The organism is Candidatus Mycobacterium wuenschmannii (genome assembly GCF_030252325.1).
Lineage (GTDB): Bacteria > Actinomycetota > Actinomycetes > Mycobacteriales > Mycobacteriaceae > Mycobacterium > Mycobacterium wuenschmannii.
Genome location: NZ_CP126981.1, coordinates 398,114 through 455,170, shown reverse-complemented (window position 1 = coordinate 455,170; position 57,057 = coordinate 398,114). Strand labels below are relative to the sequence as shown.

Annotated in this window: 56 protein-coding genes and 2 pseudogenes (2 of these 58 only partly in view); 14 read left to right on the top strand and 44 right to left on the bottom strand. The window is 67.4% G+C overall.

Going from position 1 to position 57,057, the window contains the following annotated elements; genetic code table 11:
• The 5 genes and pseudogenes from PT015_RS02305 to dapB all read right to left on the bottom strand — a co-directional run.
• Window positions 1-37: the 5' end (the start) of a flavodoxin family protein gene (locus PT015_RS02305; RefSeq protein WP_285188523.1), read on the bottom strand. The gene continues 422 nt to the left of window position 1, outside the view; only the first 37 of its 459 coding nucleotides appear in the window; it begins with the start codon at window positions 35-37; its stop codon lies beyond the left edge, outside the window.
• A gap of 25 nt (window positions 38-62) precedes the next feature.
• Window positions 63-1,088 (bottom strand): DUF4238 domain-containing protein, encoded by a 1,026-nt coding sequence (locus PT015_RS02300; protein WP_285188522.1) that lies wholly within the window; start codon window positions 1,086-1,088, stop codon window positions 63-65.
• Window positions 1,089-1,159: 71 nt separating this feature from the next.
• Window positions 1,160-1,381, bottom strand: a pseudogene (locus tag PT015_RS02295) (flavodoxin family protein); the annotation flags it as partial.
• Window positions 1,378-1,833, bottom strand: coding sequence for a hypothetical protein (locus PT015_RS02290; protein ID WP_285188521.1), 456 nt, complete (start codon window positions 1,831-1,833; stop codon window positions 1,378-1,380). The gene PT015_RS02290 and the pseudogene PT015_RS02295, both read right to left, overlap by 4 nt.
• An 8-nt stretch (window positions 1,834-1,841) precedes the next feature.
• A complete protein-coding gene (gene dapB / locus PT015_RS02285) occupies window positions 1,842-2,576 on the bottom strand; it encodes a 4-hydroxy-tetrahydrodipicolinate reductase (RefSeq protein ID WP_285188520.1) in 735 nt (244 codons plus the stop codon).
• 115 nt (window positions 2,577-2,691) lie between these two features.
• Here dapB and PT015_RS02280 point away from each other — a divergent pair, with 115 nt between their 5' ends.
• Together PT015_RS02280 and PT015_RS02275 are read left to right on the top strand one after the other, a co-directional pair.
• Window positions 2,692-3,987, top strand: a complete 1,296-nt coding sequence (locus PT015_RS02280) for an HNH endonuclease signature motif containing protein (protein WP_285188519.1) — start codon at window positions 2,692-2,694, stop codon at window positions 3,985-3,987.
• A 127-nt stretch (window positions 3,988-4,114) separates the two neighbouring features.
• The gene (locus tag PT015_RS02275) at window positions 4,115-4,531 is read left to right on the top strand and encodes a hypothetical protein (protein ID WP_285188518.1); all 417 of its coding nucleotides are present in this window, start codon (window positions 4,115-4,117) and stop codon (window positions 4,529-4,531) included.
• Here the strand turns inward: PT015_RS02275 and PT015_RS02270 are convergent.
• Genes PT015_RS02270 through PT015_RS02255 form a run of 4 tightly spaced genes read right to left on the bottom strand, consistent with a single transcriptional unit; the run spans window position 4,528 to window position 8,898 of the window.
• A complete protein-coding gene (locus PT015_RS02270; protein ID WP_390887917.1) occupies window positions 4,528-5,604 on the bottom strand; it encodes a PDR/VanB family oxidoreductase in 1,077 nt (358 codons plus the stop codon). The genes PT015_RS02275 and PT015_RS02270 overlap by 4 nt on opposite strands.
• A gap of 15 nt (window positions 5,605-5,619) precedes the next feature.
• Window positions 5,620-7,401 (bottom strand): SDR family oxidoreductase, encoded by a 1,782-nt coding sequence (locus tag PT015_RS02265; RefSeq protein ID WP_390887916.1) that lies wholly within the window; start codon window positions 7,399-7,401, stop codon window positions 5,620-5,622.
• 14 nt (window positions 7,402-7,415) lie between these two features.
• A complete protein-coding gene (locus PT015_RS02260; RefSeq protein ID WP_285188517.1) occupies window positions 7,416-8,336 on the bottom strand; it encodes a metal-dependent hydrolase in 921 nt (306 codons plus the stop codon).
• Window positions 8,337-8,382: 46 nt separating this feature from the next.
• Window positions 8,383-8,898 (bottom strand): Lrp/AsnC family transcriptional regulator, encoded by a 516-nt coding sequence (locus PT015_RS02255; protein ID WP_285188516.1) that lies wholly within the window; start codon window positions 8,896-8,898, stop codon window positions 8,383-8,385.
• A 68-nt stretch (window positions 8,899-8,966) separates the two neighbouring features.
• Here PT015_RS02255 and ald point away from each other — a divergent pair, with 68 nt between their 5' ends.
• On the top strand, window positions 8,967-10,082 hold the full coding sequence (gene ald / locus PT015_RS02250; RefSeq protein ID WP_285188515.1) for an alanine dehydrogenase: 1,116 nt from the start codon (window positions 8,967-8,969) through the stop codon (window positions 10,080-10,082).
• Window positions 10,083-10,091: 9 nt separating this feature from the next.
• On the opposite strand, the gene PT015_RS02245 is transcribed toward ald, so the two are convergent.
• The 5 genes from PT015_RS02245 to PT015_RS02225 form a co-directional block, all read right to left on the bottom strand.
• On the bottom strand, window positions 10,092-11,114 hold the full coding sequence (locus PT015_RS02245; RefSeq protein ID WP_285188514.1) for a nitronate monooxygenase: 1,023 nt from the start codon (window positions 11,112-11,114) through the stop codon (window positions 10,092-10,094).
• A 4-nt stretch (window positions 11,115-11,118) separates the two neighbouring features.
• Window positions 11,119-12,471 carry a M16 family metallopeptidase gene (locus tag PT015_RS02240; protein WP_285188513.1) on the bottom strand — a complete coding sequence of 451 codons (1,353 nt, stop codon included), beginning with the start codon at window positions 12,469-12,471 and terminating at the stop codon, window positions 11,119-11,121.
• A complete protein-coding gene (locus PT015_RS02235; protein ID WP_285188512.1) occupies window positions 12,449-14,722 on the bottom strand; it encodes a polyribonucleotide nucleotidyltransferase in 2,274 nt (757 codons plus the stop codon). The genes PT015_RS02240 and PT015_RS02235 overlap by 23 nt, the downstream gene beginning before the upstream one ends.
• 331 nt (window positions 14,723-15,053) lie before the next feature.
• On the bottom strand, window positions 15,054-15,323 hold the full coding sequence (gene rpsO / locus PT015_RS02230; protein WP_067332662.1) for a 30S ribosomal protein S15: 270 nt from the start codon (window positions 15,321-15,323) through the stop codon (window positions 15,054-15,056).
• Between the two features lie 120 nt (window positions 15,324-15,443).
• On the bottom strand, window positions 15,444-16,418 hold the full coding sequence (locus PT015_RS02225; protein ID WP_285188511.1) for a bifunctional riboflavin kinase/FAD synthetase: 975 nt from the start codon (window positions 16,416-16,418) through the stop codon (window positions 15,444-15,446).
• Between the two features lie 79 nt (window positions 16,419-16,497).
• On the opposite strand from PT015_RS02225, the gene mntR reads away from it, so the two are divergent.
• Complete coding sequence (mntR, locus tag PT015_RS02220) at window positions 16,498-17,193, top strand: manganese-binding transcriptional regulator MntR (RefSeq protein ID WP_285188510.1); 696 nt, start codon at window positions 16,498-16,500, stop codon at window positions 17,191-17,193.
• Here the strand turns inward: mntR and PT015_RS02215 are convergent.
• Entirely contained in the window at window positions 17,190-18,224 is a 1,035-nt protein-coding gene (locus PT015_RS02215) for an AraC family transcriptional regulator (protein ID WP_285188509.1), read from the bottom strand. The genes mntR and PT015_RS02215 overlap by 4 nt on opposite strands.
• 72 nt (window positions 18,225-18,296) lie before the next feature.
• Between PT015_RS02215 and PT015_RS02210 the strand changes: the two genes are divergently transcribed.
• Both PT015_RS02210 and PT015_RS02205 read left to right on the top strand, forming a co-directional pair.
• Complete coding sequence (locus tag PT015_RS02210; protein ID WP_285188508.1) at window positions 18,297-19,688, top strand: cytochrome P450; 1,392 nt, start codon at window positions 18,297-18,299, stop codon at window positions 19,686-19,688.
• Window positions 19,685-20,554, top strand: coding sequence for an SDR family NAD(P)-dependent oxidoreductase (locus tag PT015_RS02205; protein ID WP_285188507.1), 870 nt, complete (start codon window positions 19,685-19,687; stop codon window positions 20,552-20,554). The genes PT015_RS02210 and PT015_RS02205 overlap by 4 nt, the downstream gene beginning before the upstream one ends.
• Here the strand turns inward: PT015_RS02205 and PT015_RS02200 are convergent.
• From PT015_RS02200 to PT015_RS02135, 14 genes are all read right to left on the bottom strand, one after another.
• Window positions 20,478-21,350, bottom strand: coding sequence for an SDR family oxidoreductase (locus PT015_RS02200; RefSeq protein WP_285188506.1), 873 nt, complete (start codon window positions 21,348-21,350; stop codon window positions 20,478-20,480). The genes PT015_RS02205 and PT015_RS02200 overlap by 77 nt on opposite strands.
• Window positions 21,347-22,813, bottom strand: coding sequence for a flavin-containing monooxygenase (locus PT015_RS02195; protein WP_285188505.1), 1,467 nt, complete (start codon window positions 22,811-22,813; stop codon window positions 21,347-21,349). Before PT015_RS02195 ends, PT015_RS02200 begins: the two co-directional genes overlap by 4 nt.
• On the bottom strand, window positions 22,813-23,637 hold the full coding sequence (locus PT015_RS02190; protein WP_285188503.1) for an SDR family NAD(P)-dependent oxidoreductase: 825 nt from the start codon (window positions 23,635-23,637) through the stop codon (window positions 22,813-22,815). The genes PT015_RS02195 and PT015_RS02190 overlap by 1 nt, the downstream gene beginning before the upstream one ends.
• Window positions 23,638-23,721: 84 nt before the next feature.
• Complete coding sequence (locus PT015_RS02185; RefSeq protein WP_285188502.1) at window positions 23,722-25,302, bottom strand: acyl-CoA synthetase; 1,581 nt, start codon at window positions 25,300-25,302, stop codon at window positions 23,722-23,724.
• Window positions 25,299-26,264, bottom strand: a complete 966-nt coding sequence (locus PT015_RS02180; RefSeq protein ID WP_285188501.1) for an alpha/beta hydrolase — start codon at window positions 26,262-26,264, stop codon at window positions 25,299-25,301. The genes PT015_RS02185 and PT015_RS02180 overlap by 4 nt, the downstream gene beginning before the upstream one ends.
• Window positions 26,264-27,520, bottom strand: coding sequence for an acyl-CoA dehydrogenase family protein (locus PT015_RS02175; protein ID WP_285188499.1), 1,257 nt, complete (start codon window positions 27,518-27,520; stop codon window positions 26,264-26,266). Before PT015_RS02175 ends, PT015_RS02180 begins: the two co-directional genes overlap by 1 nt.
• Before the next feature lie 29 nt (window positions 27,521-27,549).
• The gene (locus PT015_RS02170) at window positions 27,550-28,419 is read right to left on the bottom strand and encodes an SDR family oxidoreductase (protein WP_285188497.1); all 870 of its coding nucleotides are present in this window, start codon (window positions 28,417-28,419) and stop codon (window positions 27,550-27,552) included.
• Window positions 28,420-28,438: 19 nt separating this feature from the next.
• Window positions 28,439-29,299: a MaoC/PaaZ C-terminal domain-containing protein gene (locus PT015_RS02165; RefSeq protein ID WP_285188495.1), complete on the bottom strand. Its 861-nt coding sequence runs from the start codon at window positions 29,297-29,299 to the stop codon at window positions 28,439-28,441.
• A gap of 10 nt (window positions 29,300-29,309) precedes the next feature.
• Window positions 29,310-29,750, bottom strand: coding sequence for a type II toxin-antitoxin system Rv0910 family toxin (locus tag PT015_RS02160; protein WP_285188494.1), 441 nt, complete (start codon window positions 29,748-29,750; stop codon window positions 29,310-29,312).
• Window positions 29,751-29,782: 32 nt separating this feature from the next.
• Window positions 29,783-30,973, bottom strand: a complete 1,191-nt coding sequence (locus tag PT015_RS02155) for a lipid-transfer protein (protein WP_285188493.1) — start codon at window positions 30,971-30,973, stop codon at window positions 29,783-29,785.
• Window positions 30,974-31,082: 109 nt separating this feature from the next.
• Window positions 31,083-31,664, bottom strand: coding sequence for a TetR/AcrR family transcriptional regulator (locus PT015_RS02150; protein WP_285190884.1), 582 nt, complete (start codon window positions 31,662-31,664; stop codon window positions 31,083-31,085).
• A 135-nt stretch (window positions 31,665-31,799) separates the two neighbouring features.
• Window positions 31,800-32,639, bottom strand: coding sequence for a tRNA pseudouridine(55) synthase TruB (truB, locus tag PT015_RS02145; protein WP_285190882.1), 840 nt, complete (start codon window positions 32,637-32,639; stop codon window positions 31,800-31,802).
• A 53-nt stretch (window positions 32,640-32,692) separates the two neighbouring features.
• Window positions 32,693-33,367, bottom strand: coding sequence for a 4'-phosphopantetheinyl transferase PptT (gene pptT / locus PT015_RS02140; protein WP_285188491.1), 675 nt, complete (start codon window positions 33,365-33,367; stop codon window positions 32,693-32,695).
• A gap of 5 nt (window positions 33,368-33,372) precedes the next feature.
• Window positions 33,373-34,341 (bottom strand): metallophosphoesterase family protein, encoded by a 969-nt coding sequence (locus PT015_RS02135; RefSeq protein ID WP_285188490.1) that lies wholly within the window; start codon window positions 34,339-34,341, stop codon window positions 33,373-33,375.
• A gap of 154 nt (window positions 34,342-34,495) precedes the next feature.
• Between PT015_RS02135 and PT015_RS02130 the strand changes: the two genes are divergently transcribed.
• The 3 genes from PT015_RS02130 to PT015_RS02120 are packed head-to-tail and all read left to right on the top strand — an operon-like array spanning window position 34,496 to window position 37,748.
• Window positions 34,496-35,077, top strand: a complete 582-nt coding sequence (locus PT015_RS02130; RefSeq protein WP_285188489.1) for a DUF3558 domain-containing protein — start codon at window positions 34,496-34,498, stop codon at window positions 35,075-35,077.
• A gap of 35 nt (window positions 35,078-35,112) precedes the next feature.
• On the top strand, window positions 35,113-36,762 hold the full coding sequence (locus PT015_RS02125) for a CocE/NonD family hydrolase (RefSeq protein ID WP_285188488.1): 1,650 nt from the start codon (window positions 35,113-35,115) through the stop codon (window positions 36,760-36,762).
• Window positions 36,762-37,748: an alpha/beta fold hydrolase gene (locus tag PT015_RS02120; RefSeq protein WP_285188487.1), complete on the top strand. Its 987-nt coding sequence runs from the start codon at window positions 36,762-36,764 to the stop codon at window positions 37,746-37,748. The genes PT015_RS02125 and PT015_RS02120 overlap by 1 nt, the downstream gene beginning before the upstream one ends.
• Before the next feature lie 9 nt (window positions 37,749-37,757).
• Here PT015_RS02120 and PT015_RS02115 read toward each other — a convergent pair whose 3' ends face one another.
• Window positions 37,758-38,309, bottom strand: a complete 552-nt coding sequence (locus PT015_RS02115) for a DUF1802 family protein (protein WP_285188485.1) — start codon at window positions 38,307-38,309, stop codon at window positions 37,758-37,760.
• Window positions 38,306-38,557: a DUF2277 family protein gene (locus PT015_RS02110; RefSeq protein ID WP_285188484.1), complete on the bottom strand. Its 252-nt coding sequence runs from the start codon at window positions 38,555-38,557 to the stop codon at window positions 38,306-38,308. Before PT015_RS02110 ends, PT015_RS02115 begins: the two co-directional genes overlap by 4 nt.
• Window positions 38,558-38,597: 40 nt before the next feature.
• On the opposite strand from PT015_RS02110, the gene PT015_RS02105 reads away from it, so the two are divergent.
• A complete protein-coding gene (locus PT015_RS02105; RefSeq protein ID WP_285188482.1) occupies window positions 38,598-39,350 on the top strand; it encodes an enoyl-CoA hydratase in 753 nt (250 codons plus the stop codon).
• 20 nt (window positions 39,351-39,370) lie between these two features.
• Here PT015_RS02105 and PT015_RS02100 read toward each other — a convergent pair whose 3' ends face one another.
• The 9 genes and pseudogenes from PT015_RS02100 to rimP all read right to left on the bottom strand — a co-directional run bounded on the left by PT015_RS02100 (window position 39,371) and on the right by rimP (window position 48,343).
• Window positions 39,371-39,913, bottom strand: coding sequence for a sugar O-acetyltransferase (locus PT015_RS02100; RefSeq protein ID WP_285188480.1), 543 nt, complete (start codon window positions 39,911-39,913; stop codon window positions 39,371-39,373).
• On the bottom strand, window positions 39,910-41,229 hold the full coding sequence (locus PT015_RS02095; RefSeq protein WP_285188479.1) for an MATE family efflux transporter: 1,320 nt from the start codon (window positions 41,227-41,229) through the stop codon (window positions 39,910-39,912). The genes PT015_RS02100 and PT015_RS02095 overlap by 4 nt, the downstream gene beginning before the upstream one ends.
• Window positions 41,226-42,221: a DHH family phosphoesterase gene (locus tag PT015_RS02090; RefSeq protein WP_285188478.1), complete on the bottom strand. Its 996-nt coding sequence runs from the start codon at window positions 42,219-42,221 to the stop codon at window positions 41,226-41,228. Before PT015_RS02090 ends, PT015_RS02095 begins: the two co-directional genes overlap by 4 nt.
• Entirely contained in the window at window positions 42,199-42,756 is a 558-nt protein-coding gene (gene rbfA / locus PT015_RS02085; RefSeq protein WP_285188477.1) for a 30S ribosome-binding factor RbfA, read from the bottom strand. The genes PT015_RS02090 and rbfA overlap by 23 nt, the downstream gene beginning before the upstream one ends.
• Before the next feature lie 30 nt (window positions 42,757-42,786).
• Window positions 42,787-45,470, bottom strand: a pseudogene (infB, locus tag PT015_RS02080) (translation initiation factor IF-2).
• 67 nt (window positions 45,471-45,537) lie between these two features.
• Window positions 45,538-45,810, bottom strand: coding sequence for a DUF448 domain-containing protein (locus tag PT015_RS02075; RefSeq protein WP_390887986.1), 273 nt, complete (start codon window positions 45,808-45,810; stop codon window positions 45,538-45,540).
• A gap of 169 nt (window positions 45,811-45,979) precedes the next feature.
• Window positions 45,980-46,672 carry a hypothetical protein gene (locus PT015_RS02070; RefSeq protein WP_285188474.1) on the bottom strand — a complete coding sequence of 231 codons (693 nt, stop codon included), beginning with the start codon at window positions 46,670-46,672 and terminating at the stop codon, window positions 45,980-45,982.
• Between the two features lie 106 nt (window positions 46,673-46,778).
• Window positions 46,779-47,813, bottom strand: coding sequence for a transcription termination factor NusA (gene nusA / locus PT015_RS02065; RefSeq protein ID WP_285188473.1), 1,035 nt, complete (start codon window positions 47,811-47,813; stop codon window positions 46,779-46,781).
• Window positions 47,810-48,343, bottom strand: coding sequence for a ribosome maturation factor RimP (gene rimP, locus PT015_RS02060; protein ID WP_285190881.1), 534 nt, complete (start codon window positions 48,341-48,343; stop codon window positions 47,810-47,812). The genes nusA and rimP overlap by 4 nt, the downstream gene beginning before the upstream one ends.
• 145 nt (window positions 48,344-48,488) lie before the next feature.
• Here rimP and PT015_RS02055 point away from each other — a divergent pair, with 145 nt between their 5' ends.
• On the top strand, window positions 48,489-49,001 hold the full coding sequence (locus PT015_RS02055) for a hypothetical protein (RefSeq protein ID WP_285188471.1): 513 nt from the start codon (window positions 48,489-48,491) through the stop codon (window positions 48,999-49,001).
• Window positions 48,998-49,429 (top strand): ferritin-like domain-containing protein, encoded by a 432-nt coding sequence (locus tag PT015_RS02050; protein WP_285188470.1) that lies wholly within the window; start codon window positions 48,998-49,000, stop codon window positions 49,427-49,429. Before PT015_RS02055 ends, PT015_RS02050 begins: the two co-directional genes overlap by 4 nt.
• Here the strand turns inward: PT015_RS02050 and PT015_RS02045 are convergent, their stop codons facing one another.
• The 4 genes from PT015_RS02045 to mqo form a co-directional block, all read right to left on the bottom strand.
• A complete protein-coding gene (locus PT015_RS02045; RefSeq protein ID WP_285188469.1) occupies window positions 49,430-51,178 on the bottom strand; it encodes a proline--tRNA ligase in 1,749 nt (582 codons plus the stop codon).
• A 108-nt stretch (window positions 51,179-51,286) separates the two neighbouring features.
• Window positions 51,287-52,741, bottom strand: coding sequence for an MFS transporter (locus PT015_RS02040; protein WP_390887985.1), 1,455 nt, complete (start codon window positions 52,739-52,741; stop codon window positions 51,287-51,289).
• 180 nt (window positions 52,742-52,921) lie between these two features.
• The gene (gene cobA, locus PT015_RS02035; RefSeq protein ID WP_285188467.1) at window positions 52,922-54,133 is read right to left on the bottom strand and encodes a uroporphyrinogen-III C-methyltransferase; all 1,212 of its coding nucleotides are present in this window, start codon (window positions 54,131-54,133) and stop codon (window positions 52,922-52,924) included.
• 58 nt (window positions 54,134-54,191) lie between these two features.
• Entirely contained in the window at window positions 54,192-55,685 is a 1,494-nt protein-coding gene (gene mqo, locus PT015_RS02030) for a malate dehydrogenase (quinone) (RefSeq protein ID WP_390887915.1), read from the bottom strand.
• A 114-nt stretch (window positions 55,686-55,799) separates the two neighbouring features.
• Between mqo and PT015_RS02025 the strand changes: the two genes are divergently transcribed.
• Both PT015_RS02025 and mtr read left to right on the top strand, forming a co-directional pair.
• Window positions 55,800-56,810: an alpha/beta hydrolase gene (locus PT015_RS02025; RefSeq protein ID WP_285188465.1), complete on the top strand. Its 1,011-nt coding sequence runs from the start codon at window positions 55,800-55,802 to the stop codon at window positions 56,808-56,810.
• 11 nt (window positions 56,811-56,821) lie between these two features.
• On the top strand, window positions 56,822-57,057 hold the start of the coding sequence (gene mtr / locus PT015_RS02020) for a mycothione reductase (RefSeq protein ID WP_285188464.1). The gene runs 1,147 nt beyond the window's last position; 236 of the gene's 1,383 nt are visible here — the first part of the coding sequence; it begins with the start codon at window positions 56,822-56,824; its stop codon lies off the right edge, out of view.

The following is a 57,057-nucleotide window of genomic DNA, read 5'->3' as shown; positions in this document are numbered from 1 at the left end:
GCGACGGCGTGTGGTGGACGATCAGCAGGCGCGACATCGGCGAGACCTTCCTAGTCGGTCAATCAGTACCACCGAGCAATAGCCCAAGGCGGTCCCTCCCCCGCTTTCCACCGGCTTGGTGCCATCACAGCCTCTATGAACGTCGCCGCTGAAGCCGGGTCTGGCTCCGGCCACGGCGGCAGGTTAAGCGAGCTGGCGATCGTTGTGGTCGGCTGCTCGAAGCAGAAGGCATCCGATGCTGCCGCGATCTCGAAGTTCACCGCTTCCGACTCCGAGGCGTTCAATTCGTAGGGGGCAGAGAGATTCTCACGGGCGAACGTCATCGCGATCAGACGATGCGGGCCGACCGGAAACAGCATGATCGGCGACGTGATCCAGCTGCCCTGCTTCCAACGAGGCCGTGCCGTCCCGCCGAGGTAAACCACAGGCTCGTCGCACGTGATCAACGGCGAAGCACTGTCGATGAGCCACCACCGTCTGTCTTTGGCGAAGTGCGGGACCGCCTGGTTCCTCCACACGCCAACGGCACTCTCGATTGCTCTCGCCTTCCTGTCCTCACTGATGAGGGGTTGAGCGAGGAACTGCTGGAGCAGAGCGCCGTGCCGCCTTGGGGTGTAAGGAATCTGGTAGAGCCGACACACGAACGGAAGAAGCGGACTGAGCACCTCCGCTCGGCCGAAGCGGTTCAGGGCATCCTCGATTCGCAGATCCTGGCTACGCTTTCGGAGCGTCCGTTGATCCTGCAAAGCCACGTACACCGCCAGGTCGTCAGTCAAGTGCCAATTGTCAATCCGACCGGCTGGGAGCCCGTCGAGCGCCTGCAGCCAGCCTGCGGCATCACTCTCGATGCGCGACATGTGCTTCTCTAGCCAACGAGTCGGGTAGTCGGTTTCGAGGTCCGGCGCCGCGATTGTGTATAGGTTGGGCTGATTCGCGACCTCGTCGGGTGACTGGTCGTGCACGGCACCTGTGGCCATCTTCGTTAGTCGAACCCGACCGTCTGGCCCCGCCCAGCGACGCAAGTACATCTGCGGAACGTAGTGATGGCGCTTGCCCACGTTGGTGTCGCGCGCTTGTTGCTGTGACACCTCTATCTCCGCATCGGAGGTCCAGCGATGTGTCAACGCGCTGACAACGTACTAAGCCGGTATCGCGCCAAATAGTGCTTGAGCGCCCCGGACATGTAGCCGAGGTTGGCCGGGGTGCCGAACAGATAGCCGTCGGCGTCGAGCAGATCAGGTACCGTCGCCGCGAGCGCGGGCCGGGTAACGACGCTCACGCCGTCGATGTCGGGATCGTTCGCGCCGGACAGCACCGCTTCGAGGAGTTCGCGGGTAGCCGGCGACGGCGTGTGGTGAATGATCAACAGCGTCTTGCTCATTCGCGCCCCTGCAACTCGACGGCCGTCTTCATGGCCTCGCGGGCGCGGCCTCGATCGCCCGCGTAGTCGTAGGCGCGCGCCAGCCGATACCACCGCCGCCAGTTGTCGGGGTCGGCTTCCAATTCCGTACGCACATCGGCGAACAACGCGTCCGCGGCGTCGCGCTCGATGCGTCCCGAGGGTCGGCGCGGCAGGGCGCTCACGTCGAGGTCCATCCCGTCGTCGGCGGCCAGCCGGGCCAGCTTCTGATGCGCGAAACCCGCACGCAGAGTGGCGATCATCGCCCACCCGCCGATCACGGGCAGGACCAGCAGCGCACCACCCAGTGCCACGGCGACGCCGCGCCCGGAACCGATCATCAACACCGCGGTCCTACCCAGCAGCACGATGTACACCAGCAGTGCCGCGCTCATCAGCGCGATCATCAGCTGGACGGGCACACCGCGTCGCATCGAGGTCATTACAGGTTCAGCAGCGCTTCGATTCCTATTGTCAGACCGGGATGTTCGGCGACCCTGCGGACGGCCAGCAGCACGCCGGGCACGAACGACGTCCGGTCGATGCTGTCGTGCCGGATCGTCAAAGTCTCCCCCAGCGTGCCGAACAACACTTCCTGATGAGCGACCAGGCCGGCCAGCCGCACCGAGTGCACCGGCACGCCGTCGACGTCGGCGCCGCGAGCGCCGGGCAGGCCGGTGCTGGTGGCATCGGGGTTGGGCGGCAACCCCTTTCGCGCTTCCGCGATCAGCGCGGCGGTCCGCCCAGCGGTACCCGACGGCGCATCGGCCTTCTGTGGGTGATGCAACTCGATCACCTCGACCGACTCGAAGAACGGCGCGGCCTGCTTGGCGAAGTGCATGGACAGCACCGCGCCGATGGCGAAGTTCGGCGCGATCAGCACCGAGACACCCGGCTTGGCGGCCAGCCAGGTCTGCACCTGCCGCAACCGCTCGTCGGTGAAGCCAGTGGTTCCCACCACCGCGTGAATGCCGTTGTCGATCAGGAACTCGAGGTTCTTCATGACGACGTCGGGATGGGTGAAGTCGATGACGACCTCGGTCTTGTTGTCGGTCAACAGGCTCAGCGCGTCGCCGGCGTCGACTTCGGCGGACAGCGTCAGATCCTCGGCGGCCTGCACCGCCTGGACCATCGTCGTGCCGACCTTGCCCTTGGACCCCAGCACCGCTACCCGCATGGCTTCACCCTAGAGCGTGCCGAGTTTGTCCACAGTTGCGCCTTTATCCACAACTCGCCCAGCGGGCGGACCGCATCGGGGTGTCCTACGGATCGTCACACGTAATCTTTCGAACATGCATTCGATATCGCTCGCGCTCGACGCCCTCGACGCGGCCGTGGCGGGCGTCGTCGATCTGGACTTCGGCGGCGACGACCCTGTCGCCCGCCTGCGCGCCCTGGAACGTCTCGAGACGGCCCGCCGCCGGCTCGCGGTCCCCGGGCACGACGTGATCGCCGGCCTGGCCCACGCGGACCCCGCCGAGGTCGGCGGCCCGGTTCACCAGGCCATCGCGGACTGGCTGCGGATCAGCTGCGCCGACGTTCGCCGCCGCCTGCGTGACGCCCAACAGCTGACGCCGCGCGTCACCATCACCGGGGAGGTCCTGCCGCCCGAACTACCCGCGACCGCGGAGGTATGGCGCGAGGGGCTGCTCGACCCGCAGCACCTGAAGGTGATCCAGACGTTCGTGCGCGACCTGCCGTCGGACATCCCGGTCGCGACAGTCGAGCAGGCCGAGCGATTCCTGGCTGAGCAGGCGACCGCGCTGCGGCCCGACCAGCTGGAGAAGGTGGCGCATCGTTGCGCGGCGCAGGTCAATCCCGACGGCAAATTCTCCGATGTCGACCGGGCGCGCCAACGCGGGTTCACCTGGTCGCCGCAGCGCTCGGATGGCATGAGCATCGGGAAGCTGGTCGCGTCGCCGGAGCTGCGTGCCAATCTCGACGCGTGGATGGCACGTTTTGCGGCGCCTGGTGCCGAAACCATTAGCGCCACAGATGAACCCGATCTTCGCACCCACGCCCAGCGACAACACGACGCGCTCAACGCGCTGGTGCGCGGTCAACTGGGCGATCCGAAGCTCGGCGCACACAACGGATTACCGGTCACCGTTGTGGTTACGACCACTCTGCGGGAACTCACCGCCGGGGCCGGCCAAGCCGTCACCGCGAGCGGAACGCTGCTGCCGATGCGTGATCTCATCCGGATGGCCAGCAGCGCATACCATTACCTCGCGGTCTTCGACGATCACCAAGAGCGGCCGCTTTACCTGGGCCGGGCCCGGCGAATAGCGTCGGCAGACCAGCGACTTGTCCTGTACGCCAAGGATCGCGGCTGCACCGCGCCCGGCTGCGATGTACCCGCCTACTGGGCTGAGGTGCACCACGGCGACGAGTGGGCGCGCGGCGGCCGGACGGACATCGATCGGCTCACGCTGGCCTGCAAGCCGCATCATCGACTGGTCGACAAGGGCTGGCGGACAGTCACACTCGGTGACGGCCGTACGCAGTGGATTCCGCCGCCGCGCCTCGATCACGGCCAGAAGCGCGTGAACGACTACCACCATCCGGAACGAGTCGTTCGGTGCTGAACACCTCGACCCGCGCAGTTGTCACCGCGCGTTCATCGAGCAGAATCCCCAAAGACCGACGAAGGCCGAAGCTCCTGTGATACCCACCAACGGACGCACTGACCAGCTTGACGAAGGGAACCGGATCATGACGATCACTCGCGGCGCTGCCGCCGGCGCGCTGTTGGCCGGTCTCGCACTGGTATTCACGGCTCCGACGTCCTCAGCGGACCCGTTCGAGGGCCACTACATCGAGACCGAGACCTACCCCGACGGCCACCAGGACCCGCCCAGCGACTGGTACGTCAGCTCGTGCGGCGACGGCTGCGCCTCGATCCAGCACCTGGGCCAGGCGAAGCTCGCGAACGGCCAGTGGACGCTGGACGGCAAGGGCGGGGTGTCCTGCGAACAGGGTGGCGACACGCCCGACGCCATCGGCTTCCACTATGCGTGGGACGCGCACACCTTGGACGGCACCGTCGAGATCACCAACAAGGTGGACGCCTGCGGCAACGCGGCCGGATATCGCGAGACCAACAAGATCCACCTCGCGCCGGCGCCTTAGGCGTCGATCACCACCCGACCACCGTTGGCTCGCGAGACACACACCAACATGTCGCCGTCGCCTTCGGCGGTGCGACCGCGGTGATCGACGTGTCCGCCGAGCACCGCCACCCTGCAGGTACCGCAGAAGCCCTGCCGGCAGGAATGCGCCGCGGTCGGATTGTGGTCGAGCATGACGTCGAGCGCCGAACGGTTCGCGGGGATGTCGAGAATTCGCCCTGAACGCGCGAGCTCGAGCTCGAACGGGACCCCGTCGACCACGGGCGGTGGACTGAACCGTTCGTAGTGCAGGGGCGCGTTGACCTGTTCGGCGCGGGCCGTGCGCACCGCCTCGAGCATGCCGGTCGGACCGCAAACGTATACCGCGGTGGTCGGCCCGGCCTCGGTCAGCAGATCGTCCGCCGTGGCGATGCGGCCGCGCTCATCGTCGGCCCATACGGCGACGCGGTCGGCATCGACGGCCAGCACCTCGTCCAGCAGCGGCATGTAATCGCGGCTTCGACCGGCATAGATTGCGCGCCAATTCATTCCGCGCGCTTGCGCGGCGCGCATCATCGACAGGATGGGCGTCACCCCGATCCCCCCGATGACGAACAGCACGTCGCGCTCGTCACCGCCGAGGTAGAAGGCATTGCGAGGACCTTCGAACACCAACGGATCGCCGACCGAATAAGCATCGTGCATTTCAATCGAGCCACCGCCACCATCGGCGATGCGGCGCACCGCAATTCGGTAGTCGATGCGCCGACCGGGCGGCCCGCACAGCGAGTACTGGCGGCGTCGGCCGGACGGCAGCTGCACGTCGATGTGACTGCCCGGCGTCCACGACGGAAGCAGCCCGCCGGCGGGGTCGGCGAAGGTCAGCGCGACCACGTCCGGGCCGAGCCGTTCGCGTTTGGTGATCACCGCGGTGTGCGTGCGTGCGACCGCCACCACGCGGGACGGCTTCCACCGGCTCGTCAGCGAGAAGCTGTTCAGCACCGCGACCAGACCCCAGACCGCGGTGTACAGCCGGTCGTGTTTACGTCGACCGTAGATGTCCGCTGGCCTAGTCGACCAAATACTCTGCGACACAATAATCTCCGTGTCTCAGGGGCGAATGTCGTAGCGGGCCAGCAGGCGGATCAACGCGGGGCTGATACGCCGCAGCGCGTAGCCGACCCGCGACTCGGCGGCGATCGGCACCACCGGGGTGCCGCTCTTGACAGCCTTGACAATCGCCTTGGCGGTGGCTTCCGGCGTGTAGTTGCGGCGGCGGTACACGACGTCGGCCTTGTGCCGGGCGGTGTCCTGCTGCTCGGCCGTCATGCCGGCGTAGACGGTGTTCTTCGCGATGTTGGTGTTGACGAATCCGGGGCACACCGCGGTGACGGTGATGCCGTCGTCGGCCAGGTCGGCCCGCAGCGATTCGCTGAACGCCAGCACCGCGGCTTTCGTTGTGCCGTAAGCGATCATCGACTTCGATGGCAGAAATGCCGCCGCGGACGAGACGTTGATGATGGTGCCGCCCTGGCCGCGGTCGACCATCTGCCTCGCGAACGCCCGGCTGCCGTTGAGCACGCCGTGCAGGTTGACGTCCAGGATGTTGTCCCAGTGCGCCGGGGTGGTCTCGAGAAATCGGCCGGCCATCCCGATCCCGGCGTTGTTCACCAGGATGTCGACCACGCCGTGGTCGTTGTTGACCTGTGCGGCAAGCGCATTGATCGCCGTAGCGTCGCTGACGTCGGCCTGGTAGGCGGCGGCGTCGGCACCGACTTCGCGGACCGCGGCGGCGGTCTCCTGCGCGGCGGCCAGGTCTCGGTCGACGATCACGACGGTGTCGGCCCCCTGACGGGCCAGCTCGAGCGCGGTCGCGCGGCCGATGCCAGCGCCCGCCCCGGTGATCAGGGCCAGCTTGCCCCGGACGTCCCGGCGACCGGTGTGCACGGCGCCGGCCGTCGTCAACGCGGCACCGTCGACGTGCCTGTCGATCCACTCGCCGGCCAAACGTGCGATCACGTCGGGCCGCGCGGTGACCACCCAGTGGCCGCCTTCGATCGCAACGACTCTGCTGCCCAAAGGGATTGAGCCGGTGTATCGCTGCAGCGCGGGCGTGACGAACATGTCCTTCCGCGGTACCAGCACCTGGACCGGAACATCGGTGTGCGGCAGCCGCGTGCCGGACGCCAGGAACGGGCCGGGCATGTTGGCGCGATACAGGTTGAGCCCGTTGACGTAGTCGCCGCGCGACCGCACCGGGTCACCGCCGCGAGACTGGGTGCTGGAATTGCCGATACGGCCAAAAGCCTCAACCATTTTCACGCCCACCCGGGCGCGGATCAACAGTTCCGGCAGACCCGGGGTGAGGAAGAACCAGATGTAGCCCGAGCCGAACAGCTGCCGGGTCACGTCGACCAGACCGCGCGGGCCGCGGGCCGAGCGCAGGAATTTGCCCGCGTAACGCAGGTGCGGCCCGGAGATCGAGGTGAACGAGGCGATCTTGCTCATCACCGTGTCATCGGTGACCGCCGCCCAGCTCTGGATCGAGCCCCAGTCGTGCGCCAGCAGATGGACCCGCCCGACGCCTAGGCTGTCGATGACAGCGCCGAGGTCCGAAACCAGTTGGGCGAAGCGGTAATCGGATTTCTTCGCCGGGCGCGACGATTCCCCGGCTCCTCGCACGTCGTAGGCGACGACGTTGTAGCGGCCACCGAGTTGCTCGGCGACGCCGTCCCACAAATGGTGGTTGTCCGGCCAACCGTGCACGGCCAGCACGGTCGGCCGCTGCGGGTCGATGTCGGTGTAGGCGTGCACAGCCAGCGTCACGCCGTCCGAGGCGGTCACGGTGCTGTGGGTCGGCACGTGGGAATGACTGGTCGAAGCGGTGGTCATGGGATCCTCTCGACTCAGTGCGAGGCGCGGGCGGCGGGCGAGATCGCCAGGTAGTCAACCGCTTTCTCGACACCGCCCAGTTGCGACGGGTGGAAGCGGGGCAGGTAGTAGGCGGCGATGACACGGACGAATCGCATCGGTCCCGGCATCAGTCCGCGCCGCGCGGCCTTGTAGTAGTCGCGCCAGCGCGCCTTGGTGCCCGGCGGTACCTGCGGGTCGATCGAGTACATGAAACGCACCCCGCGCACCCACACCTGGAAGATCATCGGCGTCACGATCAGCTGCGTGCGAACCTGGCGCAGGTAGCCCGCCCGCAAATGTTTCATCAGGTCGAACGCGACGGCCTTGTGCTCGACTTCCTCGGCGCCGTGCCAGCGCAGCATGTCCAGCATCACCGGGTCGGTGCCGATCGCATCCAGCTCGGGGGTGTCGAGAATCCACTCGCCCAGGATCGCGGTGTAGTGCTCGATCGCCGAAACGAGCGCGACCCGTTCGAGCAACCAACTGCGTTGGCGCCGCTCGCTCCAACCCGGCCGATCCCCCAGTAGCTTGGCGAACAGCCAGGAGATCTGGTTGGTGAAGGGCGTCACGTCGACCTGGTTGGCGGCGAAATACTCCTGCACTCCGGTGTGGGCCTGCGCGTGCATGGCCTCCTGCCCGATGAACCCCTGCACGTCGAGACGCAGCTCGTCGTCCTTGATCAGCGGGAGGGCCTGCTTGAACAGATCGACGAAGAACTCCTCGCCGGCCGGCAGCAGCAGGTGCAGCACGTTGAGCATGTGGGTCGTGAACGCTTCGCCGGGCACGTAGTGAAACGGCAGATTCGCCCAGTCGAAGGCGACGTCGCGCGCCTCCAGGACCAAACGCTCGTGATCGGCCAGCGTGCCGCTCCCCGGCAGGTGCGGACCGACAGCCTCGTCGTTGACCGTGAACATTTGCAGCAGCATACCCGGTACCGCTGGTATCGGGAATGCACCGCGGTCAGACGGGCGCGGCCCCGCGCAGATGCTCGAAGATCAGCGAGGTCTGGGTGCCCGCAACGTCGGCGTCGGCGTTGAGGTTCTCCACCACGAAGGAGCGCAGGTCCTCGGTGTCGCGCGCGGCGACATGCAGGATGAAGTCCTCGGTGCCGGCCAGGAAGTAGACGTCCATCACCTGGGGCCGAAGCCGAATCTGCTGAATGAAGTCGCGAATCTGGCCGCGGGCGTGCGATTGCAAACTGACCGAAATCATTGCCTGCAGCGGTAATCCGACCGCAGCGGGATCGATGTCGGCATAGAAGCCCCGGATGACGCCCATCTCGAGTAGTCGACGGACCCGGCCGTGACAGGTCGACGCGGCGATGTCGAGTTCCTCGGCCAGAGCGCTGTTGGTCATGCGCGCGTCGGCATGCAGCAGACTCAGGATTCTGCGATCAACCTGGTCCAATTGCGGCGGCCGAAGATCCTTCGGCAGCGACATTCCCCGGCCGGGTGAGACTGCACTTTCTTCGTACATTCTATGAATGTAGCGCTATGCCTTCGGCATCTTTGCGCCAAACACGAAGTTTCTTCACAATTGACGGTATGCGTGTTGGCATCCCAACCGAAGTCAAGAACAACGAATACCGCGTGGCGATCACCCCGTCCGGGGTCGCCGAGTTGACTCGTCGCGGCCATGACGTGCTGTTCCAGGCCGGCGCCGGTGACGGGTCGGCGATCACCGACTCCGACGTCAAAGCCGCAGGCGCGCAAGTGGTCTCCACCGCGGACGAGGTATGGGCCGAGTCCGACCTGATTCTCAAGGTGAAAGAGCCGATCCCGCAGGAGTATTCGCGGATGCGCTCCGGCCAGACCTTGTTCACGTATCTGCATCTGGCGGCATCCCGGTCGTGCACCGAGGCGCTGTTGGCGTCGAAAACGACGTCGATCGCATATGAGACCGTGCAGACTCCCGACGGCGCGCTGCCGCTGTTGGCCCCGATGAGTGAGGTCGCGGGCCGGTTGGCGGCGCAGGTCGGCGCCTATCACCTGATGCGCACCCACGGCGGACGCGGCGTGCTGATGGGCGGGGTGCCGGGCGTCGAACCGGCGATCGTCGTGGTGATCGGCGCGGGCACGGCCGGACACAACGCCGCCCGCGTCGCGCACGGGATGGGCGCGTCCGTCAGCGTGCTCGACATCAACATCGACAAGCTGCGCGACGTCGACCAGGGTTTCAGCGGCCAGATACAGACCCGTTACTCGACGGCGCTGGAGTTGGAGGCCGCCGTCAAGCGGGCCGATCTGGTGATCGGTGCGGTGCTGCTACCGGGCGGAAAGGCGCCCACCCTGGTATCGAATTCACTTGTGGCGCACATGAAGCCGGGCGCAGTGTTGGTGGACATCGCCATCGACCAGGGCGGCTGTTTCGAGGATTCGCGGCCGACCACACACGACGAACCGACGTTCGCCGTGCACGACACGCTCTTCTACTGCGTGGCCAACATGCCCGCCGCGGTCCCCGCGACGTCGACTGTAGCGCTGACCAACGCGACCATGCCGTACGTGCTCGACCTCGCCGACAAGGGGTGGCGTGACGCGTGCCAGTCGAATCCGGCGCTCGCCAAAGGTCTTTCCACGCACGACGGCGCGCTGCTCAGTCAGCGCGTCGCCGCCGACTTGGCGCTGCCGTTCACCGACCCGGTGGCACTGCTGATCTGAATCGAAGGCTCAGCCGTGGCCGAGGGCGTCGACGATGTCCTTGGCCGGCCCGGTCTGAGCTTTGCGGTAGCCGGTGCCCGCCCACAGGTTGGTGCCGTGCGGGTCCTCGATTTCTACGGCGGCCCGGCGGATCGGCGAGGTCATCTGGTTGACCTCCGGATAGCCCAGCGGCGCAATCTGATCCATCATCCGGGTGAAGTCGTTCGCCAGTCCGCGGGCGTAACGACCCGAAAACGCCCGCGTGACAACGGTCGTATCGAATTGCGGATGCCCGAGCGCCGAGCGGTGCGCGGCGTTGGTGCCGGCCTCATCGGATAGCAGCAGCGCGGTGCCGATCTGCGCGGCGGCCGCTCCCCGTCGTAGCACCGCGGCGACGTCCTCGGCGGTCGCCAAACCGCCGGCGGCGATCAGGGGCACATCGTGGGCGTGGCCGATGCGGTCCAGCAGTTCCGTCAGCGGTTCGGTGCCGGGGCTCATGTCCGGCGCGAACGTGCCACGGTGGCCACCCGCGTCGGGCCCCTGCACGACCAGGCCGTCCGCACCGGCCGCTACGGCGACCCCGGCCTCGTAGGCCGACGTCACGGTGATGTAGAGGAGCATGCCCAGTGCCCCGAACCAGCGCAGCACGTCCGGTGACGGCGCACCGAAGGTGAACGACACCAACTCGGGCCGAAGGTCGGCGATCACCTCGAGCTTCTGCTCCCAGCCGTCGTCGTCCCCGAACTGCGGGAAGCCGACCTCGACGTCGTAGTGCTCGGCCAACGCGTCGAGTGCCTCGGCGTAGTGGTCCAGCGCGATGACGTCGGCGACGCTGGGCTGTGGCACGAAGAGGTTGACGCCGATCGGACCGGTCGTCGCGGCGCGCGCCTTGGTTATGTCATCGGCAAGACGCTCGGCGCTGATGTAGCCGCCAGCCAGGAATCCGAGACCACCGGCGTTGGACACCGCCGCTGCCAGCGCGGGTGTGCCGGGCCCGCCTGCCATCGGTGCGCCCACGATCGGCACGTCCAGATCCCAGAAGCCCAGTACCATTGCGCTACCTTGTCATTGTCCGAAGTTGTTGCGGCAGGGACTTTTTCGATGTGTGTGGGCCCAGAACGGCTGCGCCGTAGGGCTTTGTGAGCAGTTGGCGCGCGATCGCGTTGACCTCCGCCAGGGTGACTTCGTCGAGCTCCTGCAGCGTCCGGTCGATGCTGCGGTGCTCAGCGTAATTCAGCTCGCCGCGACCGATGCGGTGCATCCGCGAACTGGAGTCCTCCAGGCCGAGCACCAGACCGCCGCGCAGCGAGCCTTTCGCGATCCGGCATTCCGTCTCGGTGATCCCGTCGCGACCCACCTCGGCGAGCACGTCTGCGGTCACCCGGATCACCTCGTCGAAGCGCTCGGGCAGGCAGGCGGCGTAAACGGACAGCGCGCCCGCGTCGGAGAACGTGTCCAGCGACGAGTACACCGAGTACGCCAGCCCGCGAGACTCCCGAACCTGTTGGAACAGGCGGGAACTCAGGCCGCCGCCGAGCGCAGTGTTCAGCACCGACAACGCCCAGCGCTGCTTCCAGTGCCGGCCCGGTGTGCGCACCCCGAGAAAGACGTGGGTCTGCTCGGCGTCGCGGTTGACCGTGGTCAGGCGTGGGCGACCGGTGACCCGGCCCGCGCCCTTGCGCGGCGCGATCGCGTGCCGGCCGCGGACCAGTCGCGGCCCGAAATGCTCACGCACCAACTTCACGACGTCGTCGTGGTCGACGTTGCCGGCCACCGCGACGACCATCCGATCGGGCGTGTAGCGCCGTTGGTGGAACGAGTGCAGCTGGGCCCGCGTCATCGACGACACCGACTGCACGCTGCCGATCACCGGACGGCCCACGGGATGATCGCCGAACAGCGCGGCCAGGAATTGGTCGGCCAGCGCGTCCTCGGGGTCGTCGTCGCGCATCGCGATCTCTTCGAGAACAACGTCGCGTTCGAGCTCGACATCGCTTGCGGCGCAACGTCCGTTGAGCACGACGTCGCTGACCAGGTCGACGGCCAGCGCGAGATCGCTGTCCAGCACGTGCGCGTAGTAGCAGGTGTGCTCCTTGGCGGTGAACGCGTTCAGCTCACCGCCGACGGCGTCCATCGCCTGGGCGATGTCGACCGCGCTGCGGGTCGGAGTCGATTTGAACAGCAGGTGTTCCAGGAAATGTGCCGCGCCGGCAACGGTCGCGCCTTCGTCGCGCGATCCGACGCCGACCCACACGCCGACCGACGCGGAGCGCACGCCGGGCAGGTATTCGGTGACGACCCGCAGGCCGCCGGGAAGGGTGGTGCGCCGGAACGCCGCGGACGGCTCAGAAGAGTGCCGGCCGCGGCGTAACGGCTGAGTCGCGGGACTAACTGCTGGCCGTCGCGGCATCGGCAGGCGCGGTCTCCGAGCTGGGGGCAGCGTCGCCGTTACCGCCGTCAGCGGCGGCGTCTTCGTCGACGAGGACCAGGGAGATCTTGCCCCGCTTGTCGATGTCGGCGATCTCGACACGCAACTTGTCGCCGACGCTCACCACGTCCTCGACCTTCGCGATCCGCTTGCCACGGCCGAGCTTGGAGATGTGCACCAGCCCGTCGCGGCCCGGGAGCAGCGAGACAAACGCACCGAAATCGGTGGTCTTGACCACGGTTCCGAGGAAACGCTCGCCGGTCTTGGGCAGCTGCGGGTTGGCGATCGCGTTGATCTTGTCGATCGCGGCCTGGGCCGCCTCGCCGTTGCTGGCGCCGACGAACACGGTGCCGTCGTCCTCGATGGAGATCTGCGCGCCGGTCTCCTCGGTGATCGAGTTGATCATCTTGCCCTTGGGCCCGATCACCTCACCGATCTTGTCGACCGGCACCTTGATCGTGGTGATCCGCGGCGCGTGCGGGCTCATCTCGTCCGGCTCGTCGATGGCTTCGGCCATCACCTCGAGGATGGTCAGGCGCGCGTCCTTGGCCTGCGCCAGCGCACCGGCCAGCACCTGCGACGGGATGCCGTCGAGCTTGGTGTCCAACTGCAGCGCGGTGACGAAGTCCTTGGTGCCGGCGCACTTGAAGTCCATGTCGCCGAAGGCATCCTCGGCGCCGAGGATGTCGGTCAGCGTGACGAAGCGACGCTCCGTCTTGCCGTCGACCTCGACATCGTCGGACACCAGGCCCATCGCGATACCGGCGACCGGGGCCTTCAGCGGCACACCGGCGTTCAGCAGTGACAGGGTCGAGGCGCAGACCGAGCCCATCGAGGTGGATCCGTTGGAGCCCAACGCTTCCGAGACCTGACGGATCGCGTACGGGAACTCCTCGACGCTGGGCAGCACGGGCATCAGTGCCCGCTCGGCCAGCGCGCCGTGGCCGATCTCGCGACGCTTGGGCGAACCGACGCGGCCTGTCTCACCGGTGGAGAACGGCGGGAAGTTGTAGTGGTGCATGTAGCGCTTGGAGGTCTCCGGTCCCAGCGAGTCGATCTGCTGGGCCATCTTGACCATGTCGAGGGTGGTGACGCCCATGATCTGGGTCTCGCCGCGCTCGAACAGCGCGCTGCCGTGGGCCCGCGGGATCACGGCGACCTCGGCCCCCAGCGCACGGATGTCGGTGATGCCACGGCCGTCGATGCGGAAGTGGTCGGACAGGATGCGCTGGCGCACAAGCTTTTTGGTCAGCGAACGGAACGCCGCGCTGATCTCTTTCTCGCGGCCCTCGTAGGTGCCGGCGAGACGCTCGAGGACCTCGCCCTTGAGTTCGTCGGTACGGCCGTCGCGCTCTTCCTTGCCGGCGATGGTGAGCGCCTTGGAGAGCTCGTCGGTGGCCACCGAGGCCACGGAGTAGTACACGTCGTCCTGATAGTCCGGGAACAGCGGGTACTCGACGGTTTCCTTGCCCGCGGCGTCGTGCAGCTCCTGCTGCGCGGTGCACAGCGCGGCGATGAACGGCTTGGCGGCTTCGAGGCCCTCGGCGACCACGCTCTCGGTCGGCGCTCCCGCGCCGCCGGAAACGAGCTCGATCACGTTGTCGGTGGCCTCGGCCTCGACCATCATGATCGCTACGTCGTCGTCGACCTTGCGACCCGCGACCACCATGTCGAACACGGCGTTCTCGAGCTGCTCGACGGTCGGGAAGGCGACCCACTGGCCGTCGATCAGCGCGACACGCACACCGCCGACGGGGCCGGAGAACGGCAGACCCGAGATCTGGGTCGACGCCGACGCGGCGTTGATCGCCAGAACGTCGTAGAGGTCCTTGGGGTCCAGGCTCAGAACCGTGATGACGACCTGGATCTCGTTGCGCAGACCCGAAACGAAAGTCGGCCGCAGCGGGCGGTCGATCAGACGACAGGTCAGGATCGCGTCGGTGGAGGGACGGCCCTCGCGGCGGAAGAACGAGCCGGGGATGCGGCCCGCGGCGTACATCCGCTCTTCGACGTCGATCGTCAACGGGAAGAAGTCGAAGTGGTCCTTGGGGCTCTTGCTGGCGGTCGTGGCCGACAACAGCATGGTCTCGTCGTCGAGGTAGGCGACGACGGAGCCGGCGGCCTGCTTGGCCAGCCGGCCGGTCTCGAAACGGATGGTGCGGGTGCCGAAGCTCCCGTTGTCAATGGTGGCGGTCGATTCGAACACGCCTTCGTCAATTTCAGCAGCAGACATATGCGTCCGTGCAGCCTCTCTGGGTTTATTCAGCTATTTCGCGCAGGCACGCATGAAACCGGGGAGGTTCTCAGAAGGTTGAGCGTCTGAGTGCGGCGACGGCCGTCGATCGAAGCGGCCGACCTACCCCGGATTCGGGGCGTTCGGCAGCCACTACCGAAGACCGCGCGATACAGACTTGTCTTCCTTCGAAGTCCTGTTGTGCCTCGCTGGAACGGTGCGCGCGGATCGCGCGCGCCGCACCTTGCTCGGGCCGAAGGGCCCAAAACGTCTATGACTCTACACGCCGACCTGCTGATTCCTCACAGCCCGGCGATACCGCGGCCGGCTGTTAGCGGCGCAGGCCGAGCCGCTCGATCAGCGAGCGGTAGCGCTCGACGTCGACCTGGGCGACGTACTTGAGCAGCCGGCGACGGCGACCGACCAGCAGCAGCAGTCCGCGCCGCGAGTGGTGGTCGTGCTTGTGCTGCTTGAGGTGCTCGGTGAGGTCGGCGATCCGCTTGGTCAGCAGGGCAACCTGCGCCTCAGGCGAACCGGTGTCCGTCGCGTGCAGGCCGTAGGAGCCCAGGATTTCTTTTTTCTGCTCGGCGGTAAGCGCCACGAAATATCTCCATCAATAGGTCCGCGAACATTCATTCAGCAGCCGCCACCGCGAACTGCAGCACGCGCCGTATCGCCGGGAAGTCTAACAGCGCCCCGACCAGGGGCAAGAATTGGCAGCTCAGCTGGCGGAAAGCAGCTTGCGGGCCTTCTTGGTGTCTTTGCCCATCGCGGCGACCAGGTCGTCCACCGAGCGGAACTTCTCCTGCCCACGGATGCGCGCGACGAAGTCCAGCGCCACGTGCTGTCCGTACAGGTCGGCGTCGGTGTCGAGGACGAAGGCCTCGACGGTGCGGGTGCGTCCGGAGAAGGTCGGGTTGGTGCCGACCGACACCGCGGCCTGGTAGCGCTCGCCCGGCACCACGCTGCCGGTCACCGGTCCGTGGCCCAGGACGGTGAACCACGCGGCGTACACGCCGTCGGCCGGAATGGCCGAGTGCATCGGCGGGGCGACGTTGGCGGTGGGGAATCCCATCTCGGTGCCCCGCCCGTCGCCGCGCACCACCACGCCCTCGACGCGATGCGGGCGGCCCAGCGCCTCGGCGGCGGCGACCACGTCACCGGCGTCGACACAGGAGCGGATGTAGGTCGAGGAGAACGTCACGGTCTCGGTGCTGTGGTGTTCGGAAACCAGCGACATGGCCTCGACCGCGAACCCTAGGCGCGCGCCGGCGCTGCGCAGGGTCTCGACGGTGCCGGCCGCCTTTTTGCCGAAAGTGAAGTTCTCTCCCACGACCACTTCGACCACATGCAGGTCTTCGACCAGCAGTTCGTGCACGTAGCGCTCCGGCGTGAGTTTCATGAAGGCCGTGGTGAATGGCATGACCAGGAAGACGTCGATGCCGAACTCCTCGGCGAGTTCGGCGCGCCGCGTGAGCGTGGTCAGCTGTGCGGGGTGGCTGCCGGGGTGCACGACCTCCATCGGGTGCGGGTCGAACGTCATCAACACCGTCGGCACTCCGCGGGCGCGACCCGACTTGACCGCGTGTTCGATCAACTCCGCGTGCCCGCGGTGCAGTCCGTCGAACACGCCGATGGTCAGCACACATCGGCCCCAATCCGTGGGGATCTCGTCCTGGCCGCGCCACCGTTGCACGCCTGCAAGCCTACGGGGCCAGGTAGCGCGAGGTCGTGCGAGAGCCGCAGACCAGGTGAGGATTGCTTAAACTTTCGTTGTGCGCCCTGCTGACGAGTCGAACGAGCTCACCGCGGTTGCCCAGGACTACCTCAAGGTCATCTGGAATGCCCAGGAGTGGTCGAGGGACAAGGTCAGCACCAAAATGCTGGCCGACAAGCTCGGGGTATCCGCGAGCACGGCCTCGGAGTCGATCCGCAAACTCGCCGAGCAGGGCCTGGTGGACCACGAGAAGTACGGCGCCGTGACGCTGACCGAGTCGGGGCGCCGCGCCGCGTTGGCGATGGTCCGCCGCCATCGGTTGATCGAGGCCTTTCTGGTCACCGAGCTCGGCTACGGCTGGGACGAGGTGCACGACGAGGCCGAGGTGCTGGAGCATGCGGTGTCCGACCGGCTGATCGCTCGCATCGACGCCAAGCTCGGCCACCCGCAGCGCGACCCGCACGGCGACCCCATACCGGGTTCCGACGGGCAGGTGCCGACTCCGCCCGCGCGTCAGCTGTGGGCCTGCGCCGACGGCGACGCCGGCACGGTCGCGCGGATCTCCGACAAGGATCCCGAGATGCTGCGCTACTTCGACAGCATCGGCATCAGCCTCGACTCGCGGCTCAAGGTGCTCACCCGCCGCGAATTCGCCGGGATGATCTCGGTGACGGTGGAGTCGGCCGACGGTGGACCCACCACGGTGGATCTGGGAAGCCCTGCCGCTCAGGCGATTTGGATGGTCGCCGGCTAGCGTCTGCGGCGCTTACTGGGCGGCTCGCCCTGCGTGCGGATGAACGCGCGGGTGAATGCCGCGGTTTCCGAATACCCGAGCTGACGGGCCGTCTCCTCGACCGTGAGGCCGGACTCCAGCAGCGCGGACGCCAGCGTCACCCGGACCTCGTCGACCAGCGCGCGATAGCTGGTGTGCTCCGCGGCAAGTCGACGGTGCATCGTGCGCTCGGTGATCGAGAACTCCCGTGCGATCTCGGCCATCGACGGCAACCGGCCCGGGTCGCGGATCAGCCGGGCGCGCACCAGCGCGGCCGTCCCGCGGCGCTGACGGCGGGCCTGCAACAGGTCTTCGCACTGCTGAACGCAGGCCTGGGCGGTCGCGGCGTCGGCGGCCGGCATCCCGAGCTGCAACACCTCGACCGGGATGACGATCGCGCTGCGTTGCGACGTGGTATCGATTTCGATTGTCAGCCTGGGGAATTCGAGCCGGTCCAGCGGCAGCTCGAAGCCGGGAACCTCGACGGTGAGCATCACGTCGGACTTCATCTGGCCGACCAGCAACGGCGCCAGGTTGGTGATCGCATACATATCGCGTTCGAGCATGAATTCGCGAACGTCGGTCGGAACGTGGCTGTTGTCGAATTCGATGACCGCGCCCTCGTCGTTGTCGTGGCGGGTCAGCCGCAGAAAAGTGGACGACAGCGCGGCGTAGCGGCACGCGGCGTTGATCGCATCGCCGATCGTGGGGCTGGCCAGCAACGCGTAACCGAGAATCCCCATGTTCGCGAAGTTGTACTGCAGCCCGACGTCGCGGGCGAAGTCGTGCGAATCATCAACGCGGGCAAGGATATTACGCAAGATGCGCAGCTCCTGGCCGGCCTGCACCTCGGTGGCGTTGTCGTCGATGTCGGCGACGGTCAGGCCTGTGTCACCGAGACAGACCGCGGCATCGATGTCATGCAGGCGGGCCGCCGCCAGCAAGTGCCGGCACGTCGCCACCGGCCGTGGAACGTCCCATTCGGCCTGTTGATGGTCTTCGTCGACCAGCATGTGTCCGAACGTATCAAATCGGCGTCCGTACCGATCATTCCAGCGCACCGTGAGGCTTCGTAATGTCGCGTTATGACGCTGGATACGACGCTCACCCGGCCCCGGCAGCTGCCGCTCACCGCCCTTCCGCGCCTGCTGCGGACCGCACGGCGTGACATGGTGCCGGCGCTCAATGTGCTGTTCGAGGAGACCGGCTCGCCGGCCCGGATGCGCGTCCCCGGGGTGGTCAATCTAGTGCTGGTCGACCGCCCCCAGGACGTCGAGCAGGTCTTTCTGCGCAAGCAGGACATCTACGTCAAGGGCGAGGAGTACGACGTGCCCGCGCTGGGCCTGCGCCGCGGGCTGGTGACCAGCCGCGGGGATCGGTGGAAACGCGACCGCGCCATGCTCAATCCGATGTTCGCCCGCCGCCATCTCGAGGTCTTCACCAGCAGCATGGTCAACCAGGCGGGTCTGATGCTGGACGGCTGGGCGGCACACCCGGACGGCGCTCGGATCGACGTGGCCCACGAGATGATGGTGGTGGCACTGCAGATCGCCGCCGAGACGATGTTCGGCACGCACCTTTCCGACGAGGAGGTGGCCACCATCGGCGATGGCCTGACGCAGGCCCTCGAAGACATGCTGCGCGTGGGCAATTCGCCGGTGACCTGGCTGCTGCAGGCATTGCCGGGGATGGACATGGCCTCGGCCGCCTCGGCGCACTGGCGGGCCCGGCGCATCGCCCACCGCCTGCGCGAACTTGACGCGATGATCACCAAGCGGATCGAGCAACGCGATCCCGAAGATCAGCCCACGGACTTTCTCGGCCTGGTGCTGGCCGCGCGGGATCAGGCTACCGGACAACACCTCTCGCGCAGCGAGGTCTTGGAGCAGTCGGCCACCTTCCTCGCGGCCGGCCACGAGACCACCGCGACGGCGATGGCATGGTTCTGGCATCTACTGTCGCAGAACCCCGAGGCGCGCGCCCGCATGCTCGACGAGGTGGACGCCGTGCTGGACGGCCGTACCCCCGGATACGAAGATGTCGACCGCCTGCCGTGGACCAGAGCCTGCTTCTCCGAGGCGATGCGAATCCACCCGCCGGTGTACCTGTCGATGCGGCGGGCGACCGCCGACGACGACCTGAACGGCTACCACATCCCCCGGGGGACGATCGTGGTCGTGCTGACGCACCGGCTGCATCGCAATCCCGAATTCTGGCCGGAGCCAGAATGTTTCGACCCCAGCCGTTTCCTATGCGCGGCCGCCGACCGACCGAAGGCGGCGTACGTCCCGTTCGGTGGTGGTCGGCGCATCTGCATCGGTACGCAGTTCGCCTTGCTGGAGGCCACGATGATTGCCGCGGCCACCAGCCAGCGATTCCTGCTGGATCCGGTGCCCGGTCATGTGGTCACCGAGGAGGGCTTCACCACGCTGCGCCCGAAAGGTGGCCTTCCCATGGTGATTCGGCGACGCTCATGAAGGAACGCGTGCCGGTCGCCGGCCGCACGGCGGTGATCAGCGGCGCCGCGTCCGGCATCGGCCGCGCGCTTGCGGTGCGCCTGGCCGAGCACGGTTGCGCACTGGCGCTCTCCGACTGGGACGAGGCCGGACTGAAAGAGACTGCGGCGGCGGTAGATACACCGGTGCTAACCCGGGTTCTCGACGTCCGCGACCGTGACGCCCAACTGTCCTGGGCCGACGATGTCGCCGGCTGGTCCCCGTCACGACTTGGCATGGTGGTGAACAACGCCGGGGTGGTACTCACCCAATGGGCCGCGCAGGCCGACTACGACGACGACAAGTGGTTGATGGACATCAACTTCTGGGGCGTCGCACACGGCACCCGGGCCTTCTTGCCGCATCTCATCGATCAGGGATCCGGGGCAGTCGTCAATCTGTCGAGCATCTTCGGGCTCTGCGCATTTCCCAGCCAGAGCGCCTACTGCGCAGCGAAATTCGCGGTCCGCGGCTACACCGAGGCGGTGCGACAGGAGTTGCACGGCACCGGCGTGCGGGCCATCACGGTACATCCGGGCGGGGTGCGGACGCCGATCACCCGCAAGGGCCGTGTCCGGGTCGACCCGTTGGGCGATCCGGACCTGGAGAAGTTCCATCAGAACTTCTCGGCCATCGCGCTGACCTCACCGGAGCAGGCCGCCGAGACAATTCATCGCGGTGTCGCTCGGGGCCACGCGCGGATCCTGGTCGGCCTCGACGCACGGCTGACTCTCGTCGCCACGACGATGCTCCCCACCCGCTACGCCGACGTCATGCGGTTGGCCGCTCCCCTGGCTCGCGCTGCCCTGCAGCGGCAACTGCCCTGGCGTGATAGGCATCCCGGGTAGCCTGGTCGACCGCGAGGTAGGCCTGCTCGGTCTTGGTGACACGGGCGAGAAAGCGACGCGGCCGCTCCGGCATCACAAATGCGGTCCGCAGCAGCATCTGCATGCGCCGCGGCACGAACGACATCGCCTTGTGATTGCACGCGGCGGCGACGACCGCGATCGCGATGTCTTCGGGTTCGACCGACACGAAATTCTCGATCGCCGGCGACAGTCGAATGCCGGCCGACAGTTCGGTGTGCACCACGCCCGGCAGAATCGCGCAGACCTGAATTCGGTGCGGGCGCAGTTCTTCACGCAACGCGTGGGTCAGACCCACCACCCCGAACTTGGTCGCGCAGTAGGTGGCCACCCCGGGGAACCCGGCGACGCCGGCCATCGACGCCACGTTGACGATCGTCCCGCCACCGCGGGGAATGAAGCGTGCGGCCGCGAGCTTACAGCCCAACATCACCCCACGAAGATTGATGTCGATCATCTTGTCCTGAGCGGCCGTCGACTCGTCGAGAAATTCGCCGGTGAGCATCACGCCCGCGTTGTTGACCATGACGTCGAGCGGGCCGAGCGCGCGTGCGGCGTCGTCGAGGAACGCGGAAAACGATTCCGGCGCAGTCACATCGAGCGGTAGCGCGATCACATCGCCGTCGATGTCCGCGGCGGCCCGCTTGGCCAGATCGGCGTCGAGATCGCCGATCGCCACCTTGGCTCCGTCCGCCGCGAAGGCCCTGGCGGTGGCGAGGCCGATTCCCCGGGCGCCGCCGGTGATCGCCACGACGCGGCCGTGCACGGTTGCTTTCATGCGGTCCTCACCATGGTCTTGATGTCGTAGTCGTTGATGTCAGGTGTGGCGGCCAGTCGCTGCCGGTACTCGTGCGGGGTCCACGGCCAGAGTTCGGGCAGCCCGTCGGCACCGAGATACCAACTGGTGCACCCCGTGGCCCACACCGTGCCCGGCATGGCCCGCTTCATGCTCGCGTTGAAGTCGTCGGTCGCGCGGTGGGTGGGCGCGACGCTGTCGAATTCACCGGTGCGCCAACGCTTGATCCACCTGACGATGTGGTTGGCCTGCGCCTCGGCGATCGCGGTCAGCGAGTAGTTGCCGACCGGGCTGTGCGGGCCCATCAGCATGAAGAAGTTCGGGAAACCCGGCAGCGCCACGCCCAGATGCGCCCTGGGACCCTCGTCCCACAGTTGCTGCAACGTCAGGCCGTCGCGGCCGGTCAACGCCATCGGCCGCATGAAGGCGTGCGCGTCGAAACCGGTGGCCAGCACGATCGCATCGAGTTCACGCAATTCGCCGCTGGCCGTGACGATTCCGCGTCGTTCGACATGGTCGATGCCGGCGTCGACGAGGTGCACGTTGTCGCGCTGCATGGCCGGGTAGAAGCCCGCGGACATGATCAGGCGCCGGCACATCGGCTGATAGTCCGGGGTGAGGCGGCGGCGTAGGTCGGGGTCGCGGACCGACCGCAGGTTGGCACGGCAGCAGAAATTCATGAACCGGCGTCGCCAGCCCGGTCGCACCAGAGCGCCGGCCAGCCACTCGAACACCAGGTGGTAGACGTAATACGCCAGCGCACTCAGCCTCGGCACCCGACGATGAATCGGCGGCGACCAGCGCCGGTAATGGGGATTCGGCAACGGCAGAATCCATTGGGCGCTGCGCTGGAAGAGGTCTAGGCGCCCCGCGGAATCGGCCAGCCCGCAGACGATCTGCGCTCCGGTCGACCCGGTGCCGATGACGGCGACCCGCTTCCCGGTCATGTCGACGGAATGGTCCCATCGTGCGGAATGCATGACGGGCCCCTCGAAGTAAGTCAGTCCATTGATCGCGGGCACACGTGGCTCGCGTAGCACACCGGTCGCCGCGACCAGAAAGTCGTGCGAGACCCGTTCGCCGGCATTGGTGGTGAGATACCAACGGCTGTCGGCGAATTGCGCGTCGACGATCTCGACGCCGAAGCGGATGATCTCGCGCAGCCGGTAGCGGTCGGTGATCGCCTCGAAGTAGTCGTGGATCTCGGGCCCAGGAGAAAAGAGGTGCGTCCAGCCCGGATTCATCGCGAAGGTGAACTGGTAGAACCGCGACGGGACGTCGCAGGACAAGCCGGGGTAGGTGTTGTCGCGCCAGGTTCCGCCGACGTCGCCGGCTTTCTCGTAGATGGTCACGTCGGTGACGCCGGCTTGCCGCAGCAGGATCGCCTGGCAGATGCCGGACATACCGGCGCCGATGATCCCCACCGACGGATGTCGTTGTGACATCAGCGAACTCCCTTCACCTGATCGGCGCGGACTGCGCGGCGAACGCTCGGCAGGACCGCGAGCAGTCGATCCACAAGGAACAACAGCGGCCGAAGGTCGAGCATCGGCGCGACCCACCAGGGCGCGTAAACCCGTCGTGCGCGCCCCGCAAGTCCCTTGGTGATGGCGCCGGCGGCCACCTCGACCGGGGCCATGGCACCGAAGGGCCCGGGCAGGATGTGCCCGAGACCCGACCGGTCGACGATCTCGTTCGCCAACCCGGTGTCGATCAGACCGAAGTACGCGATGCCGAGGCCGACCCCGTCGCCGGCCGCCTCGATGCGCGCCGCACGCACCAACGATTCGACGCCGGCCTTGGATGACACATACGCGCTCACCAACGGACCGGGGATCACCGAGGCGATCGAGGCGACCACCATCGCGTAGCCGCGGCTGGCCTTGAGGTGCGGCAGCGCGGCGTGCAGGGTGTGGAAGGCGCCGATCAGGTTGACATCGATCACCTTCCGCCACTCGTCCGGGTCGACCGCGGCCACCGACGATCCCGGCCCGGCGACTCCGGCGTTGGCAAGCACGATGTCCACCGACCCGAAGTGTTCTGCGGCGGCGGCCAATGCCGCGTGCACCGAGTCCGCCGAGGTGACGTCGGCGTCGAATGCCGCTGCGGCGGAGCCGAGTTCGGCCGCCAGCCGCTGGGCGCCCGGGACGTCGCGATCGAGCAGCGCCACCCGCGCGCCGGCGCCGACGAGATCCCGCGCAACGTGGGCACCGATCCCGTGGGCCGCGCCGGTGATCACCACGACCTTGTCGCGCAGACTCCGGCTCATCTTCATGACGCTACGGCCGCCGGGGCCGAAGAGGAATGCGCGAACCAGACGGCGATTTGACATCTTCAGACACGGCGTCGACTCCTAGCTGCCCGTGAGTTGCCTTCGCAGGACCTTGCCGGCCTCATTGCGGGGCAGACGCTCGATGAAGACCACGTCCCGCGGGATCTTGTGCCGGGCCAGGTGAGCGCGGACATGCGACTTGACGGCGTCGGCGTCCAGCCCCGAATCGGGCCGGCTGACCACATAGGCGGCCAGTCGTTTGCCGAAGTCCTCGTCGTCGACGCCGACGACCGATGCCTCGACGACGTCCGGGTGCTCGGCGAGCAGGTTCTCGACCTCCAGAGGAAAGACGTTCTCGCCGCCGGAGACGATCATGTCGTCGTCGCGGCCGTCGATGAACCACAGCCCGGTCTCGTCGAAGTGGCCGGTGTCACCGGTGGACAGCAACCCGTCGACGATCTCTTTGTTCCCGCCGTCGGTGTAGCCGGTGAAGCTCAAACCGCTTGACACGAACAGGGTTCCAACCTTGCCGGGCTCGGTGATCGGGCGGCGGTTCTCGTCGTAGAGCACGACGGTGCAGCCGACCGGCGGCCGGCCGACCGTACCCGGGGAGCTGTGCAGTTCGTCGGGTGTGGCCACGGCGGCGACCGCGACCTCGGTGGAGCCGTAGAGGTTGTAGAGCACCGGCCCGAAAGCCTCGTGGGTGCGGCGGCACAGCGCCGGCGACAGCGACGAGCCCGCCGCGAACAGCACTTCCAGTGCCGACGTGTCGTACTTGGCCAGCACGTCGGGCCCCAGGTCGAGAATGCGTTGCAGCATGGTCGGCACCAACACCACTGCCCGCACGCGGTATTCGGCGATGGCCTTCAGCGTCGACTCCGGGTCGAAGCGCCGTGCCATCACCACCCGGTTGCCCATCACCAGACCCAGCGAGCAAGTCGCCAAGCCGGTGGCATGGAACAGCGGCGCGGCGATGTAGTAGGCGCCGTCGCGTGGCCACGGGATGCGGTCGAGCAGCTGCGCGGACTGCGACGGGTCGATCTTGTTGCGCGGCACACCTTTCGGGGTGCCGGTGGTTCCGCTGGTGAGCAGCGCCATGCCGCCCGGCTGCCGCGGCGCGGGCAGCGGCGACGTCGACTGGGTGTCGGTCAGTTCGTGTAACCGGCTACTGGTGAACCGCAGGGTTTCCGTCGGCAGTGTCGCCAGGAGGTCGTCGAACTCGTCGTCGACCAGAATGCAGCTGACGTTCTCCCGCGCGGATACATCGGCCAACTGCGGACCCGCGAAGCCGGTGTTCATCAGCACGGTCCGGACGCCGATCTTGTTGGCCGCGCTGACGGTGACCATCACCTCGCGGCTGTTGCGATGCAGTGTCGCGATCACCTGGCCTGCCCGAATTCCCTTGGCCACCAAGCCACGTGCCAGCGCATTGGACGCCTCGTCGAGCTCACGAAAGCTGACGGTGCCGCGATCGTCGGTGATGGCAGGCGCGTCGCCGTAGCGGGCCGCGCCGTGGCCAATCAGCCCGCCGAACGCGCCGAAACGGCGGATCGCCCGGAAGGCGCGCACCGCCTCGTCAGGGCGACGGAAGTCGACCATGCCGCGCGAGGCGAGGACCCGGGCCGCGGCTAAGCGGGTGCGGATGTCGTCTAGCGCGCTCATGAGGGCGAGTCTGCCGGTGTGACCGTCGAACGCAGGAACTCCCCCGCGACCTTCAGGCTCTCCAGGCTGCCGTCGTCCTGTCGCGGCCACAGCCAGTAGCCGTGCATCAGCCCCGGCCACAGCACCTCTTCACAGCGTCCGCCGGTCTCGCGCACCAGCTGCGCGAATGCCTCGGCGTCGGCTCGCATCACCTCCCGGGACCCGTAATGCACCTGGGTGGGGGGCAAGTCGGCCAGGTCCGCATTCAACAGGCAGAGCCGGGGGTCGGCGGGATCGAAGTCGCCGACGTACAGCGCAACGGCCCGCGCCGCCGCCCGCGGGTCCAGCGGCTGACGCCGGGTCCGCGGATCGGCGATCGAGGCGCGGTACGCCGGATCGATCAATGGCCCGAACAACGCCAGCGCGGCCGGCGCGGGCAACCCTTCTGCCTTGGCGCGCAACGCAAGTGCGATGGCGAGGTGGCCGCCCGCGGAATCGCCGGCCACCACGATCCTCGCCGGGTCGTGACCCTGCTCGAGCAGCCAGCGGTACGCGGCGACGGCGTCGTCCTCGGCCGCCGGAAACGGATGCTCGGGCGCGAGCCGGTAGTCGATCACGAAGGCGGGCATGCCGGCGTGCTTGGCGACCCTCGACGCGAACCCGCGGTGGGTGCGCGCCGAGCAGATCAGGTAGCCGCTGCCGTGTAGCACCAGCATCACGCCGACATCGCGGCGCGCGCCCGGCGGCCAGACCCACTCGCCCGGAATCCCGGGCGGTCCGGGTCGTACCCGGGTCCCCGGCACCGGCGGACTGCTGCGCGCTATCGCGTAGTCGGCGACCGGGCGCAATCGGGCGAGCATCGCCTGGCGCGCCAGCAACCCGTCGAGCATGAAGTTGAACGACGTGCGCGCGAACGGAAGATACGACAGCCCGTCCAGTGCAGCAAACGACCTACGCCGCAACCCTTGTGCCCGCGGGCCCATCAGGCGAGCAGCCCCTTGGCGATATGCGTCACCTGCACCTCGTTGCTGCCGGCGTAGATCATCAGCGACTTGGCGTCGCGGGCCAGTTGCTCGACCCGGTACTCGGCCATATAGCCGTTTCCGCCGAACAGCTGCACGGCGTCCATCGCGACGTCGGTGGCCGCCTCCGAGGAGTACAGCTTGATCGCCGAGGCTTCGGCCAGCGATGGCATCTTGCCCGCCTGAGCCTTTTCCAGCGTCTGGAACACCATGTTCTGCACGTTAATCCGCGCGACTTCCATCTTGGCCAGCTTGAGCTGAATCAGCTGGAACTGGCCGATGTTCTTGCCCCACAACGTGCGGGTTTTGGCGTAGTCGATGCAGAGCCGGTGGCACTCGTTGATGATGCCCAGCGACATCAGCGCGACGCCGATGCGCTCCGCGGAGAAGTTGGCCCGGGCGCTGTCCCGCCCGTCGCCGCCCTCGTGCTGTTCGGTCTCGCCGAGCAGTCGGTCGGGCGAGAGCCGGACGTTGTCGAAGAACAGCTCACCGGTCGGCGACGACATGATGCCCATCTTCTTGAACGGCTTGCCCTGGGTCAGGCCCGCCATGCCGGCGTCCAGCACGAACGTCAGCACCGGGCGGTTGCGTTTGTCGGTCGATCCGTCGTCGAGCTTGGCGTAGACCACCATCACGTCCGCGTACGGCCCGTTGGTGATGAACGTCTTCTGCCCGTTGAGGATGTAGGCCCCATCTGCGTCGCCGGAGCGCCGCACGTACGTCTTCATGCCGCCGAACGCGTCGGAGCCGGAGTCGGGCTCGGTGATCGCCCATGCCGCGATCTTCTCCAGCGTCATGAGTTCTGGTAGCCAGCGCTCCTTTTGGGCCAAGGTGCCGCGGCTCATGATCGTCGCGGCGCCCAGGCCAAGGCTCACCCCGACCGCGCTGAGCAGACCGAGGCTCACCCCGGCGAGTTCGGACACCAGCACGGCCGCCATCGACCCCTGCGCACCGAGGCCGGCGAATCCGCGGGAGGACTTCTTCTCGCCGCTCCCCTCGTGCTTGGCCTCCTGCTTGGCCCGCTCCTTGTCCAGCATCGTCTTGACCGCCTCGGCGGCCATCACGTCGAGACCGAACTCGGTGAACAGCTTGCGCGCAATCGGATACGGCGAAATTTCACCGGTCTCCAGCGCGTCGATATTCGGGCGAACCTCCTTGTCGATGAATCCGCGGATGGTGTCCCGCATGATCAGGTCGGTGTCGGACCATTCGAACATGTTGTGCTCCTTTGCCTAGAGCGGCCAGCTCAATGCGGCAGCCGGGTGGCGATGTCGTCGATCAGCCAGGGGCCGTCGGTCTCGATCGTGTCGACGTCGTGCCAGCCGCCCAGCGACGAGATCGCCCCGCCCTGAACCGCGTACACCTTGCCGGTGATCGGGCACTTGTCGGTGGCCAGGTAGGCGACCAGCGGCGAGATGTTGGCCGGGCTGAACAGGTCGAGCTCGCCGTCCTCCGGCTCGGACATCAGCGCACCCATGCCGGGGGTGGCCAGCGTGAGCCGGGTGCGGGCAATCGGGGCGATTGCGTTGACCCGGACGCCATAGCGCTCGAGTTCCTCGGCGGCGATCAGTGTCAGCGCGGCAATGCCCGCCTTGGCCGAGCCGTAGTTGGCCTGGCCCGCATTCGGCAGTGTCACACCGGAACCCGACGCGGTGTTGATCACCGCGGCGTTGGGCTGGTCGCCGGCCTTCGACTGGGCCTTCCAGTACGCCGCCGCGTGATGCAGCATCGCGAAGTGCCCCTTCAGGTGGACCGCGATCACCGCGTCCCACTGCGCTTCCTCCATGCCCGCGATGAACGCGTCACGCAGGATCCCGGCATTGTTGACCAGGATGTCGAGGCCGCCGAACTCGTCGATCGCTTGTTGCACAACGCTTTCCGCGCCGGCCCAGGTGGCGACGTTCTCGGTGTTGACGACGGCCTGTCCACCTGCCGCCTTGATCTCCTCGACCACCTCGTGGGCAGGGCCGGTGTCGGCTCCCTCGCCCTCGTTGCTGCCGCCGAGATCATTGACGACGATCTTGGCGCCTTCCCTGGCGAAGAGCAGTGCGTGCTCGCGGCCGATGCCGCGGCCCGCACCGGTGATGACCGCGACGCGGCCTTCCAATGCACCCATTGTAGTAAAACTCCTTGTGTCAGTCGGCCAGGACGGCCAGGCCGTCGGTGATGACGAAATCAGCACCTCTGGCCGTTTCGAATGCGTAAGTGGTGGAGCCGTTCTCGCTGCCGACCCGCCAGATCCGGGTCTCCAGGTCGTCGCCGGGAATCACGGGCTTGGAGAACCGGACCGCAAACCGCTTGAGCCGGTTGACATCCGAACTGGCCAGCTCGGTGAGCACCGCCCACGACGTGAACGCCATGGTGCACAGCCCGTGCGCGATGATTCCCGGCAGGCCGGCGCTGATCGCCACCTCTTCGTCGAGGTGGATCGGCATCGGGTCACCGGCCGCCGGCGAGTAGCGGAAGGTCTGGTCGGTGTCGACGTGCTGGACGACCTTGGCCACCGGGGCCTGGTCGCGAAGCGCGGCGTCGAACTTGTGCTCGGGGCTCAGCGTGCCCATCGTCTTGCCCACCGTCATGCCGCGGACGAACGTCGTGACGTACTGCTCGTTGACCAGTTCGCCGTCCTCGGTGCGACATTCGAGCAGGATCGCCGCCCGGGTGCCCTTCTCCAGCCCCTGGTAACCGATCATCTTGCCGCGCGAGACAAGCTTGTCGCCCGGGCGGATCGGCCGGTGGAAGTGGAAGTCCTGCTCGCCGTGCACGACTCGCGGGATGGCCTCGACCGGCATTACGTCGACCGCCGGGGTGAGCAGCGCCTCGAAGACCGGCACGATCGCGAAAACCGGCGGCGCAACGTCCCCTCTGCGGTGCGCGTCGATCGGGTCGTTGGTGGCCGCGGCGTACTCGGCCAGCCGCTCCCGGGTCACCTCGAAACGCTCCTCGTCGGTCCAGCTGTCCAGGCCGCTGTCGTCGAATTCCAAAGTCTCGGTCATGGAGTGACCCCTACGCGGAGGCTGACGCCAGCGCGTCGAGCTGGTCGAGCGTCTTGGCCAGCTGCTTGGCGCCGTCCTTCTCGACGGCCTTACCGAGTGCGCCTTTGATCATCGCGCCCTCGAAGTCACCGGACACGGCGAAGTTCGAACCACTCTCGGCCGGATCGATAGCGAACGTGAATTTGGCCTTGACGCCGGCCATTCCGGTGCCGGAGAGCACCAGCGAACGCGGCGCGTCGACCTTTTCGATCGTCCATTCGATCTTGTTGGCCATGCCGAGCATGACGATCTTGGCGGTCAGCTTGGCGCCCTCGGTCAGGGAGTCGGGCGGGCCTTCGAGCCACTTCTCGTGCACGGTGAACCACTTGTCCCAGTTGGCCAGGTCGCTGACGGTCGCCCACAGTGCGTCCTGGCTGGCGGAGAAGTCGCGGGTTGCTTCGATGTGTCCCATGGTTGTTGCCTTTCGTCGTTGTCGGGTGTGTTTTAGCGTTCGGCCCGCTGGTATGCGGTGACGACGGCCGCGCCGCCGAGTCCGATGTTGTGTTGCAGTGCGGCGGTGACGTTGTCGACCTGTCGCTTGTCGGCCGTGCCGCGCAGCTGCCAGGTGAGCTCGGCGCACTGCGCCAGCCCGGTGGCGCCCAACGGGTGACCCTTCGAGATGAGGCCGCCGGACGGGTTGACCACCCACCGGCCGCCGTAGGTGACGTCGCCGTTGTCGATCAGCTTGGGCGCCTCACCTTCAGCGCACAGCCCTAGCGCTTCGTAGAGCAGCAGTTCGTTGGCCGAGAAGCAGTCGTGCAACTCGATGACCTGAAACTCCTCGGGACCGAGGCCGGACTGGTCGTAAACGCTTTGCGCGGCGTGCACATTCATGTGGTAGCCGATCAGCCCCTTGCAGGTGCCGTCGAAGCTGTTCTTGAAGTCCGTCGTCATCGACTGCCCGACGATCTCCACCGCCTGGCCGGCCAGGTTGTGCTTGTCGACGAACGCCTCCGAGGCCAGGATCGCCGCGCCGGAGCCGTCCGAGGTCGGCGAGCACTGCAGCTTGGTCAACGGGTCGTAGATCATTCGCGCGCCGAGGATGTCGTCCAGCGAGTAGGACTCCTGGAACTGTGCGTACGGGTTGTTGACCGAATGCTTGTGGTTCTTGTAGCCGATCTTCGCGAAATGCTCTGCGGTGCTGCCGTATTGCTGCATGTGCTCGCGGCCGGCGGCGCCGAACATCCACGGTGCCGGTGGGAACAGCACCTCGGATATCTCGGCCATTGCCATGATGTGCTTTTCCATCGGATTGGTGCGGTCGTCGTAGGTCGACTCCAGCGAACCCGGCTTCATCTTCTCGAAGCCCAGCGCAATCGTGCAATCGGCCAGCCCGCCGCGAATCGCTTGCGCGGCAAGGTAGAGCGCGGTCGACCCGGTCGAACAATTGTTGTTGACGTTGACGATCGGGATGCCGCTCAGACCCAACTCGTAGAGCGCCCGCTGGCCCGAGGTCGACTCGCCGTAGACGTAGCCGACATAGCCTTGCTGGATCTCCGCGTAGTCGATCCCGGCGTCTTCGAGCGCCTTAGTGCCCGATTCCCGCGCCATGTCCGGATAGTCCCAATTCTCCCGGCGGCCCGGCTTTTCGAACTTCGTCATCCCCACACCGATGACGTAGACCTTGTGTGACATCACGCTCCCTTGATCCGACTGCGCCTCGAGTTCAAAACATACACACCTGATTGTATCTTTGCAAAAGGGCAGCGTTCGGCGCGTTTCGTGGTGAGTGCGAGGGGGGGATTCAGTCCACGTAGTCGGCGGCGAGCAGGCCGGCCACGATCGGCCGCAGCTGGTCGCAGGCGCGATCCCACCGCCGGCGGGCGCGGGCCGAATCGCGATCGACAAAGCTCGCCAGCAGAATTCCCCGCAGCGCGTCCATCGCCGTGTACACGAAGTTGCGCAGGTCTTTCCGCGCGGCGTGATTGGGTACCAATTGGGCGATCGCCGAGATCAGCGTGCCGTTGACCAACGGCTCCACCCGCTCGACGTGGGCGGCCAGCACGGGGTCGGTGCGCGCCGCGACCCAAAGCTCAACGGTCGCAACGAACATCGGGCCCTGGTGGGACTCCCAGAGGAAATCCAGCACCGTCGAGATCGGATCGCTACTGTCTTCCACGCGGCCGAACTCGCGCATCGCGGTCTGCACCCGTTGTTGCGCCAGGTGCTCGATGGCGGCGACCACCAGGTCTTCCTTGGAACGGAAGTGATGGATCTGCGCTCCCCTGGTGACGCCGGCGCGTTCGGCAACGCGGGGCGTGGTGGTGCCGGCGTAGCCGTAGGTGACCAGGCATTCGATCGTGGCGTCGAGCAGGCGCGCCCGCATGGCGGCGCTGCGCTCCGCCTGCGTGCGCCGGACCCGTCTTTCGCCGACCTCCGCCACCTGCCCTACCGCCTGACCCTTGCCGCAACACTTACATTCCATTGAGAATGTTACCGGACCGCACCGGCCGTTGTGTCGTTATAGATTTGCCGGCCTGATGACGACCACCGACTTCGTCCTCGAAGCCTCGTCGCGCAGCAGCGCAATGACCCGCCCGTCGGTGGTGTGCGCGGCGTAGACGCCGTCGATGCCCGCCGGGCCAAGGGCCCGCCCGTTGGCTACCGAATCGGCCTCGTCGCCGGAGAGTGACCGGTGCGGGAACAGTTCCAGACAAGCATCGTCGAGAGTCACGCTCAATTGCGGCTTTTCGGAGAGATCGTCAAGCGACCTGGCCACGTCGATACCGAACCGACCGACTGCGGTACGGCGCAACGCCGTCAGATGACCGCCCACCGCCAGCGTCGCACCGACGTCGCGGGCCAGGGCGCGGATGTAAGTGCCCGACGAGCAGTCCACCTCGACGTCGACGTCGACGAGTTCATCGTGACGACGCACCCCTGTCACGTCGAACCGGTGGATCGTCACGGGCCGTGCGGGCAATTCGACCGCCCGGCCTTCCCGGGCCAGCCGGTAGGCGCGTTGCCCATCGACCTTGATCGCGCTGACCGCCGACGGGACCTGTTCGATGTCGCCGCGCAGTTCCGCGACCGCCGCCTCGATCGCCCCGTCCGCGACCCCGCGGGCCGAAACCTGTTGGGTGATATCGCCTTCCGCGTCTTCGGTGGACGTGGACTGGCCGAGCCGAATCGTGGCCGCATAGGACTTCGACGTCTCGGTGACCAGGCCGAGGATCTTGGTCGCGCGCTCGATGCCGATCACCAGCACCCCGGTCGCCATCGGGTCCAGCGTGCCGGCGTGCCCGACCCGACGGGTCTTGAAGATGCGCCGACATCGGCCCACCACGTCATGACTCGTCATACCGGCCGGCTTGTCGACAATGACGAGGCCTGGGTTCACTGGCCTTGTCACGTTCACAGGGTGATAGCCGTCAGTACCAGGTCGCGGTCGACCGACCACCGGCCGGCCAGGGTGCTCAGCGGCGGTCCGGCGAGCGTGTCGCCGTCGATCAGGATCGTCGACTCGAACGCCCCGGCGGATCCGGAGTCGTCGACGGTGAAGGTGATGTGTGCGTCCTCGAATCCGAGCCAGCGCTTGGTCAACGGGAACCACGCCTTGTACGTTGCTTCCTTGGCGCAAAACAGGATTCGATCCCAATGCGTTCCGGGCGGCAACGCTTTCAGCTCGGCCCGCTCGGCCGGCAGGCTGATCGCGTCCAACACACCGTCGGGCAGCACGTCGTGCGGCTCGGCGTCGACCCCCACCGAGCGGACCGCAGCGACCTTCCCGACCACCGCGCCACGGTAGCCGGCGGTGTGGGTGATGCTGCCGACCACTCCGTTCGGCCAGCACGGTTCGCCCTTCTCGCCCTTGAGGATCGGCACGGGTGGAAAGCCGAGCTCGCCCAACGCAATTCGCGCGCAGTACCGGACCGTGATGAACTCATTGCGCCGTTTGGCCACCGACCGTTCGATCAGCGGCTCCTCCTCGGCCAGCGGCGTCAATCCCGGTGGGTCGGAGTACAACTCGGCGCAGGCCAGCTCGGCGATGTCGGGCAGCACGGCAGACATCAGGGTCGTCAGAGTCATTGCGACTACCGCTGCCGCAGACGGTCGCGGAACTGCTGGGCCTGCGCCTTCATCTCCGCGGTGATGACGAAATGCCCGCCGAAGTCATTGAGGTAACCGGGCGCGTACTGCGGGTCGGGCAGGATCTGGCGCAGCCAGCTGTACGGCTTGCGGCGCCGCCATTCGCGCGGGTAACCCACCGACACCTCTTCGAAGCGAACGTCGTCGTACCAGGTGGTCCGCGGGATGTGCAGGTGCCCGTAGACCGAGCAGACCGCGTTGTAGCGGGTGTGCCAGTCCGCGGTCTCGGTGGTGCCGCACCACAGCGAGAACTCCGGCAGGAACAGCGCGTCGCAGGGCTGGCGCACCATCGGAAAATGGTTGACCAGCACGGTCGGATTCATCCAGTCCAGATCGTCGAGACGCTTGCGGGTGGCCGCGACCCGCTCGCGGCACCACGCCTCGCGCGTCGGGTACGGATCCGGTGAGAGTAGGAATTCATCGGTGCACACGACGTTGCGCTCCCGCGCGATCGCCATGCCCTCGGCCTTGGTCGTCGCGCCTCTCGGCAGAAACGAGTAGTCGTAGAGCAGGAACAGCGGCACGATCGTCGCCGGGCCGCCGCGCTCGGTCCAGACTGGGAAGGGATGCTCCGGGCTCACCACTCCCAGTTCGTCGCAGATGTTGACCAGGTAGTCGTACCGGTCGCGGCCGAAGACCTGCATGGGGTCCTTGGTGGTGGTCCACAGCTCGTGGTTGCCCGGCACCCAGATGACCTTCGCGAACCGCCGTCGCAGCAGGTCCAGCGCCCAGCGGATCTCGTCGGTGCGCTCCGCGACGTCGCCGCACACGATCAGCCAGTCGTCGGGCGTCGACGGATACAGGGATTCGGTGACCGGCTTGTTGCCGACGTGACCGGTGTGCAGGTCCGAGACCGCCCACAGCGTCGGCTGCCGTGCGGTCGGGGGCTGCTGCCCGTGTTCTTCCCAAGCCACGACTCCCCAGCCTAACGGCTGGTCGCCGAGCGAGACGTGACGCGCCCACCGCGGTGGACTAGAACAGGTTCTCGTTTACTCTGTGGCGGCGCGGGTGCGACTTGTAAGCTTCCCGCAGAAACCCGAGCACGTCCGGCGAGCACGAAGGGGTGTCATGGTCGGCAAGTTGCGCCTGCTTGCGGCGCTCGGCGCCCTGATCACCGCCGTGGTCGTGGTATTTCAGAGCGCGCCGCCCGCCCCGACTGCGGCGTCACGGGTGGACCTGCGCTCCACCGCGGCCCCGATGGAGCCGGCGACCACGATGAAGAGTCCGATCATCGCGACGACCGACCCGAGCCCGTTCGACCCGTGCAAGGACATCCCGTTCGACGTGGTGCAGCGGCTGGGGCTCGGCTTCACCCCGCCGATTCCCGAAGAGGGCCTGCGCTGCCACTTTGACGCGGGCAACTACCAGCTGGCGGTCGAGCCGATCGTGTGGCGGAAGTACGACCAGTCGCTGCCGGCCGACGCCATCGAGACCACCATCGCCGGCCACCGCGCCGCCCAGTGGTGGAATCTCAAGCCCACGTACCACAACAGCTACTTCTACTTCTCCTGCATGGTGGCGTTCAAGACCAGCTACGGGGTCATCCAGCAGTCGCTGTTCTACTCGACGATCTACTCCAGCCCGGAGGTCGACTGCCCGGCGACCAATCTGCAGCGCGCCAACGAGCTTGCGCCGTACTACAAGTTCTAGTCCCGCTGTCGCGGTCGCCGCCCTAACCTGATGCAGTGACGACCACTTCCGACCAGCCCGCCGGTTCGACGCTGCGCACCCTGCCCCGACGGCTCGCCGGTCGGGCGCTCACCAAGACCTTGCGGCTGCCGTCGCCGACCACCAGCTATACCGTGAGCGAGGTCAAGGTCCCGATGCGCGACGGCGTCGAGCTGGTGACCGACGTCTACGAGCCCACCACGGAGGCGGTCGGCACCCTGCTGGTCCGCGGACCCTACGGCCGCGCGTTCCCGTTCTCGATCGTGTTCGCCGACCTGCATGTGGCCCGGGGATATCGGGTCGTATTGCAGAGCGTGCGAGGCACATTCGGGTCAGGCGGAGATTTCTCGCCGATGGTCAACGAGGCTGCCGACGGCGCCGACACCGTGGAGTGGATGCGGCGCCAACCCTGGTGGAAGGGCCGCTTCGCCACCATCGGCATCTCCTACCTGGGCTTCACCCAGTGGGCGTTGCTGCAGGATCCGCCCCCCGAGCTGGCGGCAGCCGTGATCACCGCCGGACCGCACGATCTCAGTTTGTCCACCTGGGGCACGGGCGCGTTCTCCGTCAACGACTTCCTCAATTGGAGCCACCTCGTCGCGCACCAGGAAGACGGCAACATGCTCGTCGCCGGTGTGCGTCAGCTGCGCGCGCAGCGGAACATCACGCGCGCGGCGGCCGAAGCGCCGCTGGGCGCAGCCGGACGGGCGTTGCTCGGTGCCGGCGCGCCGTGGTGGGAATCGTGGCTGACGCCACCGGCTGACGACAACCCGTTCTGGGACCCGTTGAACGTCGAGTCCGCGCTGGACCGCGTCCAGGTGCCGACCCTTCTGCTCAGTGGCTGGCAGGACCTCTTCTTGCCGCAGACGCTGCACCAGTTCGCATACCTCCGTGAACGGGGGGTCGACGTCGCGCTGACCATGGGGCCCTGGGCCCACAGCCAGTTGCTGATGGGAGGCCTGACCATGGTCGCCCGCGAGACCCAGGAGTGGCTGGACAACCACCTGGCGGGACGGCCTGCGACCCCGCGCACCGGACGGTTCCGCTTCCACGTCGGGCACGAGGGCTGGCGCGAGCTTGCCGACTGGCCACCCGCCACCACGGCGCGCGAGCTGTATCTACAACCGGGCGGCGGGCTCGCCGACACCGCACCCGCGGCAGGATCGTCGGCCAGCTTCCGCTACGACCCGGCCCACCCGACGCCGACGATCGGCGGGCGACTGCTCTCCCCCGACGGCGGCTACCGCGATGACACCGCGCTGGCGGCCCGCCGCGACGTGCTCAGCTTCACCAGTGATCCGCTGCCCGCCGACCTGGTCGTGCACGGCTGCCCGGTCGCCGACCTGGCGCACAGCTCCGACCACCCGTTCGTCGACGTCTTCGTCCGGGTCAGCGAGGTCGACGCGAAGGGCCGCTCACGCAACGTCAGCGACGGCTACCGGCGGCTGAGCCAGGCGGGCGATCAGGTTCGGCTCGAGCTCGACGCGATCTCGCACCGCTTCCGCGCCGAAACCCGCATCCGCGTGCTGATCGCGGGGGGCAGCCACCCGCGCTTCGATCGCAACCTCGGCAACGGTGAGCCCACGTTGACCGGGAGTCAACTGACACCGTCCACGCATGAGGTGCACTTCGGTGCCTCGCGGATCGTGTTGCCGGTCGAGTCCTGATGTCCGCCTTCGACGAATGGCGAAGCGGCGGAACGGAAATACGGTGGCAGTCGACGACGGCCGCGAACTCCGGCGCCGAGGTGACCGTCTTCACCCGGCGCTGTGGCACTCCCGGGGCGCCGGCGTTGGTCTGCGTGCACGGGTTTCCGACGGCGAGCGTTGACTTCCAGGCGTTGACTCGCGAACTCCACGCCGATTTCGACATCTACCTGCTCGACTTTCCCGGCTATGGCCTCTCTGACAAACCGGGCGCGCCGTATACGTATTCGCTGTACGACGATGCACGCCTGCTGATCCATGCCACCGCGCAACTGTGGCAGCTGACCGACTACACGATGCTGACTCACGATCGCGGGACGAGCATCGGCATGATCGCGTTGTCGATACTCGAGGACCACCCGGATGCGGCCCCGCCGTCCGCAGCCATCTTCACGAACGCGAATATCTATCTGCCGCTTGCCAATTTGACCGGGTTCCAGAATGCGCTGCTGGATCCGACGGTCGCGCGCAGCACCGCACGTGCAACCACGCCGGAGATGCTGGCCGCGGGCATGGGGTTCACCACCTTCATGCCACGGCGGGACATGAGCGATCCCGAAATCGCATCCCTGGCACAGTGTTTCGCACACAACGATCAGATGGCGGTGCTGCCGGACACCATCCAGTATCTGAACGAGCGCGCGGCCGACGAAACCAATTGGCTGCAGGCACTGTCCGCGAGCACCGTCGACACCACGCTGGTGTGGGGCCTGCACGACACCGTCGCGCCGGTGCGGGTGGCAAACTACGTGTGGCAGGAATTCCTCAGGGCCAAACCCGGATTGAATCGCTATTGGATACTGCCGAGCGCCGATCACTACCTCCAGTGCGATGCGCCGGAGCAGCTGGCCGATGTCGTGCGACTGAGCACGTCCGGCGAGCAGGTCTCGCTGGGCACGGTCGGCGACTGGCCGGCCGGCGCCGTGCTCGTCGACCAAACACCCTGACTCGCATCGCTATTCGATAGCCGCGCGGACGCGGTCGGCGACCTCGCGCAGCGCCGCATCGTCGTGCACCGGGTCGCCCAGCGGCGGATCGGACAGCGGAAGCGGAACCCAACTGGTGCACCCGGCATAGTCCGGCAGCCGCGGCAGGGTCACCGGTTCGAGCAGCGGGAAGGCCTGCACGACCAGCACGGCGAGTCGACGCTTCGGACGAAAGTCCAACCGGTCACGGCGGACCGACTCAGCGGTCCAGATGTGCAGGTCTTCGATCGTATCGATGTTCTCCGGGCGGTTGACCGGCAGTGCTGCAACGACTTTCGCCGCCGCCCGCACCACGAGACGGTCCGCGGTGCTGTCGGGGGCCGCGGCGTCAAGGAGGTCGCGAAACTCCGGACGAACGCGCTCGGCATGGGTGTGCGCGACCGTCGGGAAGATCAGGAATTCGCGAGCAGCAACGTCGAACCGCTTCTCGCCGATCCCGCCCTTACGTAGCAGTATCTGCTGCCGGCCGGCCAGCAATGCATGCACGGCAGCGCCCCACTCTTTGAGTGCGGGCGCGCTCACCTGGCGGCGGCGAGGCGGCGCAACGGCGGGTCGGTCTTGGGCGGCTGGCGGCGCTCCGGCAACGCGTCCAGCAGCCGGGTCGTGGTGGCGGCGACCTCGGCGACCGCCGCCTCGAACGCCTCTGCGTTGGCCGCCGACGGTCGGGTGAAGCCGCTGACCTTGCGGATGTATTGCCTGGCCGCCGCCTCGATCTCCGCGGTGGTCGCTTTCGGCTCGAGGCCGCGCAGTTCGGTGATGTTTCGGCACATGCTTTCAACGATAGGTCGAGCGGTGACTACGGTTGCGGTTATGACGACCAACGACATTCTGTTGATCAGCACCGACGATCGGGTGCGAACCCTGACCCTGAACCGGCCGCAATCGCGTAATGCGTTGTCGTCCGCGCTGCGGGACCAGTTCTTCGGCGCGCTGGCCGACGCGGAAACCGACGACGACGTCGACGTGCTGATCGTCACCGGGACCGACCCGGTGTTCTGCGCCGGGCTGGACCTCAAGGAGCTGGGCGGTCAGACGGCGCTGCCGGACATCTCGCCGCGCTGGCCGGCGTTGAGCAAGCCCGTCATCGGCGCGATCAACGGCGCGGCCGTCACCGGCGGGCTCGAGCTGACGCTGTACTGCGACATCCTGATCGCCTCCGAGCAGGCGCGGTTCGCCGACACCCACGCACGCGTGGGCTTGCTGCCGACGTGGGGGCTCAGCGTTCGACTTCCCCAGAAGGTCGGCATCGGCCTGGCCCGGCGGATGAGCCTGACGGGTGACTACCTGTCCGCGCAGGACGCCCTGCGCGCCGGTCTGGTCACCGAGGTCGTGCCGCACGACCAACTGCTGCCCGCCGCGCACAAGGTGGCCGAGAGCATCGTCGGGAACAACCAGGGCGCGGTGCGTGCGCTGCTGTCCTCGTATCACCGGATCGACGACGCGAACACCGGCGAAGGCCTGTGGCTGGAAGCGACTGCGGCCCGGGCGTTTCGGACCTCCGGCGACGACATCGCCGCCAACCGCGAGGCGGTGCTGCAGCGCGGACGCGCCCAGGTGCGCTAGGCACTGCGGTCTATGGGCCGTCAGGGTTCCAGCGATCGGATCACCCGGCACGGATTGCCGGCCGCGAGCACATTCGGCGGTACGTCGCGGGTGACGACGCTTCCCGCTCCGATCACCGTGTTGTCGCCGATGCTCACGCCCGCGCAGACGATGACGCCCGCCGCGAGCCAAACATTGTCACCGATGGCTATCGGCAACGCGGATTCCCAACCGGCCCGCCGGGATTCGTGGTCGTCGACCGGATGCAGCGCCGTGAGAAGTTGTACGCGCGGGCCGATCTGCACATCGCGGCCGATGGTGATCGCCGCGCAGTCGAGGAAGACCGCGTCGTAGTTGACGAAACAACCTGCGCCGACGCTGATCTGCTCGCCGTAGTCGCACAGGAACCGGGGAAGGATCTCCGATCCCTCGCCCAGCGATCCGAGCAAGCCCTGCAGCACCTCTGACTCGCCGGCGTTGAACCTTGCCAGCACGCGCTGGCATTCCCTTCGGGCGGCGGACAATTCGGGATCGTCGGCGCGGTACGGCGCACCGCTCAGCATCAGTTCGCGTTGCGTCGTCATTGCCCGGTCACCACCCAGCGGCCCGACACGGCTCGCCAGCCGACGAAGATCAGCCGCAGAACGATGAATGCGCTCAGGCCAGACCAGATTCCGGCCAGCCCCCAGTCGAAGCGCAGCGCCAGCCAGATCGGCGGCAGAAAACCGACCAGCGCGCTCACCACCGTCGCCGTCCGCATGAACGCGGCATCCCCCGCACCCAGCAACACGCCGTCGAGCGCGAAAACCACACCAGCCAAGGGCAATTGAGCGACCAGGAACCACCAGGGCACCCCGACCGCGGCCAGCACCGAACTGTCGTCGGTGAACAAGCGCGGCAGCACGCCGGCACCGGCGGCGAACACCGCCGCGAGACCTGACGCGGCGACGGCCGACCAGACCGTCACCCGTCGCGCGGTGGAGATCGCGAGCGGGGCGTCGCCGGCCCCCAGCGCCGCGCCCACCAACGCCTGCGCCGCGATGGCCAGCGAATCCAGAACCAGTGCAAGGAAATTCCATAGCTGCAGCACCACCTGATGGGCGGCCACCGCCGCGGCACCGAACCGGGCCGCCACCGCCGCCGCGGACACGAAACAGGCCTGGAAGGCCAGCGTCCGGACCAGCAGGTCGCGTCCCAGCACGACCTGGGACGCCAGCGCATGACGGTCCATCCGTAGCGGCGTTCCCTCGGCCAGCAGTGCGCGTCCGAACAGCACGGCGGCCAGCCACTGACCCGACAGGTTGGCCACAGCCGACCCCGACAACCCGAGCCGCGGCAGTCCCAGCCAGCCGAACACCAGCAACGGACATAGCAGCGCCGACAACCCGAAGCCGGCGGCCACGTAGCGCAACGGGCGAACCGTGTCCTGCACGCCGCGCAACCAGCCATTACCGGCCAGCGACACCAGGATTGCGGGCGCGCCGATGATCGCGATGCGCAGCCACGGCAGCGCGGCTCGCGCGATGTCGGCCGAACCCGCGATGACCGATACCAGCGGAGCCGCGACGACCTGCACCACGACGACAATGACCAGGCCGAGCACCAACGCCAACCACGTCGCTTGCACGCCTTCGGCAACGGCGGCGGGGCGGTCGCCCGCGCCGAAGTGTCGCGCCGAACGCGCGGTGGTGCCGTAGGACAGAAAGGTCAGCTGCGAACCGACCATGCCGAGGACCAGTCCGCCGATCGCGAGCCCGGCCAGACTCAGCGCACCGAGGCGGCCGACGATCGCGGTGTCGAACAGTAGGTAGAGCGGTTCGGCGGCCAGCACGCCCAGGGCCGGTAGCGCCAGTTGCACGATCTGACGACCGCCCGGCTGCGTCCCTACCGACTTGTTCACCCCAGGGCGGCGCTCAGCGCGGCCACGACCTCGTCGGCCGAACCGGTAGTCGAGTAGCCGGCGGCCAGCCGGTGCCCGCCGCCTCCGAAGGTCGATGCGACTGCGGAGAGGTCGATCGCATCCTTGGCCCGCATGGACACCGACCAGTGTTGCGGCTCAATCTCTTTGAACACCGCGGCAACTTCGGCCTGCTGAGTGGTGCGGACGATGTCGACGATGCTTTCGACTTCCTCCGGACGCGCGTTGGCCCATTCCTGATTGGTGACGACCGCGTACACCAGGCCGCGGCCGCCGGCGGCGCCGGGCAACAACTGCGCCGAGCCGAGCACCCGAGACAGCATCGAAAGCCATGCGAAGGGGTGGGTGTCCATCAGCGACCGGGTGATCGCGGCGTTGTCGATGCCGATCTCGACCAGCCGGGCCGCCAGCCGGTACGCGTCCGCGCTGGCCCACCGGAACGATCCGGTGTCGGTGGTCAGGCCGGCGTACAGGCAGTACGCCACATCGGCGTCGATCGGCTTGTCCCACGCATCCAGCAGCTCAGCGACCATCATCGTGGTCGAATCCGCCGATGACTCAACGAAGTTCGCGGTACCGAACATCTGGTTGGACGCATGGTGGTCGATCACCAGCACCTCGTGCCCGCCGCCGGCCATGTCGCGCAGATCGCCGAGCCGATTCATGCTCGGAATATCCACGGTGACAACGAGATCGACGTCGCGGCGCATGGCGTTGGGGTCGACCAGCAACCGCCCGCCGGGCAATGACCGCAACGACTCCGGGAGCGCGGCCGGTGCCGCGAAACTGACCTCGACCGACTTGCCGCACCGGTCGAGCACCAACGCCAACGCGAGGCCCGCGCCTATGGTGTCGGCGTCGGGATGAACGTGACAGACCACCCCGACCGTCGACGCGGCATCCAGCACCTTGGCGGCGCCGATCGCGTCGACCCGTTGTGCCGCAGTGGATTCAGTCTTCGAGTTGATCGTCACCGGCGCCTTCCCCGATATCGGTTGGTGCCCCTTGGTCAATGTGCCCGACTCCTCCCCGAACCGCTTCGCGGTTCGCATCGTCGTCGTGCGGGTCTATGTGCTCATCGTCAGTCGTGCGGTACGGGTCCGCATCACCCGCCGGAGTCGCTCCCTCGCGCACCTTCGCCAGATCGGCGTCCGCGGCCCGCGCACGGGCCAGCAGCGCCTCCATCTTCTGTACGGAGTCGGACACCGTGTCGCGGGTGAAGGTCAGCGTCGGCGTGAAACGCACTCCGGTGCCGGCACCGACCTTGCTGCGCAACACACCCTTCGCGCGATCCAGCGCGGCGGCGGCCCCGTCGTAGTCAGGATCGTCATCCAGGGACGAGCCCATCACCGTGTAGTACAGCGTCGCGTCGTGCAGGTCGCCGGACAGCTTGGCGTCCACGATGGTGACTCCGACTAACCCCGGGTCCTTGATCTCGTACTCGATCGCCGACGCGACGATCTCAGAGACCCGCTTGGCCAGCCGGCGCGCCCGCGCCGGGTCAGCCATGCCGCAGGTTCAGCTTGTCGGAGCTCATACTCAGACGCGCTCCTTTTCCACGAGCTCGTAGGTTTCGATGACGTCGCCCTCTTTGAGGTCGGAGTAGGTCAGCGTCAGACCGCATTCGTAGCCGTCGCGGACCTCGGTGACGTCGTCCTTCTCCCGCCGCAGCGACGACACCGTGAGGTTCTCGGCCACCACGATGTTGTCCCGCAGCAGCCGGGCCTTGGCGTTGCGGCGCATGATCCCCGACTGCACGAGGCAACCAGCGATGACACCGACCTTGGACGACCGGAACAGCTGACGGATCTCGGCGCGACCCAGCTCGTTCTCTTCGTAGACCGGCTTGAGCATGCCCTTGAGCGCGCTCTGGATCTCGTCGATCGCCTGGTAGATCACCGAGTAGTAGCGGATGTCGACGCCCTCGCGGTTGGCCAGCTCGGTGGCCTTGCCCTCCGCCCGGACGTTGAACCCGATGATGATCGCGTCCGAGGCCGACGCCAGGTTGACGTTGGTCTCGGTGACGCCACCGACACCGCGGTCGATGACGCGCAGCGCCACCTCGTCGTCGATCTCGATACCCAGCAGCGCTTCCTCCAGAGCCTCGACGGTTCCGGAGTTGTCGCCCTTCAGGATCAGGTTCAGCTGGCTGGTTTCCTTCAGCGCCGCATCCAGGTCGTCCAGGCTGATGCGCTTCCGCGAGCGGGCGGCCAGCGCGTTGCGCTTGCGCGCGCTGCGCCGGTCGGCGATCTGACGGGCGATCCGGTCCTCGTCGACGACGAGCAGGTTGTCACCCGCGCCGGGCACCGAGGTGAAACCGATGACCTGAACGGGCCGCGACGGCAGCGCCTCTTCGACGTCGTCGCCGTGCTCGTCGACCATGCGCCGGACGCGACCGTAGGCGTCGCCGGCCACGATCGAGTCGCCGACCCGCAGCGTTCCGCGCTGGATCAGCACGGTGGCCACCGGCCCGCGACCGCGGTCGAGGTGCGCCTCGATGGCCACACCCTGGGCTTCCATGTCAGGGTTGGCCCGCAGGTCCAGGGCGGCGTCGGCAGTCAACAGCACCGCCTCTTCCAGTGCCTCGATGTTGGTGCCGGCCTTGGCGGAGATGTCGACGAACATCGTGTCGCCACCGAAATCCTCTGCCACCAAGCCGTATTCGGTGAGCTGGGCCCGAATCTTGGACGGGTCGGCGCCTTCCTTGTCGATCTTGTTGACCGCCACCACGATGGGCACGTCGGCCGCTTGCGCGTGGTTGATCGCCTCCACCGTCTGCGGCATGACGCCGTCGTCGGCGGCGACCACCAGGATCGCGATGTCGGTGGCCTTGGCGCCACGGGCACGCATGGCGGTGAACGCCTCATGGCCCGGGGTGTCGATGAAGGTGATCGGCCGCTCGTTGCCTTCGAAGTCGACGGTCACCTGGTAGGCACCGATGTGCTGGGTGATGCCACCGGCCTCGCCCTCGCGGACGCTGGCGTTACGGATGGTGTCCAGCAGTCGCGTCTTACCGTGGTCGACGTGACCCATGACGGTCACCACCGGCGGCCGCTGCTCGAGGTCTTCTTCGCCGCCCTCGTCTTCGCCGTAGGTGAGGTCGAAGGACTCCAGTAGTTCGCGGTCCTCGTCCTCGGGGCTGACGACCTGGACGACGTAGTTCATCTCGCTGCCGAGCAGTTCGAGCGTCTCGTCGCCGACCGACTGCGTCGCGGTCACCATCTCGCCGAGGTTGAACAGCGCCTGCACCAGCGAGGCCGGGTTGGCGTCGATCTTCTCGGCGAAGTCGGACAGCGACGCGCCACGCGCGAGGCGGATGGTCTCGCCGTTGCCGTGCGGCAACCGCACGCCACCGACGACCGGCGCCTGCATGTTCTCGTATTCGGCGCGTTTTGCCCGCTTCGACTTACGGCCGCGTCGCGGCGCACCGCCGGGACGACCGAACGCACCGGCCGCGCCACCGCGCTGACCTGGGCGTCCACCGCCGCCACCGCCGGGACGACCGCGGTAACCGCCACCGCCACCGGGAGGGGCGCCGACTCCGCCGCCACCGCCGCCGCGGTAGTTACCGCCACCGCCACCACCCGGGCGACCGCCACCGGCGGGCGCGCCTGGCCGGCCGCCGGGGCCGGGCCGGGGGCCGCCGGGACGCGGCGGACGACCGGCGCCACTCGGGCGCGGCGGCATGTTGCCCGGTGAGGCACCGGGACGCGGGGCGCCGGGTCGCGGTGCACCCGGACGCGGGGCCTGGGGACGCGGCATGGCGGGTCGCTCGACGGGCTGCGCCGAGGAGAACGGGTTGTTGCCGACGCGCGGCGTGCGGGCCGCGGGCTTCGGCGCCGCCGGCCGCGGACCAGGGGTCGGGCCGGGGCGGGTGGCCGGGCCGGGCGCCGCAGCGGCGGGCGGCTGTTCGACAGCCGGTGCCGGCGGCGGGGCCGGGGTTCGGGTGCTGGCGGGGCAGCGGGCTTGGGGGCGGCGGGTTTCGCCGCCGGGGTTGCCGCTTTAGCGGCGGGCTTCGCGGCCGCCGCGCCGTTGCCGGACGCTTTCTCGGGAGCGGGTTTCCCGCCGCCGAAAGACTCGCGCAGTCGACGCGCCACCGGCGCTTCAACCGTCGAGGATGCGGATTTAACGAACTCGCCCTGTTCGCCTAGCCGAGCGAGAACTTCCTTGCTGGTAACACCGAGTTCCTTGGCCAACTCGTGTACGCGGGCCTTGCCTGCCACTACATCTCCTGTCTATGAGGCGACAGCGGTGGGTAGGCCGCGCCTCGGGTTTAGCTATGACGCATGGTCATCGGGACTTCACGGTGTGCTCATGTTCTTTGCTGCCTGTTCTGTTGGCGGGATGACCATCGCACCGTGAGCCTCGTTGAGACTCCAGGTGTTCGATCACCGCTGATGTTTCCGGTGCACCGGTGATGCGCAGCGCGCGAGCGAAGGCTCGCCGCCGGATTGCTTCTGTGGCGCACTCTGCAACGGGATGCAACCACGCACCCCGCCCCGGCAGAGTACCTGCTGGGTCGACGGTCACGACATATTTGCCGTTCCCGGCCGATACAGCCACCACTCGGAGCAGTTCGACGGCCAACTCTCGCTTTCGGCAACCGACGCACGTCCGTACCGGTCCTTCGGTACGTCGGTGCGCCGATGCTGAAGACTCGCGCTGGATCACGGCTCAGTTTACCTTCACCTGCGCGCGAGTCCGAACGCGCTCGGTGGTTACGACGGAGCGGTCAGAACAGCCCGGCCAAGACGGTCAGTCCGGTCGGGTCGAAACCGACGAAGTCGGCGAACGCGCCGGGGTCGATGCCCAGCAAGCCGCTGGGGTCGAAGAGGTTGCCGAGACCGTCGACACTCGACCCGAACCAGTCCCCGAGGCTGCTGAAGTCCATGCCGAGCAGGTCGCCGAGGCCGCCTGGATCGGTTGCGGCGCCGCCCGCCGTGTCATAGGTGATGTCCCAGATCGGGATGTCGGGTCCGCCGAAGAACGAGATGTCGAGGGACGTACCGATCCCTGGATTGTCGTAATAGTCACTCGAGAACAGAGTCAACAGCCCGGTCAATGTGAGGGTGCTGAAGCTCAAGTCCTGGTGCGTCGCTCCGTCCGCCAGACCGGAATACGAGCTGTCCGAGATCAGCTCGCTCTGGAAAAGAGTCCATATCCCGAACGGCTGGTAGGGCGAGAGGAAATAGGTGCTAGTGCTCGTGAATTGGCCGAGCGACTCGTCGCCGCTCAAAACCTCGTAAGGGGTCGAATACTCGGCGTAGCGGTAGAACGGCTCGTTGAAGACATCTGCGATGTATGTCCGGTCCCCGATCTGGTCCGTTCCCGGCGGGAAGAAATCGTCCGCCAGAGCAAGAGGGCTGAACCCGATCGCGGTCGCGGCCATTGCACCTACGACGTACGGCAGAACAAGACGTTTCATCGCTAACCCATCTTCTCTAGGCACTCGAAACTTGAGAACAGATGATAGTTCGCTGGGAATCGTCTGGGAATAGAAATCAACTACTTGCGTCGCGTCAGTAAAGACGCTAGGGCGACTCGGTCACCGCACCGTCCTCCGAGTGGTCCTCGTCCTGGTCGGGCGAATCCCCGCGGATGTCGATCCGCCAGCCGGTGAGCCGCGCCGCCAGTCGCGCGTTCTGGCCCTCTTTACCGATCGCCAGGGAGAGTTGGAAGTCGGGCACCACGACGCGGGCGGCCCTCGCGTTCTGATCGATGACCGTGACCGACACGACCTTGGCCGGCGACAGCGCGTTGGCCACGAACCGTGCCGGGTCGTCGTCGAAGTCGATGATGTCGATCTTCTCCCCGGACAACTCGCTCATCACGTTGCGCACCCGCTGCCCCATCGGGCCGATGCAGGCGCCCTTAGCGTTGAGCCCCGGCACCCGCGATGCGACCGCGATCTTCGATCGGTGGCCGGCTTCCCGTGCGACGGCGACGATCTCGACGGATCCGTCCGCGATCTCGGGCACTTCGAGGGAGAACAGCTTGCGGACCAGATTGGGATGGGTGCGCGACAGCGTGATCACCGGTTCGCGGGCCCCGCGGCTGACGCCGACGACGTAGCAGCGCACTCGGTCGCCGTGCTCGTAGACCTCACCGGGCACCTGCTCGGCCGCCGGGATCACTCCCTCGGAGCCCTTGGTTTCGCTGCCCATCCGCACGACGATCAGGCCTCGTGAGTTGGCCCGGCTGTCGCGCTGGATGACGCCGGCGACGATCTCGCCCTCGTGGGTGGAGAACTCGCCGTAGGTGCGCTCGTTCTCGGCGTCACGCAACCGCTGCAACATCACCTGTCGCGCGGTGGTCGCGGCGATGCGGCCGAATCCCTCAGGGGTGTCTTCCCATTCGCTGAGCACGTTGCCGTCCTCATCGAGTTCCCGAGCGAGCACCCGGACGCCGCCGGATTTGCGGTCGATGTCGATGTGGGCGTCCGGCTGATGACCCTCGGTGTGCCGGTAGGCACTCAGCACCGCCGCCTTGACGTCCTCGAGCAGATCGTCGAAGGAGATGCCGCGTTCCACCACTATGGCGTGCAGAGCGGCCATGTCGATATTCACGTAGTGCCCTCCGTCTCCGCGCTTCGATCAATTCCTGCCAGTTCCAGTTCTCGTTGAGGCGGCGGCGAAAACTCAACCTGAACAACAGCTTTGGTGATATCACCGAGCGGGAGCAACCGCACCGCCCAGTCGCGACCGTCGCGCACGACGACGTTCACCGCGCCGTCACCGGTGTCGCCCACCCTGCCGGTGAGCTGCGTTCCGTCGGTGAGCGTCAGATCGATCTTGCGGCCGTGCGCGCGGCGAAATTGCTTCTCGGTGGTCAACGGACGGTCGACGCCCGGCGAGGTGACTTCCAGGACGTAGCTGCCGCCGATGTCGCGCTCGGCGTCCAGCAGGTCAGAGGCCGAGCGAGAAAGCCGGGCGACCATGTCCAGGTCGAGAGCCGTGTCACCGCCGGCGATCACCGTAATCCGCGGCGGCCGCGACCGCGCGTCGATGACCACGTCTTCGATTTCGTAACCGGCGCGCGCGAACTCGCCATCGAGCAGCTCGATCACCTGCGTCTGTGACGGTAGCCCGGTGGCCACGGCGAGCTCCTCATCTTGAGTTGTCCGGTCAGCGGCTCGGCAGAGCCAGCCATCAACGATACGCCAGGAAACCGTGGTTAGACGTGATCGCGGCGAGGTCACCTGGCGTTACGGTCCGCAGCCGCGGCAATGGCAGGATGTGGCAATGCCGAGCACCGAGCTATCGGTCGTCACCCGACGACGAATGTTGACCGGCGGCGTGGCGCTCGCCGCGCTCACTGTCGCGGCGTCCGGATGCAGCACACCGCCCGCACCACCGGCCGTCGACGAGCTCGAGGAGCAGCTGACCCTGGCCCGTCAGGACAGCGAACTCGCCACCGCGGCCGCTGTGGGCGCGCCACCGGATGTCGCGCGGGCACTCACCCAGGTCGCGACCGAACGCTCCCGGCACGCACAGGCGCTGACGACCGAGATCAATCGTCTCGCCCCGACATCCACCTCGCCGGCAACGTCGAGTCCGACGACCAGCGCGTCGGCCACCTCGGCTCCCCCGCCCCCGCTGGCCGCCGTCGTCACGTCGCTGAAGGCTTCGGCCGACAGCGCGGCCGGGCTGGCGAGCACGTCGTCGGGGTATCGCGCGGGATTGCTCGGATCGATTGCAGCGTCGTGCGCCGCGTCCCACACCGTCGCGCTGACGTTCGGAGCGGCCGCTTCGTGACCGCCGCCGACACCGCGCTCAGCGCCGCGCTGGCCAACGAGCACGCCGTCATCTACGGATACGGCATCGTCTCGGCCCGCTGCGCGCCCGACGTGAACGTCCTCGTGTCCGCGGCGCTCAACCAGCACCGCGAGCGTCGCGACCAGGCCATCACGATGCTGACGGGACGCAAGGTCTCGCCGCCACTGGCCGCGCCCGGCTATCAACTGCCGATGCCGGTCGACACCCCCACCGACGCGGCGCGGCTGGCCGCCCGGATGGAGACGGACACCGAAACCGCCTGGCGCGCTTTCCTCGAGCAGGCCGAGAGCGGCGACGACCGGACGTTCGGCGTCAAGGCACTGACCCAGAGCGCGGTACTGGCCGCCCGCTGGAAGCAGCAACTCGGCGACTGGCCGATCACCACCGCCTTCCCCGGGGCCGACTAGCTAGCCGGTGACGGCAGCGACGATATCGGTGGCCAGCCCGGCACCCGCGGTCAGCTCGCGCGTCTCGCCGCTGAAACGGTTGCGCAGCTCCACTTTTCCGTCCGCCCAGCCGCGGCCCACCACGACAATCCATGGCACGCCGAGCAATTCGGCGTCCTTGAATTTCACTCCGGGTGAGGCGGTGCGGTCGTCGAACAGGACCTCGAGGCCGAGTCGGTCCAGATCGCCGGCCAACGAGGTTGCGCCCGTTCGCGCCTCGGCGTCCTTGTTGGCGATCACCAGGTGCACGTCGAACGGCGACACCTCGGCCGGCCAGCGCAACCCGAGCTCGTCGTGTTGCTGTTCGGCGATCACGGCCACCAGGCGCGACACGCCCACGCCGTAGGAGCCCATGGTCAACCGGACCGGCTTGCCGTCCTCGCCGAGCACGTCGACGGTGAACGCGTCGGTGTATTTGCGCCCGAGCTGGAAGATGTGGCCGATCTCGATGCCGCGCGCGGAAACCAGCGCGCCGCGGCCGTCCGGCGACGGATCGCCGTCGCGTACCTCGGCGGCCTCGATGGTCCCGTCGGCGACGAAGTCGCGGCCAGCGACCAGGCCGACGACGTGCTTGCCCTTGTCGTCGGCGCCGGTGATCCAGCTGGTGCCGTCGACGATGCGTGGATCGACCAGGTAGCGAACCCCGTTGTCCAGCAGTGCTTTCGGGCCGATATAGCCCTTGACCAGGAACGGGTACTTGGCGAAGTCGGCGTCGTCGAGAAGCGCGTACTCGATTGGGTCGAGGGCGGCACCGAGGCGCTTGTCGTCGACCTCGCGGTCGCCGGGCACCCCGATGCCCAGCAGCTCCCAATCTCCGCCCGGCTCACGAACTTTCAGCAATACATTCTTCAGCGTGTCGGCAGCGGTGACGGTGCGACCCAGATCGGCGCCGTTGGCCCACTCGACCAGCGTCGCGATGGTGGGGGTGTTTCCGGTCTCATGCACCACGGCGTCCGGCAGCCCGTCGGTCGGCAGGCTTTCGGGACGAGCGGTGACGACGGCCTCGACGTTGGCGGCGTAGCCGGATTCCGGGCAGCGCACGAAAGTGTCCTCGCCGATGGGACTTTCGGCCAGAAACTCCTCGGAGGCCGAGCCGCCCATGGCGCCGGAGACCGCGGAGACGATGACGTAGTCGACGCTCAGCCGGGCGAAGATGCGCTGATAGGCCTCGCGGTGGGCGTGGTAGGCGCTCTTGAGGCCGCTGTCGTCGATGTCGAACGAGTAGGAGTCCTTCATGACGAACTCGCGGCCGCGCAAGATGCCGGCGCGCGGACGCGCCTCGTCGCGGTATTTGGTCTGGATTTGATACAGCGTCAGCGGAAAGTCCTTGTAGGAGCTGTACTCCCCCTTGACTGTGAGCGCGAACAGTTCTTCGTGCGTCGGGCCGAGCATGTAGTCGTTGCCGCGGCGGTCCTTGAGCCGAAACACGCCGTCGCCGTACTCCGTCCACCGGTTGGTGGTCTCGTACGGCGCGCGCGGCAGCAGGGCCGGGAACAGGATCTCCTGGCCGCCGATGGCGTTCATCTCTTCGCGCACCACGCGTTCGATGTTGCGCAGCACTCGCAGGCCCAACGGCAGCCAGCTGTAGAGCCCCGGCGCGATCGGTCGCACGTAGCCGGCACGGATCAGCAGCTTGTGGCTGGCGACCTCGGCTTCGGCGGGGTCGTCGCGCAGTGTGCGCAGGAACAGCTCGGACATCCGGGTGATCACAGCGCGCAAGCCTAACTGCAGTGGAGAGGTGACCGCGAAACAGAAGCCACGGTGGTGATCGTCAGCGGATCACGACCCTGGCTTCAGTTTCGCGAAATGAAGCGCGAGCTAGAGCTCGCCGGCGTCGATCGCGTCCTTGACTTCCTGCGCGTGTGCCACCTGCTCGGCGGTGTAGCCGATGAACAGCGACACCCCGCCGACGATGATGGTCACGCCGGCCACCCACAGCAACCCGTAGGTGTAGCCATGGTCGAGAGCATGCAGTTGCGCGGCATTCATGTTCTTCACCGGGCCGTTGATGCCGCCGAGGTACAGGGTGCGCGACGTGATGACGGCCTGGATAACCGCGAGAACGACTGGGCCACCGAGGTTTTGCAGCATCAGCGCGATCGCCGAGGTAGGCCCGATCTGGTCGAAGCCGACGCCCGCGATGGCCGAGAGCGCCACCGGCACGACGACCATACCGATGCCGATACCGGCGATCACGACGGGAACGATCAGGTTCGGGAAGTAGGGCATGGCGCCGTTGAAGGTCGAGCCGTAGATCATCGCGCCGACCACCAGTGCGCCGCCCGCGATGACGATGACCCGGGGTTGGAACCGCGACACCAGCTGCGACGAGCCGCCCAGGCCGATACCCATCGCGATGGCGAACGGGATGAAGCCGACGCCGGCGCGCAGGGCGCTGTAACCCATGATGTCCTGCACGTACAGCGCGACCAGCACCGTGACGGTGAACAAGAGCCCACCGGCCAAGAAGATCGCAGCGAAGGTGGCCAGCCGATTGCGGTCGAAGAACAGCTTGAACGGCACGACGGGGTTCTCGGCGGAACGTTCCACGAACGCGAATGCGATGAACGCCACCAGCGCAATGCCGGCCGAGCCGAGCGTCGGTAACGAGACCCAGCCGGCCTCGGGGCCGGTCGAGAAGGCGAACACCGCACCCGTGCACGCCAGTGTGGCCAGCACGGCGCCTGCGGCGTCGAGCTTCATCCGCTCGCGGCTGGTCTCGCGCAGCGCGGTGCGGGCCAGGTAGATCATCACCAGTCCGATCGGCACGTTGACCAGAAATGCCAGGCGCCAGGACAGCTCGGTGAGCGCTCCGCCGACGACGAGGCCGCCGACCGAACCTACGCCGGTCATCGCGCCGAACACCGCAGTGGCGGCGTTACGGGCCGGGCCCTTGGCGAACGTGGTCGCGACCAGTGCGAAACCGGTCGGGGAGGCAATGGCGGCGCCGACACCCTGCAGCAGCCGGGCGATCACCAAGGTGACGTCGTCCCAGGCGATGCCGCACAGCGCGGAGGCAATGGTGAACAGCGTGACGCCGACGATGAAGGTGCGCTTGCGGCCGATGGTGTCGCCGAGACGACCGCCCAGCAGCATCAGGCCACCAAAGGTCAGCACATAGGCGGTGATCACCCAGCTACGGCCGGCGTCGGACAGGCTCAGCTCGTTCTGGATCTTGGGAAGGGCGACGATCGCGATGGTGCCGTCCATGGTCGCCATCAACTGCATACCGGCGATGGCGATCACGGCGGTGAAGAACCGCCGCGTCGGCATCCACGGCGTCGCCTTTGTCGGCGTAGCTGCGGCGTCGTGGTCTGGGGCGGTCTTTTCTGGGTGCGTATCGGGCATGTGAACTGCTCGCTTCGAGGGTTCAGTTGTCCATCTTTGGACAGCCCGCTCTGCATCGTTGAGAGCCGTCATAAGAACTTACCCTACAGTAATCTTAAGGATCTTTTAAATGCCGAACGCCGCCACCGAGCCGATTACGACGATCGCGGGAGGTCGGATGCCCTCGGAACGTATCTTCTCCGGCGCGTCCGCCAGGGTGGCCCGCAGGGTGTGCTCGGCCGCTGTGGTCCCCTGCTGAACCACCACCACCGGCGTATCCGCAGGTCGGCCGCCTTTCAGCAGCACTTCGGCGAACAGCTCGATGCGTTCGACCGCCATCAGCAAAACGATGGTTCCGGTCATGGCTGCGAGCGCATCCCAATTCACTAACGATTCGGGATGGTCGGGCGCGAGGTGGCCGCTGACCACCACGAACTCGTGATTGATGGCCCGATGCGTGACCGGCACACCCGCCGATGCCGGCACCGCAATGGCGCTTGTCACACCTGGCACAACGGTCACCGGAATCCCAGCGTCGACGCACGCCAGCACTTCCTCGTAGCCACGGGCGAAGACGAACGGGTCGCCGCCCTTGAGTCGCACCACGAAGTGACCGGCGCGGGCGCGCTCGATCATGACCGCGTTGATGGCGTCCTGGGCCATCGCGCGGCCGTAAGGGATCTTGGCGGCGTCGATCACCTCGACCGAGGGCGCCAACTCGGCGAGTAGTTCCGGGGGCGCCAGCCGGTCGGCGACGACGACGTCCGCCTGGGCGAGCAGGCGCCGGCCCCGCACGGTGATCAATTCCGGGTCGCCGGGACCGCCGCCGATCAGGGCGACGCCGCCGCGGACCACGTCGTCGCTCTCGAAGCTCTCCGGCGAGATCACACCCTGCTGCAACGCCTCCCGGATTGCGGAGCGGATGCCGGCCGAACGCCGGTGCTCGCCGCCGGCCAGCACGCCGACCGACAGCCCCGCGTATTCGAAGGAGGCAGGCGTCACCGCGCTGCCCTCGATCGCGATGTCCGCGCGCACGCAGAAGATGCGGTTGCGCTCGGCCTCGGCGACGATCGCCGCGTTGACATCCGGATCGTCGGTGGCCGCGATCGCATACCAGGCGCCGTCGAGGTCGCCGTCGCGATAGTCGCGCAGCGACAACGTGATTCCGTCCATCGCCTCGACCGAGCGGGTCGCGCTGCGGGTGATGACGTGGATGTCGGCGCCGCTGGCCACCAGCAGCGGAAGCCGACGCTGCGCGACGCTGCCGCCGCCGACCAGCACGACCTTCCTGCCGGTCAAACGCAACCCGACCAGATACGCGTTCTCCGGTGCCGTCATCCGCGCACACCTGCTTCCATGACCGCTAGATATACAGGAGCGACGAGCGAGACCGCGCTCACAACTCCAGCTCCAAAGCCTTGGCGGTCCAGGAGCGCAGCTCCTCGTAGAGGGCCGGCTCGCCTGCCAGCGTGGTGCCCAGCGACGGCACCATCTCCTTCAGCGTCGGCAGCCACGCGGGATACCGGTCTGGGAAGCAGCGCTGCAACACGTCGAGCATCGCCGTCACCGCCGTCGACGCTCCCGGTGACGCGCCGAGCAGGCCGGCGATGCTGCCGTCGGCCGCGGCCAGCACCGTGGTGTCGAATTCGAGGCGGCCGCCGCGGCGGCCGGCACGCCGCATCACCTGCACCCGCTGCCCCGAGATCGTCAGGCTCCAGTCGGAATCGACTGCGCTGGGCACGAATTCGCGCAACGCCTCGACGCGGGTCGGCTTGGTCAAACGCAGTTGCCCGATCAGATAGCGGACCAGTTCGCGGTTGCCGAGCCCCGCCCCCGCCACCGTCGCCACATTGTCGAGGGTGACCGAGCGCGGCAGGTCGCTGGCATGCCCGTGCTTGAGGAACTTCGGCGACCAGCCGGCGAAGGGCCCGAACATCAGCCACGGCCTGCCGTTGACGATCCGGGTGTCCAGGTGCGCCGCCGTCATGCCCGGGGCGCCCGGGGCCGGCAGCCCGTAGACCTTGGCGTGATGACCGCGGGCGAGCGCCGGGTCGCCACTGCGCAGGAACAGTCCGCCCACCGGGAAGCCGCCAAAGCCCTTGGCTTCCTTGATGCCTGACTTCTGCAGCAGGGGCAGCACGCCTCCCCCGGCCCCGACGAAGACGAATCCGGCGTCCAGCGTGTGATGTTCGGCGGTGCGGCGGTTACGGATGCTCAAGCGCCAGCTGCCGTCGCGCTGTCGGGTCAGGTCGCGCACCTCGCGGCCGAACATAGTGGTGGTGCCGTTGCGCGTCCCGTAGCCGATGAGTTGCCGTGCCAGCGAACCGAAGTCGACGTCGGTGCCCTCCGTCGCCCAGTTCAGCGCGACAGGTTCGGACAGGTCGCGTCTGGCGGCCATGAGCGGCAGGCGCCGGGCGAATTCGTCTGCCCCCTCGACCAATTCGTTGCGCGCGAACAGCGGGTTGCCGGCCAGTGCCTGACGGCGCCGGCGCAGGTAATCGACGCGCTCGTCGCCCTGTACAAAGCTGACGTGCGGCACGGAATTCAGGAAGCCGCGGACATCGGTCAGCATGCCGTTCTCGGCGGCGTAGGCCCAGAACTGACGGGTGACCTGAAACTGCTCGCTGACCCGCACCGCCTTGGCGATGTCGATCGAGCCATCGGTCAGTTGCGGTGTGTAGAAGAGCTCGCACAGTCCCGCGTGCCCGGTGCCGGCGTTGTTCCACGGGTCGCTGCTTTCGGCGGCGGCGGCGTCCAGGCGTTCGACGATCGCGATCGACCAGGTCGGCTCGAGCCGGCGCAGCATGGCCGACAGGGTGGCGCTCATGATGCCGGTCCCCACCAGCACGGCGTCGACCTTCGGGGTCGTCCTGGGCTGCGTACCTGACACCGAGCCGTTCATCCTTATCATCCGGCGAGCTGCATGGACGCCCAGATTATCGCGGGCACTCGGAACCCGCGGTCCTGCGACCGCAACACCGTCCTCACCTCTAAGCTGGCGTGCGTGACTGGCTGGCAGCCCGACGTTCTGCCCGGCTACTGGCAATGCGGCATTCCGTTGGGTGTGGATCCCGACGGCGAGGGCGAGATCGACGCGACGCTGTTGCGCCGTGGCGACGTCACGCACACCTCCCACGCCGTCCTGGCGGTGCACGGTTACACCGACTACTTCTTCCACACGTCGCTGGCCGACCATTTCGCCGGTCGTGGCTTCGCCTTCTACGCACTCGATTTGCGCAAGTGCGGCCGCTCGTCGCGGCCCGGCCTGACGCCACATTTCACCTCGAATCTGGCGCACTACGACCGCGAGCTCGACCGCGCGCTGGCGATCATCGCCGAGGAGACCGGGTCGGCACGCGTGCTGGTGTACGGGCACTCGGCCGGTGGGCTGATCGTCTCGCTGTGGCTCGACCGGTTGCGCCGGCGCGGCGCGATCGCCCGCACCGGGGTCGCCGGGTTGGTACTCAACAGTCCTTTTCTCGACGTGCCCGGGCCGGTGCCGCTGCGCTGGCCACCGACGCGGGCGCTGATCGCCGCGATCGCGCGGGTCGGTGACAAGCGGGTGGCCCGCGCACCGAGTGAAACGGGTGGCGGTTACGGCGCCAGCCTGCATCGCGACTATCACGGCGAGTTCGACTACAACCTGCAGTGGAAACCGTTGGGCGGCTTCCCCATTACCTTCGGCTGGCTATCCGCCGTGCGCGCCGGGCAGGCGAGGCTGCACCGCGGTCTCGATGTGGGCGTGCCCAACCTGATCCTGCGCTCCGACCACAGCGTGATCGACGCCTCGGACGCCGTCGCATTGCAGTGCGGCGACGCCGTTCTCGACGTCAGGCACATCGCGCGCTGGGCCGGATGCGTCGGCAACCACACCACGATCGTGCCGGTGGTCGACGCCAAACACGATGTGTTCCTGTCGATGCCGCAACCGCGCGAGGTCGCCTACCGGCATCTCGACACCTGGCTGGACGACTACCTGGGTGCGGCATCCGACGTCGCGTCACAGAACGGCTGAAGGGCTACTGCATGGAGAGCTACGACCTGGCCATCCTCGGAACCGGTTCGGGCAACAGCATTCTCGACGATCGCTACGCGAAGAAGCGGGTGGCGATCTGCGAGCAGGGGGTGTTCGGCGGTACCTGCCTCAACGTCGGCTGCATCCCGACCAAGATGTTCGTCTACGCGGCCGAAGTCGCCGAAACCATCCGCCACTCAGCGCGTTACGGCATCGACGCGCACATCGACCGGGTGCGGTGGGACGA

Coding starts and splice junctions, on each gene's coding strand:
- PT015_RS02275 (WP_285188518.1), top strand. CDS start 4,115: ATGACGATCACTCGCGGCGCTGCCGCCGGCGCGCTGTTGGCCGGTCTC.
- PT015_RS02100 (WP_285188480.1), bottom strand. CDS start 39,913: ATGACGACGCAACGCGAACTGATGCTGAGCGGTGCGCCGTACCGCGCC.
- truB (WP_285190882.1), bottom strand. CDS start 32,639: ATGACGAGTCATGACGTGGTGGGCCGATGTCGGCGCATCTTCAAGACC.
- PT015_RS02070 (WP_285188474.1), bottom strand. CDS start 46,672: ATGAAACGTCTTGTTCTGCCGTACGTCGTAGGTGCAATGGCCGCGACC.
- PT015_RS02235 (WP_285188512.1), bottom strand. CDS start 14,722: ATGTCTGCTGCTGAAATTGACGAAGGCGTGTTCGAATCGACCGCCACC.
- PT015_RS02195 (WP_285188505.1), bottom strand. CDS start 22,813: ATGTCACAACGACATCCGTCGGTGGGGATCATCGGCGCCGGTATGTCC.
- PT015_RS02040 (WP_390887985.1), bottom strand. CDS start 52,741: ATGCCGACGCGGCGGTTCTTCACCGCCGTGATCGCCATCGCCGGTATG.
- PT015_RS02110 (WP_285188484.1), bottom strand. CDS start 38,557: ATGTGCCGAAACATCACCGAACTGCGCGGCCTCGAGCCGAAAGCGACC.
- pptT (WP_285188491.1), bottom strand. CDS start 33,367: ATGACTCTGACGACCCTGATGTCTGCCGTGCTGCCCGACATCGCCGAG.
- PT015_RS02200 (WP_285188506.1), bottom strand. CDS start 21,350: ATGAAAGCAACCGTGCACGGCCGCGTCGTGGCGATCACCGGCGGCGCC.
- PT015_RS02120 (WP_285188487.1), top strand. CDS start 36,762: ATGTCCGCCTTCGACGAATGGCGAAGCGGCGGAACGGAAATACGGTGG.
- PT015_RS02240 (WP_285188513.1), bottom strand. CDS start 12,471: ATGCCGCGACGGCCAGCAGTTAGTCCCGCGACTCAGCCGTTACGCCGC.
- PT015_RS02150 (WP_285190884.1), bottom strand. CDS start 31,664: ATGCGGGCGCGCCTGCTCGACGCCACGATCGAATGCCTGGTCACCTAC.
- PT015_RS02160 (WP_285188494.1), bottom strand. CDS start 29,750: ATGGGACACATCGAAGCAACCCGCGACTTCTCCGCCAGCCAGGACGCA.
- PT015_RS02290 (WP_285188521.1), bottom strand. CDS start 1,833: ATGCGACGCGGTGTGCCCGTCCAGCTGATGATCGCGCTGATGAGCGCG.
- rbfA (WP_285188477.1), bottom strand. CDS start 42,756: ATGGCTGACCCGGCGCGGGCGCGCCGGCTGGCCAAGCGGGTCTCTGAG.
- PT015_RS02170 (WP_285188497.1), bottom strand. CDS start 28,419: ATGGGTGCATTGGAAGGCCGCGTCGCGGTCATCACCGGTGCGGGCCGC.
- PT015_RS02260 (WP_285188517.1), bottom strand. CDS start 8,336: ATGTTCACGGTCAACGACGAGGCTGTCGGTCCGCACCTGCCGGGGAGC.
- cobA (WP_285188467.1), bottom strand. CDS start 54,133: ATGACGGCACCGGAGAACGCGTATCTGGTCGGGTTGCGTTTGACCGGC.
- PT015_RS02130 (WP_285188489.1), top strand. CDS start 34,496: ATGGTCGGCAAGTTGCGCCTGCTTGCGGCGCTCGGCGCCCTGATCACC.
- PT015_RS02165 (WP_285188495.1), bottom strand. CDS start 29,299: ATGACCGAGACTTTGGAATTCGACGACAGCGGCCTGGACAGCTGGACC.
- PT015_RS02255 (WP_285188516.1), bottom strand. CDS start 8,898: ATGTACGAAGAAAGTGCAGTCTCACCCGGCCGGGGAATGTCGCTGCCG.
- PT015_RS02265 (WP_390887916.1), bottom strand. CDS start 7,401: ATGACCACCGCTTCGACCAGTCATTCCCACGTGCCGACCCACAGCACC.
- PT015_RS02190 (WP_285188503.1), bottom strand. CDS start 23,637: ATGAGCCGGAGTCTGCGCGACAAGGTCGTGGTGATCACCGGCGCGGCC.
- PT015_RS02280 (WP_285188519.1), top strand. CDS start 2,692: ATGCATTCGATATCGCTCGCGCTCGACGCCCTCGACGCGGCCGTGGCG.
- PT015_RS02105 (WP_285188482.1), top strand. CDS start 38,598: ATGACGACCAACGACATTCTGTTGATCAGCACCGACGATCGGGTGCGA.
- dapB (WP_285188520.1), bottom strand. CDS start 2,576: ATGCGGGTAGCGGTGCTGGGGTCCAAGGGCAAGGTCGGCACGACGATG.
- PT015_RS02175 (WP_285188499.1), bottom strand. CDS start 27,520: ATGTTCGAATGGTCCGACACCGACCTGATCATGCGGGACACCATCCGC.
- PT015_RS02055 (WP_285188471.1), top strand. CDS start 48,489: ATGCCGAGCACCGAGCTATCGGTCGTCACCCGACGACGAATGTTGACC.
- PT015_RS02245 (WP_285188514.1), bottom strand. CDS start 11,114: ATGGTACTGGGCTTCTGGGATCTGGACGTGCCGATCGTGGGCGCACCG.
- ald (WP_285188515.1), top strand. CDS start 8,967: ATGCGTGTTGGCATCCCAACCGAAGTCAAGAACAACGAATACCGCGTG.
- PT015_RS02215 (WP_285188509.1), bottom strand. CDS start 18,224: ATGCTGGTCGACGAAGACCATCAACAGGCCGAATGGGACGTTCCACGG.
- PT015_RS02210 (WP_285188508.1), top strand. CDS start 18,297: ATGACGCTGGATACGACGCTCACCCGGCCCCGGCAGCTGCCGCTCACC.
- PT015_RS02205 (WP_285188507.1), top strand. CDS start 19,685: ATGAAGGAACGCGTGCCGGTCGCCGGCCGCACGGCGGTGATCAGCGGC.
- PT015_RS02185 (WP_285188502.1), bottom strand. CDS start 25,302: ATGAGCGCGCTAGACGACATCCGCACCCGCTTAGCCGCGGCCCGGGTC.
- PT015_RS02155 (WP_285188493.1), bottom strand. CDS start 30,973: ATGTCACACAAGGTCTACGTCATCGGTGTGGGGATGACGAAGTTCGAA.
- PT015_RS02180 (WP_285188501.1), bottom strand. CDS start 26,264: ATGGGCCCGCGGGCACAAGGGTTGCGGCGTAGGTCGTTTGCTGCACTG.